Genomic DNA, 57671 nt, shown 5'->3' with positions numbered 1-57671 from the left:
ACGAGCGGATTTTCACTTTCTAAAAGGACTCTGTAGTCAAATGGCAATCGGATGGAATTAAGTCCCGAGTTTTTAATAAATTCAATATCCTTGCGCGTAATGTAATTATCCTGGTATTTCGTCCAGAATTTTTTTGCATCCTCCGGGCCCAGAAGCTGCGAGATCACTTCCTGTATCATCATCGGGGAGGTGGCGCTTTTGAACTTGAACATATAGCCTTCAGGAACAAGCCAGTTCCCAAGATTGATCCCTTTAAGGAAAAGAGGCTTGCCCTCAGGATCCAGATAATTCTTGCCTTTAATTGAAACAAACTTCCCGCTTTGGGCGTTTAATAAGCAGGTAAGTAAAGCTGATAAAATGAACGTTTTGAGAAGGAATTTCATTTTGACTTCCCCGTGAAATATTGTTTATGAAAATGATTGATCTCATTATGGACGTGGCCTAAAATAAGAATTCAGCCTTAGAGATTCCACAAGGCCGGTTAAAATTGTCAGGCGCATTTTTAAGCTTATTTATTCATGAGGGTTACATCTAAATTTGAGTATATAGGCTTTAATTACTATATTTTAGTGAATAAAATTCTGGAGAATACATTTGCGAATTCTTGTTAGTAATGATGACGGTATAGATTCCATCGGAATTCAGGTTCTGGCAAAATACCTCAGTGAAATTGCAGAGGTGACGGTTGTTGCGCCTCACAAAGAACAGAGCGCCGCAGGGCATTCAATTACAATGCAGGTCCCATTAAGAATATCACAATATTTCAAGAACGGTGATTTTTTCGGCTACGCTGTTGACGGTACGCCGGCAGACTGCGTTAAGATCGGCATCAGAAACATAATGAAAACCCCGCCCGACCTTGTTTTCTCGGGCATTAACCACGGTTCTAATACTGCCATAAATATTATTTACTCGGGCACCGTTTCAGCTGCCCGTGAAGCGGCCATAATGGACGTGCCTTCGGTAGCCATGTCGCTTACGAGCACTAAAGTTCAAAATTTTGACTTCGCTGGCAAAATTGCCCAGATCATGGCAAAGCTTGTCTTAAGCCGTGAGAACGACCTTCCCAAAGGCACACTCTTAAATGTAAACGTGCCCGACGTGCCACAGGAGGAGATCCAGGGGATACTACTTACAAAGCAGGGGAAAAGCAAGTGGGACGACCTTTATGAGGAAAGAAAAGACCCGTACGGAAGAAATTACTACTGGCTCAAAGGGGACCTGATTGAAGTGGACCAGGACCTGGATACCGATCAGGCGGCAGTTAGAAATAAATACGTTTCAGTTACACCGATTCATTTCGATCTGACTGACTATACAACTTTCGAGAAAATGAAAAATTGGGAGATTGAAAAACTTTTCTATGAAACGAACCTATAACATATTCCAGATTGATGCATTTACTGAAACCCCGTTTAAGGGTAACCCCGCAGCCGTAACCTTCGGCCCCGGGTTATCCGGCGAGGAAATGCAGCTTATTGCACGGGAGATGAACCTCTCAGAAACAGCTTTCATTACTTCTTCGGAAGCGGCCGATTACAAACTTCAGTGGTTTACGCCTAAGGTGGAAATTGAGCTTTGCGGGCACGCTACTATTGCCTCGCTTCACTACCTCTATGAACTGGGCAAAATTAACAACCGCCCCGGAATCACCTTTGAAACCATGTCGGGCATATTAAACTGCCCTGTGAAGGATGAAGCTTATTATATGCAGATCCCGATAATGGAGATGGAGGAGTTCGACGACTGCCGCGAAGAGGTTATTGAAGCCCTTGGAATTGACAGGAAATCTGTTCCCTCAAAGTACCCTTTCCAGCTCCTGCAGAACGGTTATCTTTACGTTTATTCCGAGAGCCTGAAGGCATTAAAGGAAATGACGCCGAACTTTGACTTTATTGCCGACTTGCAGAAAAAGTGCAGCTTTAAGGACATATGCCTTTATACGCTGGAGACCTACGATAAGGAATCCTTTGCTCACTCGAGGTTTTTTGCCCCATATCATGGAATAAATGAGGACCCGGTTACGGGCTCTGCTAACGGCCCGCTCATGCTTGTATTGAAGAAAATGGGTTTTATTCCCGATGACGGGGCGGACGTTACAAAGGTTTTTGAGCAGGGGGATATTATCGGTAGGTCAGGAAGAATAATTGTTTCCCATTCCCCAATAACAAATGATCTTTTTATCGGCGGCAATGCCGTTACGGTCCTTAAGGGGGAAATGACTCTTTAATGTTTGGCATCGATAAACTGACCATAAATTACGCCTTTAGTTCTGTTTATTTTTATCTGGGGTTAATTCTAATTGCGGCTTATACCTACTACACCTACAGATATACGGTTCCTCAGGTAAACAGCGCCTTCAGGTATGTGCTGATTATAATCAGGACGCTGGCGCTCCTGCTCGTCCTTTTTACAATTTTTGAACCTATATTAAACATTGCAAGAAGGAAGGAAATTGAGCCTGTCAGCCTCATCTTTGTGGATGACTCAAAGTCTATCAGGATTGATGACGGCACAAACAGGATGGGAAGTGTTGAAGGCTTCCTTTCCAGGATATCTTCAGGCGCCCTTAAAAGCAGCGCCGAGGTCTATTCTTTCGGAACAGGTGTAAATAAGGTTTCACTGGACAGCCTTAAGAGGATTAACTTTTCTGAAAGCACTACAAACTTCTCAAGGATTTTTAACAGCATCAAAACCGAAAACAGGAATATTGCTTCAATTGTCCTGATTAGCGACGGCGTCATTACAGACGGAAGCAACCCTGTTTTCCAGGCTGAAAAACTCGGCATTCCGGTATTTACCGTGGGAGTAGGCGACACTTCAAAAAGGAATAACCTAGATGTACGCAGAGTGCTCTTTAATGAATATGTATATGCAGAGACCCCGACAACGATAAACGTTACAATTGCCTCTGCGGGCTTTAAGGGGAGATCTGTTCCTCTTACGCTTTATGAAAATAACAGGCAGATTGCACAGCAAAGTGTAGCTCTTAGCGATAACGGGATGACAAGCGCAAACTTTTCCTACACACCCAAATCCCCCGGTGAAAAGAAGATGAATGTTTCTGTCGGAAAGCTTGACGGGGAATTTACATATGCCGATAATAACAAGCCTTTTTATCTTAACGTACTTAATAATAAAATAAACACGCTCATCATTGCAGGAAGCCCGTCGCCCGACCTTTCATTTGTCAAGAATTCACTCCTGGCAGATGAAAACCTGAAGGTTGCAACAATTACACAGGCAGGGCCGAACAAATTCCTGGAAAATGTAAACCAGACGAAGCTTATAGACAGCTCAGGCATTATTTTCCTGGTCGGCTTTCCTTCTCAGCAGACGCCGGACAGGCTGCTTAGTAAAGTCCTTCAGGAGATAAGGGACAAGGGTAAACCTTACTGCATCGTGCTTTCTGAAGGCATGGATTATAACAGGCTTAAGGTCCTTCAGCCCGAACTGCCCTTTACAATCGGCAGGATTGCTCCGGGCTACACAGAGGTACAGCCGCTTATTACAGCCACTGAAATGCAGAACCCTCTTCTTCAGAACAATGCCTCAAATACTATTGATACATGGAACAATCTGCCTCCTGTTTCAAGAAGCAATACCGAGCTCATTGCAAAGCCCGAGAGCAACGTGCTTGCAAGAATAAGAGTTAACAATGTGCCGTTAAACAACCCTCTTATTATTACAAGAAAACTTGGCAATAAGAAGTCGGTTGCCATACTGGCAAAGAATATCTGGAGATGGAAGCTGGAGACTTCAGAAAAGAGACTCGACGTTTTTGACCGCCTGATCTTAAGCGGTTCAAAATGGCTTAACACGCGTGAGGAGCAGAAACTGGTTTCAATTAAACCCACAAAGAAAATTTACTCTCTTGGCGAACCCGTTGAATTTACGGCACAGGTCTATAACGAGACACTGAACCCAATTGACGACGCCGAGGTTAAGGTGAGCGTAAAAAGCGACAAGAACGAGTCCGTCCTCAGCCTGAATGCCCTTGGAGGAGGCTTGTATGAAGGGAAGCTTGAAACAAATGAACCGGGCGATTATACCTTCTCCGGCACGGCTCAGCAGTCAGGGCGCCAGCTTGGAAAAGACGGCGGACGATTCTCGATCGGAGACGTTGAAGTCGAAATGATAAATCCCGGCATGGATAAGGACATGCTTCAGCTCCTCTCCCGCCAGACGGGGGGAAAGTTCTTCTACGCCAGGAACTACGACCAGCTCTTTAATACGTTAAATGAAATCAGCAAAAGCAAGGTTAAGGAAAAAGTCTCCAATAGCGAGATCATACTCTGGTCTAGTAAGTGGATGCTTATTGGTATTATACTCTTCTTTGCCACGGAGTGGTTCCTAAGGAAACGCTCAGGCATGCTATAAAGAAACAGACACCGGCTAAATAAATGATTGTGAAGAGCAGTTTTAATTCTGTCTTTGACATTTTTCTGCCGAGGCTTTGTGCTGCATGTGAAAAGAAACTGGGGCCTTCCGACGAAGTAATTTGTCCTGAATGCCTCAGTTCCATTAAAAGTCCCGGCAATAATAAAATTGCCGCAGAATTCAGAAGGAAATTTGAGAGGGAAAATGTCATTTCTGAATTTACATCAGCATTCCTTTTTGAAGAGGAAAAAGCCTTTCAGAAACTGATCCATTCAATTAAGTACCGGGGAAGATACCGTAATGCCTTTTTTCTTGGGCGCCTTACGGGCGAAAAATTAAAGGAGAAGATCCTTTCCTGGAAGTGTGACATGATTATTCCCGTTCCGCTTCATCCCGTAAAGAAGGCCGAAAGGGGATTTAACCAGTCGTATTATATTGCCAAAGGCTTAAGCCTCATTACGGGCATCCCGCTGAACAGCAAGGCCTTAAAACGCGTAAGGTTTACTGAAACCCAGACGGCACTGAGCATGACTGAAAGACGGGATAATATAAAAGGGGCCTTCAGTCTGAAAAGGGGAGTAAGCCTTTCAGGAAAAACTGTTATTATCCTTGATGACGTCATTACCTCCGGCTCAACCGTCTCAGAGTGCGGACGCGTGCTCTTAAACGGCGGGGCTCTGAAAGTCTATGCCGCTTCGGCGGCGCTGGCCTTGTAGGCTATTGCTTTCCTCAATATGGTCTTAAACTCATATCCCCGCTTTACTGGGCTGTTGCCTCGTTCTGCACTTATATAGACTACTTCAGCATTATTAGTTTTTTTATCTCCAGAAAGCTCCCTGACCTCAGGCTCATGAAATAGATGCCGCTTGAAACATCTTCATTGTTGTCATCTTTACCTTCCCACCTGATCGTATATACGCCACGTGGCTGATTCCGGTCAATAAGACTTTTTACTCTTCTTCCCAGTGCATCAAAAACATCAATCTTTATGTGCGATTCAAAGGGCACATAATACTTTGCCGCGGTAATCCCGTTAAATGGATTGGGATAATTCTGTTCTAGTTTATAGCTTTGGATACCTTGTGCCCCGGGGCTTACAGACGTAGCCCCATTTTTGTACATCTCAAAGCCAAACCATGGCGACTTTCCGGTGTTTTGATCCAGTACAATATCAAAAATGCCGGGGGTTTTGGGATAGTAAACCCCGGAGAGAGATTTTACAGGGTTGCCGTATACATCCAGTGCGGTGACCCTTAGCGAATCAGCATTGATATTAAGCCTGAGGCTTAAGCTGAGAGGACAGATCATTGTTGGTGCATGCCCCCAGTCATTATGCACTGTTGTCGTCCCGTCCCAGATCATTCCCATATTCTGTGCTTTTGAGGATAGGGTTATAAGTGACTTTTTTGCCCCTGCCAGTGAGTCTCCCGTAAGAGAAACCCAGGTTATTGTGCCGAAGCCGTCAGCAGAAGTTATTTCCATCAGCCCTGCTTTTACTCCTGCATTGGAATTTAGGAAGCCTGTGGCGCCGATGAATTTGGGCGCACTAACTGTAAGTATCCCTTTTTGCGGATCGAATAATATCTCATCCGTATCGGTCCTGTACGGGCTCTGAGGAGCAGCCGGAAGTGTTGAGAAATCTGTTGCTGCCTGGCTGCTGAAAGATTCGTTCCTTATGCTGTGTATAAACGACAGCTCCGTCGGATAAAAACTGATTCCCCAGGGAGCTGCCTTGCTGCCTGCAGGAATGGAGTATACAAAATCGGGACTGTAGTTTATCTTTATTGTTTCACGGGCCTTTGATATATAGCTGTTCCTGAATGCAAGAGCGCACGAGGGATAAAGCGACATAAGCGCCGGGTTCCTGGAATTGTCAAAATGCTTGGCAATAAAATCGCTGTCAAAGTCGAGTGAGGCGTTATAATCAAAAAACTCTATGGCGTCTGCATTATGAAAAGAAAGGTATGCGCTTGTAAAAAGCATCATCTCCGTCTGATAAATGTTAGGGAAGGGATGTGAATATTCGCTGACGGTATACGGCTTGCCGAGCATTTCAATGCCCCCGAAAAGCTGCGTCATTGTCCCGCCGTCTAAAGCCTTTACCATCGGAGTATTGTCAACGTACCAGTCTGTCTGCGACCAGGCTACTCCTGGAAAAACAGGATGCTGCCAGTAGGCATGGTTATCCATGTAATCATACTTCGCCTGGCTTATCAGGTCTCCCGGCCCCGAATTGGAGTTCGTTCCAATTATAGGGACTCTTACCTTCAGCTGATCCTTCAGGTAACTTCTCATTCCGGAATAAAAATCGTCCTGCAGCTTTATATAAAACTCAGACATGTCTTTAACTCGCTTGGCGGAATATCCATAGGCATCGTTGTAGTCAATCCTTCTTACCGTCTTATTCTCAAGCGTTTCACCGGCGAGAAGACCCTTGGGCTTTGTCGGGATTACCTTAATGTTATCGAAGTAGAAGAATCCTTTATTGTTCTTAAAATTTATTGAAAGACGGCTTTGTGCGGCGTTATCCTCGGTAGCCCTGATAGAAAATGAATACTGCTGCCACTTGGTGGAAAGCCTGAAATCTTTTGAGCCGTAGCCGTTATAGGGACTGTTGTTCCTCATTACAGTTGCACCTATCAGCCTCATGCTGTCGGCCCTGGCCATAAATTCCACGACGTAGACAGAATCTTTCTTCAGGCTGAACCCGGTCTGTTCAAACTGTATGTGCCAGTCAGTTCCCGTTACTGTGCTTACTGTAATTTTAGCCGACATTTTGCCCTCGTAAGGATCTATGGTTTCCCGGCCGATTGTGGCAAGAGCGCCGCTATGAAGCTCCATATACCAGTTTGCATTTGATGAGTTCTCAAAGTCCCCGTTAATTATCAGATTACCCGTGTCAGCCTGAGATGTGCCGTTACTCCAGGCGGCCTGAAGGTTTTCAGTTGACCCGTACTTCTTAAGCAGGAAACTGCAATACATGGTATCAAGCATTTTGTTATAACTCACAGGCAGGATGCCCCCCTGGGCAAAGGGTTTAAGCTCATTTTGACGCCACATGGTATAAAGTGAATTCTCGTTTATCAGCTCCACCATCGCCATTACAGGATCTTCTGCAAGTGAAAGCCCCGTATAAGGATTTATGTGCGTGAGGAGCTCCATGGCATATTCCTTTTCGAGCGCAACAATCTCTGGGGCGAAGATGGTAAAGCCTTTGGCAAAATGCTGCAGTGAATCGGCATCCACAATGCCGTCGGTATTCATGAATTTCCTTACTACATTTAAGTTCATGTTTACGTATATGCCGTTTTTCTTCAGCTCCGAGATGAGCTTATCCATATAGTCAATATTCCGCAGATTGAGCTGCCTGCTCGAAGGCATTCCGTAAAAAATGCTCCTGAGATTAGTTGGGGCGTCTATCTGATGGATGCGGACCAGGTTAATTCCCAGCTTTCTCATTCTGCCTGCGATATAATACGCCTTATCCTTATCAGGAAACGGGGCATTGCCTGCCAGGTTGGTGCCCCAGAAACGGATAGGTGTTCCATTTACAGAGAAATTGCCCTCAGAGTTTATGCTTACAAAGTCCTGCCCTGAAATTGGCTTTGCCGGAAACGAGGGCAGGAAAGCTCCGGAGGAGGTATCGTTTGAGGGCATATTGAAATTAAATCCGGCCGGAAAATTCTGTGCCTGAAGATTAAAAGAAAAGACTGAATAGAATAATAAAAGTAGTAAAAATTTATTTGCCCGTTGCATCACTTAACCCGCATAATTTCAACAAAGACTCTATTAAATGTGGCAAATATACTTATATGGCCGTAAACTACCAATAAAAAGAAAAAGGCTGCCTCAGCATAGTGAGAGCAGCCCTTAAAATTGAAAAAATGTTTTAACTACATCTTATCCGGGGCGGAGACGCCTAGGACTTTAAGTCCGTTTCTAATGACGGTCTGTGCAGCAACGCAAAGAGCAATTCTTGCCTCCGCCAGCTTCTTCTCCGAGCCTATTATCCTGCACTGAGTGTAAAACCTGTGAAAGAGGGCAGCCAGTTCTTCAAGGTAAGCTGCAATCCTGTGCGACTCAAAATTCTCTGCGCTGTAGAGCATCTCTTCGCTGAACTGGTGCAGTTTCTTAAGCAGGTTCTGCTCTTCTTCAGTTGTAAGGAGGTTCAGGTTTTCCACCGATGAGTGGAGGTCTTCCCCCTTTGTCATCCTGAAAATTGAGGATATCCTGGCATGAGCGTACTGGAGATAGAAAACCGGGTTCTCATCCGACTGTGTCTTTGCCAGTTCCAGGTCAAAGTTCAAGTGGCTTGAAATGCCCCTCATATTGAAGAAGTATCTTACGACGTCGGCACCCACTTCATCAATAAGCTCATCGAGCGTTATAAAGTTGGCCTTTCGAGTAGACATCTTTACTACTTCACCTTTCTGCATAATGGTCACAAACTGATGAATGAGCACTTTAACTTTATTGGTATCATAACCCAGGGCTCTCAGGCTCGCCATAACGTCAGGATATGTGGCGTTGTGGTCGCTTCCGAATATGTCTATCATCAGGTCGTAGCCGCGGTCAAACTTGGTCGTATGATATGCAATGTCGGGCAGGCGGTATGTGGGCTCGCCCGTGGACTTTACAATTACCTTATCCATTTCGTTTCCAAGCTCTGTAAGCTTCAGCCAGGTAGCTCCTTCTTTTTCATAGGAAAGGTTTCTTTCATTAAATATTTTTAAGAGCTCTTTGATCTTTCCGCTTTCATAAAGGCTGTTTTCGTTGAAGTAGTTCTGGAATTTTATGTTCAGCCTCGAAAGCGTGTTTTCAATATCCTTAAATATCTCGCGCTCGGCGGTCTGGCGGAACAATCCGTCACCCGGTTCATTTTTAAGCTTGTCCCCGTGCTCTTCAAAGAGCCCTTTTGCAATATCTTTTATGTATTCGCCCTGGTAATGGTCCTCAGGGAATTCCACTTTTTCTCCTGTCAGCTCCATGTAGCGGTACTTTACGGATTCACCCAGCACCCTCATCTGGCGCCCGGCATTGTTAAAGTAATATTCACGGTCCACATTATAGCCCACCCATTCAAGCATATTTGCAACCGTGTCGCCGTAGACTGCATTTCTGCCGTGGCCTACTGTAAGAGGCCCCGTAGGGTTGGCGGAAACAAATTCCACCATGGCTTTTTTCCCCTTGTACTTCTCTGAGCGCCCGAAGTCATCTTTTTTTTCAACAACTTCCTTCACGATCTTTGTGACGTATTCAGCCGAAAAATAAAAGTTAATAAACCCGGGTCCCGCAATCTCAATTTTTTCAATGACTTTATTGTCGTAGACAAGGCTGTTTATAATTTCTCCTGCAATTTCCCTGGGGTTTTTCTTCAGCTTCTTTGTCAGAAGCATTGCAATGTTGGTTGAGAAATCCCCGTGCTTGGCTAAAGCCGGAACGGTTAAAATAAGGTCTGTATCTTTTAAGTAATCTAGTTTTTCAGAGGTGAGCCTGAAGGCTTCAATAAGGTATTTTTTCAATTAATATCTCCCATGTTAAGCAGATAAGAAAGATGTGTAAAAAACAGAAAACAAGGCTTAAGGTCTCCCAAATTAAGCCTTGTCTTCAACTAGAAGTGCAGGGGCATCCCCCCACAGTTTTTCAAGATTATAATATCTTCTTGATTCATTTTTGAATACGTGCACGATCACGTCAAAGTAGTCGAGCAGTACCCAGTTAAGGGCTGTAAGCCCTTCTTTATGCAGGCATTTAATTCCCTGCTTGCTTAATTCCTTGTCAATTTCATCGGCTATAGCTTTAACCTGTGAATCAGAATCTGCCGAGCAGATGACAAAATAATCAGCAATTGAGGATAGGTTCCGGAGGTCCAGAATCCTCACGTCATACCCTTTTTTGTTGAAAATCAGATCAGTTATTTTGTATGCGAAATCTTTAGCTTCCAAATAGTTTGTCCCTCACTTTAATGGTTTTAATTGGTTATAGTCTCTTCCAATGACAATGGATACATCCACAAAATACTCGTTGTTTATCTGCTGAATAACGTTTTCTTCCTTAATGCCCAAGAGTTCGGCAACTTTTTTGGCGTTAGCCATATTGCCTGTCCTGTCTATTACGAGCGTCTTATCCATATCAAAAGAGCTGTAATTGCTCACGTTTACCACGTCAACCTTGTTGTTCCTGAGGAAATCCGTGAACCTGTCGGCCACACCTCCAATACCGCAGCCGTTAAGTACCTCGGCCTGAATTATTACCGAAGGGCTTTGTGCCTTAGAAGCAGCTTCGGCCGGAGTGTCTGAATGCATCAGCTTTGCAGCAATGGCATAGGCCATATAGAGAATAATAGCGCCTAAAAGGAATATAACTACATTTAGAAATATGTTTGCGGTCGATTTTTTAACATCAGTATTCTTAACCGACGTATCGTTTTTTTTATTCAGCATGATTCACAAGTATAGTTTAATATAAAAAAATAACCGGATACATATGAAATACCCGGTTATTAAAAAAGAAGTTAACAAAATTTTTATCTTCTGTAGAACCAGTTATTGTCCATAAGACCTCTGTCGAACATTCCGCCGTTATAATATCCGTAAGGGGAATAATAGAGCATCGGATTATTGCTGTACGAGACGTTAATAAGGAAGTTCTCGCTTGGGCGGTAGTTCAGCTGTGCCCGGCTGATGTAGATCCCGTTTATCTGGTCTGTAACCTGTTTGCTAAATGAGCTGTAAGGCGTATGTACCAGGCTGGCGTCGAGCTCAACGTTCAGTTGATCGGAAAATTTATATGCCATACTGTTGGTATAAACTCCCATTGCCAGGCCGTTTCCGCCGAAAGCGTTGTAAGACAGGCTATAGGAATGGTGCATTGTGAAATTTTTAGGATTAAAGAAGCCCATAACCAGGCTGGGTGTTTCGTTCTTAATCATTCCATCATGTACACTGGGCTGCCTGTCAAGCTGATCGCGGAACTGTCCGAATGCAAAGCCTGAACAAAGTAACAGAATCATAAGTGCATTTTTCATAATAACACCTTTAATTTTCTAAGGCATTTTAACTAAAAGATGAAAAAAAATCAATCTTTTTACATTTCTATAACAATTATACATACACTATCGGAAAAAGATCCTTTTTTTTACACTGTTTTTAGGCCATTGCCCCTTTTTTACACCTGCTCTAAAGTAACCGGACTAATCTTTTTAATTTTATTCTGCTTATCCACCAGTACAATCTTAGGAGTGTGGTGTTTTGCTTCTTCTTCAGTCATTTGAGAATAGGTAATAATAATTACTTCATCCCCCACGGCTCCAAGGCGTGCTGCAGCTCCGTTAAGGCAGATTATGCCGCTGCCCGGTTCCCCTTCAAGCGTATAGGTCTCGAATCTGGCCCCATTATTAACGTTTACAACCTGCACCTTTTCATAAACTAAAATCTCCGCGGCTTCCATGAGCTCCTTATCGATGGTAATGCTTCCTTCATAGTAAAGCTCGCTCATCGTAACGGTTGCACGGTGTATTTTAGATTTAAACATTTCTCTCATTGCGTCTTTCAAATAATTATTATTGAACACGTGTAAAATAATAATTTTATAATCATTCTACCAGTACAATATTTGTACGCGGGGGCTGAAGACAGGCAAAAACCGCCAAATTATTCATTTTCAGCCGTTGAAAAATCAATAATTATAAATACTTTTTGTCACGCTTACGGGTTCGCCCGATTTGTTATAACGGATTTCCTCGCTCAGGTTGCCCTTGTCGTCATATTTATAAGTGTATTTGTAATAAAGGGTATTGCTGGCTCCGTAGTTGGCGGCTTCAATTTTCTTCCCTTCATTGTCATATTTGTACGTAAAACGCTGCTCTTTTTTGCCCTTGGAGTTGTACCAGATCTCTTCGACTATATTGCCTTTTTTGTCGTAAATGTAGACGTAGGATTTGTCAACATCCCCGTTTGTCTTGTAAGAAATTGTCTTTATCTTATGCCCCTCTTTGTCGTACTTATACTCAAAACGGCGGTCCACGTGCCCCAGGCTGTCGTACTTTATGGTTTCAATCCTGTTTCCCTTATTGTCGTAGGCGTAAGTATATCTTTCGCTTGTCTTGCCCTCTGTGTTGTAGACGATAGTTTCTGTCTGATTGCCGTTACTGTCGTAAATAACCGAGGATACTTTCTGCCCCTGTTCAGAAGGGCTTCCCGAATCATAAGTATACATCCAGTTTTCAACAGATTTCAGCGTGGCGGGTTTTACCGGGGGAGTTTTAACTTCAGGAACGCTTTCCTTTACACGGGGTCCCTCGGTTTTTACAGTTTTGCTGCCCGATGAGCAGCCGTTTATAACAAAAGTCAGAATAAAGGCGGGGACGATAAATAATTTTATGAATCTCATTTTGCTTTAACTACCTTTTTTTACTCAAAATTGGCTCATCTCTTCAGTCATTGGGCACAACTGAAGAGATCGAACCGGTGAAACTGACAAACACATTATATTAATTATTTATCAAATTGACGCTTTAAGTTAAAGTCAATAACTGAGGTGCATTTTGATATTTTTCTGTTTTTTCAGGATTTCAGTTTGGCAATAATTTCCACTTCCACGGCGGCATTTAAGGGAAGCTCATTAACGCCAACGGCGCTGCGGACGTGCTTGCCCTCTTCTCCGAAGATTTTTACAAAGAATTCCGAGGCTCCATTGGCAATTTTAGGCTGATCCGTAAAGCCCGGGGCGCTGTTAATAAAGGCTGTCACCTTGATTATGCGTTCAATATTATCCAGGCTTCCCGCCACGGACTTAATTACGCTCAGGCAGTTAAGAGCGCAGAGTTCAGCTGCCTGCTTGCCCTGTTCTTCAGTTATCTCTTTTCCGAGCTTTCCCTTGAACTTCAGCTCGCCTGAAGCTGTCGGGAGCTGCCCTGCGGTATAGACGAGGCTGCCGTCTTTTAATGCCGGAATGTATGCTGCTAAAGGCTTTGGTGCCTCGGGTACACTGTAGCCCAGTTCTTTAATCTTTTCTTCTACCATCATTACACCTGTATTGTTTAAAGATTTAAGTAATCATTAAAATTATCGTAAATACAAGATAAATACAATAGGGAGCTGCAAAGTCCAATGTCCTGTGTTCTGACAGACGGGCCTGTTTGCAAATGTGGGTGAAAATAGTTTAAATTCAAAACGTGTTTTTAATTTTCCTCCCTCTAAAGGCCTGAGATGTAAACAGCCTGTTTTGTGTTGCATTGCTTGGGCAATTTAATTAAAATGTATTAAATCGAATTTCATGAGTAACATTTCCGGGGTTTTATGAAAAAGTTACTGTTATTTCTCTTTCTGTTTCTCCTTTCTTTCTGTTCTTCTTCCCGTGCTCAGGATGAGTCCCGGTCCGGCGATTCAATTGAGGTTTTTCTGATTGATTCCTATATTACTCCGGAAACTCCTCATAAGTTCAGGCTGACATTCTATACCAGTGACAGCTGCAAATCGCGCGTTGTAATGCAGGGTAAGTACGAATTTATAATATCCAAAGACTACGCCGAGGAACATAAGGCTGATATTGACCTTACAAACCTGACATTCGATTCTACCGATATACCTTTTGTAGTTTATGTTGAAGGGAAAAACGGCAAAACCAACCAAAGCGAGGACTTCGAAGTTGCTTATCCGGTGGATAACCAGTCCCAAGAGGTCAGCCAGGGGGGCTCCAGCATAGTCATGATGTGCTGTTTCGGCGGCGTTATTTTCGGCCTCCCGGCGCCGGGCTACGTAACCTGGGGCGGGAAAAGCTACTTCAGTCTTACAAAAGAAATCCCCATACTGTCACTCGTAACCAATAACTACAAGTACCCGGTGGGTTATTTCTCGGTGGAATATTCATACATTTTTCAGCTCATACAGGAGGACAGGAATTTTCTGCGCGTGGGATATAAACATATTTTCCCGGTTCCCTTCATTGAATATATCTCGCCGGGGCTTAACGCATTCTCCAACCTGGGAGGCTTTAACGGCTTAAGCCCTGAGGTATCGGTTGGACTTTTCAAGATTTATGATATATTTACCTTTTACGCAAAGTACCGTTATAACTTTAAGCCGGGGCAGGCGGGCACCGATTTCCATGAGATAATGTTGGGCTTGTATTCGGGATTTTTCACATTCCACCTGAACATCTGACGGGACTTCTTTTTAAAGAACGGAGAAATTTAGAAGGGTTATCAGAGAATCTTGATTAAAGGCTGTTTGAAAATATTATTATGCCTGCTTTTGCCTTTATGCACCTTGGAAGTCAATGCCCAGGGGGGCAGCCTTAAAGGCAGGGTAACTGAAGGCGCTTCAGGAATTCCGGGCGTAAATATTATACTTCAAAAAACAGATCTTGGCGCACAGACTTCTTCTGAGGGAAACTACGAAGTTAAATCCATTCCTGAAGGCACCTACAGCGTAAGATTCAGCGCAATAGGCTATGAAACTATCCTAAGGGAAGTTACAGTTAAAAGGGGCACGGTGACCCTGAACGTTGAAATGAAACCTTCAGTAATTGTAACCGACGAGGTCCAGGTCCTTGGCGACCGGAGGCAAAAACAGGAGGACCCGCGCGTAAGCGTAATCGACCTGAGGCCCGAGAAGGCAAGAGTTCAGCCGGGTGCCGTGCAGGACGTCTTAAGAACTCTGCAGTCCCTTCCGGGCGTGCTTGCCCCGAACGATTTTACTTCACAGCTCGTTATCCGCGGCTCGGGGCCCGATCAGAACCTGATCATTATGGATGACGTGGAGGTATTTAACCCTTACCGCCTCTACGGCGTAATCAGCATGTTTAATCCCGAAGCTGTTGCCGATATCAACCTCATTACGGGAGGTTTTCCTGCGCGCTATGGCGACAGGCTTTCTGCTGTTCTGGACGTAACTAACCGCGAAGGGCCAAGGAATGCCGGCTTTAAGGGGAACATAAATGCCTCTATTGTGGACGCCAACCTGGTGCTGGAAGGCAAAAACCCGTTCAGTGTCCCGGGCAGCTGGATCATAAATTCAAGGCGTACTTATTACGACCTTATAATTGAGCCTTTCGTAAAGAAAGCCGGCCTTGTTGAAGAGAATACATCGTTCCCGAACTTCTATGACTTTCAGGGTAAGCTTGCCTTCGGCCCTTTCGGCGGGCACAGGTTCCTTCTTAACGGTATTATTTCAAGGGACGGTGTGAACGTTATTAGCGGAAAAAAACGTAAAACCCCCGACAGCGTAAGCGTGCAGGACTTAAGCCGCAACGACCTGGCTTCCTTTGCATGGCATTACTCACCCTCAAAAAGACTACTTAACAAATTTATTGTGTCCTGGTATAAAAATTCCGGCGACTCGCAGCTGGAGGCGGCTTTCCTGGATCCCTCCTTGAACCGCGATAAATTCAATGACGCTGTACCCGATACCATTTCTTCTTACCTGCTGGGAATTGGAGTTACTTCATCTTTCTTTTTCAGAAAATACTCCTACGACGATAAATTTACCTATCTATGGGGCAGCAACCAGCTTGAGGCTGGTGTGGGATTGGATCAGATGAGGACAACCATAGATTTTAACTTCAATCTTTCCCCCGCGCTGAAGGCTTTTATTGAATCAAATGGCGGCTTCAGGTCCATACCGACAGACATAAAAGATATCAAGGATTACTACCGCTACAGGGCGTACGTGCAGAATAATTTCAGGGTTTCTGAACGCCTCTATGTAGAGCCCGGCTTAAGAATGGATTACTACCAGATCCTTCAGAAGCCTTATCTTGCTCCCAGAATTGCCGTGTCCTACGCGCTGAACGACATTACTACCTTAAGAGCCGTGTGGGGAGTTTTCTATCAGTCGCCCGGCTATGAAAAGCTGCGCGATCAGAATATGCTCCTGGACTTCAGTCCGCAGTATACCCGCAGCCTGAGAGCCGAAAGGGCTATCCATTACGTCTTAAGTCTTGAAAGGTGGCTTAACGAGGAGTGGAGAGCCAAGGCTGAAGGCTACTATAAGAGGTTTAACAACCTGATAGTGCCTGAAAAAGTCCAGGGAAGAAATTTCTTTACCGAACCTGTACCGGGAAAAGACGCCAGATATCCTGATGCATGGACGAGGCCTGTATATGTAAGGGGAGACTCTGTTACACAGATCCCCATTAATAACTCGGACGGCGAGGCCTACGGCTTTGAATTCCTCCTGGAGAAAAGGAACATTGCAGGAAGTAATGTTCTCTCGGGCTGGATCTCCTATGCACTGGCCTTTGCAAACAGGTACGAAGACGGCATGACAATTCCTTTCCGCTACGATCAGAGGCATACCGTTAACGTTGTGCTCAGCTATGAGGTAAGCCGGAGTTTTAATATAGGACTCCGCTGGCAGTTCGGTTCAGGCTTCCCATATACAGTGCCTCTGGGAATTAAACCCAGAATTATTTTGACAGACACAAATCTGGATGGAAAGCCCGACAGCCCTGAAATTGCCACGCGGCAGAGCGGCTTAAACTCAAAGCCGCAGGTAATCTATGACGTGAACTACGGAATAAATGCCGAGCGCTACAATGCCAAAAAGCCCGACTACCACAGGCTGGACGTAAGGTTTACGTGGCTTGCGGAATTCTGGAATCTGGACTGGTCGTTTTACCTGGACGTCATAAACGTCTACAACCGTCATAACGTTGTAGGCTACAGCTACTTCATTAACGACGACCTCACGCTCGGCAGAAGGGTTAATACCATGTTCCCGATCATCCCCACCTTTGGCTTCAGCGTGAAATTCTAATTGAAAATACCTAACCTGTATTAACGTAGAGCGTAGAACGTCGAACCCGGCGAAGCCGGAACAGGGAACTATTTTCACTACTTATTTTTTATAACACTTATTATCCCGTAAACTGATATATTTGTAAGATGAATTTGAAAAAATGTTAACTTAATTTCTTTAAAGAAGGTAGTCTTTAGGCAATGACTTTATCCGTCAGCGAAATTACACGCCTTATTAAGGAGGAGCTGGAAGACAATTTCTCCTCCATCAGTATAGAAGGCGAAATCTCCAACCTGAAAAAACACGTCTCCGGCCACTGGTATTTCAATCTCAAGGATAGTAATGCCACAATATGCTGCACAATGTGGAAAGGGTTCAATAATTATGTCTTCTTCACGCCTGAAGACGGCATGAAGGTGGTTGCAAACGGCCGCATTACGGTTTATCCCCCGCGCGGGAACTACCAGCTGGAAGTGCGCAGTATGAAGCCTGCGGGAATTGGTGAACTTCAGGCGGCTTTTGAAAGGCTGAAGGCAAAGCTTCAGGAAGAGGGCCTGTTTGATGATGAATTCAAAAAACCTATACCTGCTTTCCCAAGGAAAATCGGCATCGTAACGGCAATTGACGGCGCGGCGTTAAAAGATATGATTTCCATAGCACAGCGCCGGTATCCCCTGGTGGAACTTATAGTCTATCCTGCAAGAGTCCAGGGCGAGGGCGCCGCAAAATCCATTTCCGAAGGCATTGAATGCCTGAATGAAAGAAATGACATAGATTTAATAATCATCGGGCGCGGAGGCGGATCCTTAGAGGACCTCTGGGCTTTTAATGAGGAAATTGTTGCCCGGGCTGTCTTTGCCTCATGCATCCCCCTTATCAGCGCCGTCGGCCATGAAGTGGATTTTACAATCTCAGACTTTGTGGCGGACCTCAGGGCTGCGACGCCTTCGGCTGCAATGGAAGTTGCAACACCAAGTAAGGACGACTTTTTTGCCTTTTTAGAAGAGTTTTCATTTAGAACATCCGAGAATATTTTTTATATTATAGACCGGAAAAAACGGGAAGTTGCCGGCCACCTGAAAGCCTACGGCTTCAGAGTCCCTCAGGACCTCGTACGCATAAGGACTCAGCAGACCGATAACATCCTCTACCGTATTCAGCAGAAACTTGACGGCAGGCTCTTAAGCCTGAATAACCGCCTCTCGCTCCTGGAGAAAGGGCTGGAGTCGCACGACGTCAGCAGGATATTAAAAAAGGGCTTTGTCTTGGTCAAACAGGATTCTAAATTTGTATTTCGGGCCGGCGATTTTAGGATGGACGAGCCGGCAGTGTTAAAATTCCATGATAAAGAAATTTGGGTGAATAAAAAAAACTATGAAGAAAAAAAGTGAGGGATCGTTTGAGGATATGCTCAGGCGCCTGGAGGAAATCTCCGGGATGCTCGACAGTGAATCGATAGGCCTTGACGAGGCTATAAGCCTTTATGAAGAGGGTATCGAACTTTCCAAGGTTTGCTACACAAAACTCAAGGAGGCCGAAGTAAAAGTTACCGCGCTTCGCAAAAGCCTTGAAATAGATAATGAGCCGTCAGACGGTTTTGAAGAATAATTTGTCAGGTACAATAAAATGAATGAAGATAATAAGTACAAGCTCTTATTTAATATAAATTCACCCGCAGATATTAGAAATTTTCAGATCCATGAACTTAAGATTCTGTGCCAGGAAATCAGAGACTATCTTATTGATGTGGTCTCCAGGGTAGGGGGACATTTTGGCGGCGGACTGGGAGCCGTTGAGCTTACAGTAGCACTGCATAAGGTTTTTAACACGCCAAATGACCTGATCGTCTGGGATACAGGCCACCAGGCATACCCGCACAAGGTGCTTACAGGAAGACGCGACCAGCTTGCTACAATCAGGCAGTTCCACGGAATAAGCGGATTCCTAAAAAGAGCGGAAAGCGAATATGACGCTTTCGGGGCAGGACATGCTTCCACCTCTATCTCGGCTGCACTGGGCATGGCCGCTGCACGCGACCTGAACAAGGATAATAAAAAGGTCGTTGCAATCATCGGCGACGGCGCCATGACAGGCGGTATGGCCTATGAAGCCATGAATAATGCCGGCGTTCTTAAAAGCAACCTTATCGTTGTCCTAAATGACAACAACATGTCCATTACTTCTAACGTATGGCAGTTCTCAAACTATTTTACAGAGATGATTGCACACCCTGACTACAATAAGCTGAAAGGCCAGATATGGGACTTTACAGGAAAATTTGGCCAGGGCGGTGACCGCTTAAGAAGAATGGCTGCAAGACTTGAAAACGGCCTTAAGGCCGTACTTACCCCAGGTATGCTTTTCGAAGCCCTCGGCTTCCGCTACTTCGGGCCTGTTAACGGGCACAATGTTGCACAGCTTGTAAAAATATTTGAACAGGTTAAAAATCTTAACGGACCGATACTCGTCCACGCCCTGACGCAGAAGGGCAAGGGCTACAAGCCTGCTGAAGAGGACGTGCAGAGGCTCCATGCTTCAACTCCATTTGACAAGGTTACAGGACAGGCATTCAAAAAAGCAGGCGGTGCTCCCTCATATACAAAGATCTTCGGCCAGGCGCTCGTGGAAATTGCAAAGAAAAACCCGAAAGTAGTTGGAATTACGGCTGCAATGCCTGACGGCACTGGTATAGACTTCCTGAAAAAGGAATTCCCCAAAAGATACTTCGACGTCGGTATAGCTGAAGAACACGCCGTTACTTTTGCCGCCGGTATGGCCACACAGGGCACTATTCCTGTAGTTGCAATCTATTCCACATTCCTTCAGAGGGCTTTTGATCAGATTGTACACGACGTAAGCCTGCAGCACCTGCACGTTGTTTTCGTCCTCGATAGGGCGGGCCTCGTTGGGGCAGACGGACCAACACACCACGGCGCATTTGACCTTTCATACCTGAGACTGATTCCCGATATGGTAATCATGGCTCCGAAGGATGAGGCCGAACTGAGAAATATGATCTATACTGCTACTGAATATAAAAACGGACCCGTTGCAATCCGCTATCCAAGGGGTAACGCACTCGGAGTCGAGCTGAAAGAAGGTTTTGAAGAAATCCCTGTCGGTAAGGCTGAACAGCTGACCAGGGGCGGGGACTGTTGTTTGCTTGCAGTCGGGTCAATGGTTGACTACTCCCTGAAGGCCGCTGAAATGCTTCTTCGGGAAGGGATCGCCTGTGAGGTCGTTAATATGCGCTATATAAAACCTCTTGACGCAGATATGCTTGACGAGGTTGCCTCACGCCATAACAAGATCATTACACTCGAAGAAAATACAATTGCAGGAGGCTTCGGAAGCGCTGTAGCTGAGTATTTTATCGACAAGAATTATAAGAACGATATTCTGAGGATTGGAATGCCCGACAAGTTTGTAGACCACGGCACACAGGCTGAACTGCACAAAATGCTTGAAATGGATGCTGAGGGTGTTGCGGGCAAAGTGAAACTTTTTCTTAAGGGCCATGCTGATCATGCACTCGGCAAATTAGCATGAAAGAACTATAAACTACAGTAAGCAATAGCGAGAAAGCAATAGCGAGAAAGCAATAGCGGTTTTTATTCTGATAAAAAAGAAAAACATTCTATGAAAGCGAAGATCCTGCTGGCAGACGACGAAAAGGATATTGTTGAATTCCTTGAATATAACCTTGCCCTGGAGGGCTTTGATGTTATTACCGCTTACGACGGCAAAGAGGCGCTTGAGAAACTCTCGCAAAAGCCTGACCTGATTATCCTGGACGTCATGATGCCGAAGTTTGACGGCTTTGAGGTCTGCCGCCAGATAAGGAAAAACGAACAGTTCTCAACAACACCTGTCATATTCCTTACGGCTAAGTCTTCTGAAGTAGATGAGATCAAAGGCCTCGAACTGGGTGCAGACGACTTTATAGGGAAACCTATCTCGCCCAAGAAACTGGTTGCACGCGTAAAGTCTAACCTAAGGAAATCTGAACTTCAGGCCTCCGAAGGCACCAGCCTCCCGGCAGGGGAAAACCCCGTCATTAAAATTGGCCCCCTTGAAATCAACCGCGACAAGTATGAAGTGCTCCTCGAAGGAGAGACAATCATATTCCCCCGCAAGGAATTCGAGATCCTGAGCTATCTGGCATCAAAACCGGGAAAGGTATTCGGGCGCGAGGCAATACTGCACGACATCTGGGGCACCGACGTACTGGTGGTCGACAGGACTATAGACGTCCACATAAGAAAGATCAGGGAGAAACTTACAGATTATGCAGACATGATCGAAACAATTAAAGGAGTCGGCTATCGTTTCAGAAATCCTGCCTAAAGTTAAAAGAAACCTCGTCTTCTCCGGAGCCATTCTTAAAGAAGTTACTTTTCTAAGCGGACTTCTCCTTTTAGTCCTGTTCATTTTAATTCCGGATGGCTCCAGCCGCTGGATAATTACAATTTCAATCCTGACCTTCAGCCTTCTGCTCCTCTATTTCCTCGGGGAAAAGAGATTCCGGGAGCTTAATTCAATTGAAGCTGTAATTCATGCCATTAGAAAAGACATGATAAAATCTGCCGAAGACATCTACCTGGATAAAGGGCTTTTAAGCCTGCAGAAAGAGGTTAAGAAAATGTTCCTGCGCCTGCAGAACGATATTAACTACCTGAAGCGCCTGGAGAAAGTAAGAAGCGAATTCCTGGGCAATGTTTCTCACGAATTAAGGACGCCTATATTTACCATACAGGGCTTTATTGAAACCCTGCTCGACGGCGCAATAGACGACCCCAGGGTAAACAGAAGTTTTCTTGAAAAGGCAGCCAGGCACACCGAAAACCTGAATAACCTCTTAAGCGACCTGATCGATATATCAATGATCGAATCCCATGAGATGCACCTGAGCTTCAGGTATTTTAAGCTGAACGAATTCCTTGACTCGGTTCTGCAGGAGCTTTTACCCCTTGCAGAGGATAAGAAACTTTCACTTAAGCTTGTCCCAATTAGGGAGGACCTCAAGGTTTACGGCGACAAAATGAGGCTTAAACAGGTGCTAGTAAACCTCATCGGTAACGCAATTAAATACACAGACGAGGGCACGGTTGAATTAAGCGCCGAAGAAGAGGAAAACCTGGTCAGGATCGTTGTCAGGGATACCGGTATCGGAATTTCCAAGCGCGATCTTCCGCGCATATTTGAAAGGTTTTTCAGGGTGGATAAGGACCGCTCCCGCACGGCCGGGGGAACAGGCCTGGGCCTTGCAATTGTAAAACACATAGTTGAAGCCCACGGCTCAACGGTGGACGTGATGAGCGTTCCGGGAATTGGCTCGCAGTTTTCCTTCAGGCTGAAGAAGTAAGCCGCTAAGGCTGAAAAAGTAGGCCCCATGGGCAGCACCATAGAAAAATAAAACTATGGAATTCCTTATGAGGAAATTTTATAATAAGTACAATCGATAATTTTTTTAGCAGTAAATGTGGAGAGGATAAAATGTCTGAACTGACAGAATCAAAAGAATGGAAGGATTTAGAGGAACATCAGAAGAAAATTGCAGGCATGCAGATGAGAAAGATGTTTGAAGAAGATCCGGAGCGCTTTAATAAGTTTTCTTTGGAATTTAACGATATACTTCTGGATTATTCCAAGAACAGAATAACAGAAGAAACCATGAGCCTTCTTCTTCGCCTTGCAGAGTCCAGCGGCCTGAAGAGCTGGATTGAGCGTATGTTCACGGGCGAAAAAATCAACATAACCGAAAACAGGGCTGTTCTCCATACAGCGCTCCGCAACCGCTCCGGGCGCCCGGTTATGGTAGACGGAAAAGACGTAATGCCGGAGGTTAAGCGTGTGCTTCTGCAGATGCGTAAATTCAGTGAGGAATTAAGATCGGGACGGTGGAAAGGCTACACGGGAAAAGAAATTAAGGACGTCGTAAACATCGGCATCGGGGGCAGCGACCTGGGCCCCGTCATGGTTACAGAAGCCTTAAAGCCTTACGCCAAGCCGGGGCTAAATGTCCACTTCGTATCCAACGTGGATGCTACCGATATAGCCGAAGTGCTGAAGAAAGTTGACCCTGAGACTACACTTTTTCTTATTGCATCAAAAACTTTTACCACGCAGGAAACCATTACAAATGCAAATACGGCAAGAAGCTGGTTCCTGGATAAAGCCAAAAACGAGTCTGAAATTGCAAAGCATTTTGCGGCACTTTCAACAAATGAAAAAGAGGTTAAAGCCTTCGGCATAGATCCAAAGAACATGTTCGAGTTCTGGGACTGGGTAGGTGGAAGATACTCCCTCTGGTCGGCAATAGGCCTTTCAATTGCAGTCTATATCGGCATGGATAATTTCGAGGAACTCCTCCAGGGTGCTTACGAAATGGATGAACACTTCCGTACTGCTCCTTTTGAGAAGAATATGCCTTTAATACTCGCTCTACTGGGAATATGGTACAATAATTTCTTCAATGCAGAGACCTATGCCATTTTGCCATACGACCAGTATCTGCACCGTTTCCCGGCCTATTTTCAGCAGGGGGACATGGAAAGTAACGGCAAAAGCGTTTCGCGCCAGGGCAGAAGAGTGGATTATTCCACGGGACCTATCGTCTGGGGCGAGCCCGGTACAAACGGCCAGCACGCATTCTACCAGCTCATTCACCAGGGGACAAAGCTTATTCCGGCAGATTTCATCGCCCCGGTGGAAACGCATAATGAACTTGGAGAGCATCACAAGATACTCTTATCCAACTTTTTTGCCCAGACTGAAGCCCTTATGAAAGGTAAAACCCCCGGGGAAGCCCGTCGGGAACTGGAAAAAGGCGGCCTGAAAGGGGAGGCACTAGAAAAACTCCTTCCGCACAAGGTCTTCGAAGGTAATAAACCCAGTAACTCAATTTTGCTTAAAAAAATAACACCCCGCTCGCTTGGGGCCCTTATTGCACTCTATGAGCAGAAGATATTTTCGCAGGGGATTATCTGGAACATCAACTCATTCGACCAGTGGGGAGTTGAGCTCGGAAAACAGCTCGCAAAGGCTATTTTGCCCGAACTAAAGGGTGAAGGGGAAGTGACTTCGCACGACTCTTCGACAAACGGCCTTATAAATTATTTCAAGCGCGAAGGAAATTAGGCCTAAAATAAAGGGATAAGTAGAAAATCCAGCAGGGGCAAAATAAAAAAGTTGAAAAACAGTGGAAATTATGCGTACTTTAGTAGAATGAAAAATTAGAGTCGGTGCTGATAAATAATTTCCTGCAGGGTAATTGACTTATTAGGCTCTATTTTATATATTTACATTCTTAAAATAGATCAATTGGAGGATTTTTTGATGTTTGCCGTCGTAGATATATTAGGGCAGCAGTTTAAGGTTACCGAAAAAGCCAAATATTATGTTCCAAGACTGAAGGCTGATGCTGACACAGAAATTACTTTCGACTCAGTCCTTTTGTTTGCCGATGATAACGGAACAAAAGTTGGCAGCCCCTTGCTGGATGGTGTAAAGGTTCAGGCAAAAGTGCTTGAGCACCTTAAAGATGATAAAGTGATTGTTTTTAAGAAGAAGAGAAGAAAAGGCTACAGAGTTAAAAACGGTCACAGACAATTATTAAGCAGAATTGAAATAACAAAGATAGGTTAATATCCGGAGGTAAATTATGGCTCATAAGAAGGGGCAAGGTTCTTCCAGGAACGGTAGAGATAGTAATGCCCAAAGGCTTGGGGTTAAGAGATTTGGTGGTGAGCTGGTTTCAGCCGGTTCTATACTGGTAAGGCAGAGAGGCACCAAGCTTCATCCCGGCGTCAACGTTAAAAAAGGAAGTGATGATACACTGTTTGCTGTGGTTGATGGTTATGTGAAATTTGAAACCAAGCGCGATGACAGAAAATATGTTAATGTTTTTCAGCCCGAGCAAAAGTAATTGAATAAAAAAATCCACCGCCCTTTTGGGACGGTGGATTTACTTCCTTGCATCTTTTCTTCTTACAAACCTAATCTTTCCATATCTTCAACAAGCGATTTCACTGAACTAACTGAATTATCCAAAGCCGCTTTTTCTTCTTCTATTAAAGATAACTCTATTACTCTTTCGACACCCTGTTCACCAAGAACTGCAGGAACGCCTACGTAGTATCCGTTTACACCGAACTCACCGTTTAAGTATGCGCAGACTGGAAGCAGGCGCTTTTCATCTTTAAGAATTGCTTCTGCCATCGACACTGCTGCACTGGCTGGTGAATAGAAAGCTGAACCTGTCTTAAGAAGCTTTACAACCTCTCCGCCGGCCATCTTCGTCCTCTCAACCATCTTGTTCATTACCTCTTTGGCCTTTTCCTTGTCGTTATACTTCCTTTCAAGCATTTCCATTACAGGAATACCGTTGACGTTAGCGTATCTTACAAGCGGTACCATCGTATCACCATGGCCGCCAAGAACCATTGCGTTGACATCCTTTACGGAAACGCCTAATTCCCAGGCAATAAAGGTCGAAAAACGGGAGGAATCCAGAACGCCTGCCTGTCCCAGCACGCGGTTGTGAGGAAATCCTGTAACCTTCTGGAACAATGTAACCATTGCATCAAGTGGATTTGAAATAATTATAGCAATGGCATTCGGGGCATATGTACGGACTCCTTCGGCAACAGATTTCATGATCTTGGCATTTGTAACCAGTAAATCATCGCGGCTCATACCTGGCTTGCGGGGTAAACCGGCAGTAACAACTACAATGTCTGAATCCTTTATGGCTTCGTAACTGTTGGCTCCGGAAATATTGACGTCAAAACCGTCAACGCGTGAAGCTTCAGCAATATCAAGTGTCTTGCCCTGGGGCAGATCTTCAACGATATCAAAAAGTACAACGTCGGCTAATTCCCTGAGGGCAATCAGCTGTGTAAGTACACCGCCGATTTGTCCGCCGCCTATGAGTGCAATTTTTTTTCTTGGCATTTATTTTTCTCTCCCATTTTAAATTATTTGTGAAATGCGAATCGGGATATTTTTATCCAAATTCTAAATGAATATATCAATAAAAACAGCCCTTTTCAATAATAAGAAGCATGCTTTTTGATGAAAATTAAAGAGGGGTAGAAAAATTGATGCCAGGCACAGCCTTACGGCGCCCGGCTTTCGGAATGACTGGCCTTATTAAGCCTGGAAAACTTATCTTTTACTGAATTTCATCGAGAGCACAAGCTCGGTTCCCTCAGGCGTGAAATTGTATTTGACCTCGTCCATGCAGCTTTTCATGATGTAAAGCCCCCGGCCGCTGTCGCGGAATATGTTCTCCGGCGCCGTGGGGTCCGGAACTTCCTCAGGGTTAAAGCCCCTGCCTTCATCTTTTATGTAGACCGTAAGGGATGTGTCTTCGAGCTCAACTCTGAGTCTCACCTTTTTATCCGAGGAGGCTTTGTTCCCGTGAAGCATGGCGTTTGAAATTGCTTCATTTACGGCAAGCAGGAGGTTGTTTAAGTGTGTCCTGTCCATTTTTGCCCCGGAAGAAATTTCTTCTAAAAACTCTTCTACCAGAGGCAGCTTGTTAGGATCGCTGTTGATCTCAAGATGGTATGTTTCTTTGGACAAAGTTTTCCTCTTTGGATAAAATAAGACAGCTTAAAATAACAAAAAATTTAATATTTTCAACCGGCTAAAATTCCCAGTTCAGCTGCATGTTCATATTGGGGAGCTCCCGCCTTGCCCGGTCTGCCCTGATGAACTCATACCAGCCGTAAAGCCTCAGGTTCAGCCTCTGATTTAATAGCAGCAGAACCTCCGTTACAGGACCGATGCTGCGGTAATCCGATTCCCGTTTTTTAATTTTATTCTGGAATGAAAAGGTCTTTAATGTAAGATATCTTATACCCGTTCCCAGCGAAAGGCCATTAAACCTGTAGCTTACCTTCGGCTCAAAATAGATCTCTTCCAGATTGCGCGCCGGCTTGCCCGCAAAGCGATCCCAGTTGAAATCCCCCTGCTCGGAAAACTTAAGGTATCCGAAGACGTTGAAGGCAAGCTTTTTTGCAAGCATTATTGTCGTGGAATCCTGCATTGACATCTGCCTGAATGAAAAGCTCCGGAAATTCTGGCTAACATCCTCATAGTCGTAAACCGTATAGTTGGCAGAGACCTCAAAAGTGTTTCTTGACGTAATGGCCGGTCCTCTATAGTCGCCTCCGGTTGAGAGCTTTAAGAACCTCATGAAATTATTGTTTGAGCTCCTTTCGGCAAAAACGTAAACCACGTGGTTGAGGTTTGCCTCAAGGTTTAGGAAAGTGTCGAAATAATGAGTGAGCTTTTTCAGGTACAAAACGCGGAATATCGACATCAGCTCGTCGCGGTCATCAAAGTTCTCCTCACTCGGCGTGTCGTAGCGGAGCTTGTTATGAAACAGGCTTAGTGTCAGAAGATCAGTCTCTGAGAGCCTCAGGTTTCCTGTTAAAGACAGTGTGATTTTTGTTGCTATATTGTTTTTCTGCCCTTCCAGGCGTACCCTTTCTTCGTATGATTTAATTCTTTCTTCCTGCTGGAAAACATTCGTCTCTTCTATTTTTTTTACGACGTGCTTTTCATCCCTCTCGGAATAGCTCATCCTGAATGCTCCGTCGAAAATGGATGTCCTGTAGGCCGTGTTGGATTCAAGCTCAAGCCTGAATTCATCAACCCTGACGTCAAAAAGTGAAGGGGAGGTGATGCTTAATACACGGTAGCGCGTATCCCTGTCCACATTTCTCCAGATGGCCCTTCCCGCCAGCTCGAAAGAAAATTCATCTGAAGCCTTGTTGTAAAGAAACCTGTCCTGTAGGAAGTAGTTTGTCTCAATGCGCGACTGTATGTTGTTAATAATATGAAACTGTGCTGCTGAAATGGAATCTGCGCTGAAATAAAAGTCCTTCCTGTTCTGAACGTAGTAAGCCCCGAGAATATTACCGAACGGGCCGCCAAGGTCGTTATTGACCGAAGCGTTAAACATCCTGATCGTGTTTTTCCTGGGCGAAATATCCTCGTTCTGGAACTTAAAAAGTGAAGATATGCTCATCTCGGGCAAAGACAGATTATCTGCAAGCCCTTCAATGCCGTAAATTGCTCCGTAGTCGTATTCCCCGATCTGATTGTTATTTGAGTATCCTATGGAAGGAGTAACATAAACCCGATCAAGGGGACTAAGCTTCATATAGAACGACCCGTTTAAGATTGAAGCCTGGTTAAGGTCAATTTTCCTGTTGTCGGACAATATGTCATTATTGGCCTGGACTCCAAGGCTCATATAGCCGGTCAGAGGATATTCGGTAATAAAGGACAGGTACTGCTCGTCTTTAATGTTCTTGGGGCTGCCCTGTATCAAAGTTGAATTATAGCTTTCATTTATGCCGAAGAAAAGTTTACCGAACCTCCTTCCGAAATTTAACGAGGTGCCGAGATTATATGTGCTGAGAAGCTTGTCGAACTTTGTGCTGAAAAGGTTCCTTTCCCACAAGGACGTACTAAAGCTTAGGCTGTCAGGATTGCTCTGTGCAAAAGCAGAAGCTGAAAGCAGAATTATAAGGATAAATATAATTCCTGTACGTTTCAAGGTCCTCAGGGTCTTATTGTAAAGTTATATAATGCGGATATACTGTTAGGTTCACTATTGCCATTTGAATAAGTAACAATGCGCCAGTAATAAACAGTATTTGTATTTAACTGTATGCCGTCAATTTTTACCCGTATGCTGTCGTTTGTAACACTGCTGTCAAACTCCCGGCTCCAGATTTCACCGAAGTACTCATTTGACTGCAGTACTATTTTGTAGTGTGCGGGAACGGATATCCCTTTGATAATAAAATTGTCAAAGTAGTCCACCTGTCTTCCGTTGGCAGGGAATAGTGCTTCCGGAATCCCAAGTATCATGTCTGAAACCTCGTTGCCGGCCTTGCTCTTAAGCCCACCTTTATCTGTGGTAATCAGCTTATAATAATATGTCACATAGGGCTTCAGGTTCTGACGGTCCAGAAACTGCGGGCCGCTGGCATTCCCGATAAAATTATCACTGCCCGGCGTAAAGCCCTCGGATTCGCCTCTATAGACCTCATAGCCTGAAATATCCCCTTCTTGATTAGGCTCCCATTTTAAGAAGACAGAAAGTGAATCGATCCAGTTCCTTGCATTAACCACAAGCGTAATGACTTCTCTTGGGGCGTTAATGTTTATCGGGCGTGCCCTTAAAAGTGAAGTCTGCTGGCTTTCCTTGCCGCTCATGTCCAGAGCTGAAACTTTATAATAATAGGTCGAGTCGTATGAAAGAGAATCGTCATAAAAGTAAGAGTCGGAAGTAAAAAATACCCTTTTGAGCCTTAGGGAATCATTTACCCCCTTATAAACATAATAGCCTTTCAGGTTGGGCTCCGCATTTGGCCTCCAGTCAATAAGAACGCTCCCGTCGTGGGCTGCAACCACCTGAGGCACCGCGGGTACCGCAGGTGGAAGGCCCGTATCAGGCTCACTTACAGATGTATCCCTCTGACAGCCGTAGATAAACAGTGCCATGAACACGCAGGCGAAGGCCTTAAACTTCAAAGACGTCTCCTTTTTCAGGAATAGTTATTTTGTTATAACCGATCGATCTTAACCGGGAGCAGAATTTTTCCTGCTGGTCAAAGTCGCCGTGAACAAGAAACAGATTCTGAACCCTGTCTTTATCAAACTGGTTGAAGTAGCTTAAGAGTTCATTTGAATCGGCGTGGGCGCTTAAGGAGTTCATTACAACTACTTCGGCCTTGAGCTGATATTCTTCTCCAAATATCTTAACAACCGGTTCATGTTCAACTATCTTACGGCCAAGCGTATTTTCTGCAGAGTAACCGACAATTAATATAATATTATTCTCATTCTCAATGTTATTTGCAAGGTGGTGAAGTATTCTTCCTGCTTCGGCCATGCCTGAGCTGGCCATAATCATGCACGGGCCCTCAATAGAGTTGAGTTTCTTTGAATCCTCAACGTCTTTGATGTAAGTTAGCTTGTTAAAGCCGAAGGGGTCCTTGTTCTGTATAAGGTACTGCGAAATTTCAAAATCAAAGCACTCGCTGTGCAGGCGGAAAATGTCCGTGGCATTAACAGAAAGAGGGCTGTCCACATAGATCGGGATCCTTTCAGCCATTCCCTTTTCAAAAATGTTGTTCAGCCAGTATACCATCTCCTGCGTACGCCCGACGCTGAAAGAGGGCACAATGATCTTGGCTTTTCTTTTGACTGCCTTATTTATTACTTCAGCGAGCTTCTGCTCCGTTTGCCCGGCGTTGTCGTGGAATCTTCCGCCGTAAGTTGATTCGGAAATTATAAAGTCCGCATCCGGCATTTTCTCCGGGTCCCTTAGTATTGGCATGTTCGCCCTTCCAAGGTCACCTGTGTATCCAAGGTTTACTATCCTTCCGTTTTCATTAAAGACAAGAAACGATATGGCAGAACCCAGAATATGGCCCGCCTCAAAGAAGGTAAGCTTAATTTCAGGCGTCAGAAAGAATTCCCGGTGGTAATTAAGCCCAACGAACCTCTTTATTGTTTCCTCCACGTCTTCCATTGTGTAAAGAGGCGTAAATGGGTTCTGTCCTTTTTTCCTGCGTTTCTTGTTTACGTACTCAACATCCTTCTGCTGAATAAAGGCGCTGTCGCGCAGCATAACTGAAGCCAGGTCGCGCGTGGCGAAGGTGGAATATATATTCCCCTTAAATCCATTCTTTACCAGGTTCGGAAGGTTGCCTGCGTGATCGATGTGTGCATGAGAAAGAATGACAAAATCAATTTCCGCAGGATCGAACATGTCGAAATTCTTGTTTATTTCATAGGCCAGTTTTCTTTTGCCCTGGTACATGCCGCAATCCAGGAGAAAAGAGGTTCCGTTGGCCTTTACCAAATGCATGGAGCCTGTTACTGTACGGGCAGCTCCTATAAAACTGATCTGCATAGTACTCCTATTTTAGGTTTTAATCTATCCAAAGTTAATAAGAGATTCAATGTTGTGACAAGGAAAATTTTATGAATAAAAATAGCTGAGTGCCCCGGAAGCCCGTATGAACAGGGCATTTGCATTATTCTTTATTATAAATATATTACCTGAAAGACGGGTAATAAAAGAAAGTGTCATAAGTCAAGGATATGAGAAGATGATGAAATTTAATGGTTCTAATAGTGCGGGGGCAAAATTTTCAGAAGGTAAGTTAATAAGAGGGGGCAGGTTAATTAGCTTTTTGGCGGGTGCCTTAATGGCACTTGGCGCAATTTACCTGTTCAGCAATTTTTCTGAAGTTAAAAAGTCCTACGGCTTTATTACATCACCTCAGGAATATCCGCAAAAGTATCAGATCATTTCACCCGTCGTGCCGGACAAAATTGACTTCTGCGGTGAGGCGGTCCCGCTTAACAATATGTTTGTAAGGGAGAGGTTTGAGCGCGAACTGATCGTGAATACTTATTATCACTCGGCCACTCTTTTGGGCATTAAGCGCGCAAACAGATGGTTCCCCGTTATTGAACCGATATTAAAGAAAAACGGAGTACCGGAGGATTTCAAGTACCTGGTTGTAATAGAAAGCAATTTTGAACACCTCATCTCTCCGGCCGGCGCCGTGGGCTTCTGGCAGTTTACACAGGCTGCCGCCGAACGCTACGGCCTGCAGGTTGATACGGAAGTTGACGAACGCTACAATGTGGAAAAGTCGACGCAGGCAGCCTGCGATTTCCTGAAATACAGCTATAACCAGTTCCATACCTGGACCCTAACGGCGGCATCCTACAATATGGGACTTACCGGAATCTCGAAACAGCAGGAAAGGCAGAAACAAAAAAACTATTACAACCTCCTCTTAGGTGAGGAGACCTCGCGCTATATAGCAAGGATACTGGCGGTAAAGTCTATATTTTCGCGTCCCGCAGACTACGGCTACCTCGTAAAAAAAGAGGACCTTTATCCCGCCCTCGACTTCGATGAAGTAAAGGTTACTTCCGACATCCCAAATCTTGCTGATTTTTCAATGCAGCACGGAATAAACTACAAGCTCCTTAAGATCTTTAACCCGTGGCTTAGGGAAAACAGCCTTACGGTAAAAGGCGGAAGGCAGTACATAATTAAAATTCCGAAAAAAGGAAGCGTTGAGGCGATCAGCGAGGGGTAAAATTATATTTTTTACACCCCGGGCTTTTATAAATTCCCCGCATGATTTTTTAAGAAATAATTTCTTGAAAGATGTCAGGAGCTTCTGTAATTTAAGGCCATTAAATGATATTAATCTCTTTTTAAGATCTCAGGAATAGCTATGAGTAAAGATTCAAAAAACGGGGGGATTTCAAGAAGGAAATTCCTGCAGGGCGTTGGCTCCGGCATAATTGGGACGTATGTCCTGACGCCCACAATTGCATCGGCCTCGGAAAAGCTCACGAAGAACGCTGAAAAGCTTAAGCTTACAGTGCCCGTTTCAATGACCGTAAACGGAAAAGGGGTGCATCTTCAGATAGAACCTCAGACTACGCTTGTTGAAGTTCTGCGCAATCAGCTTGGGCTTACAGGCACCAAGGTCACCTGCAACAACGGGGAGTGCGGCGGATGCACTGTCCTGATGGATAACAAAGCCGTTTATTCGTGCCACATCCTGGCCCTTGATTGTGCGGGAAAAGAGATCACTACAATAGAAGGCCTCATGACGGGAGAAAAGCTCCATCCGATCCAGGAAGCCTTTATTGAGCATGACGGCCTCCAGTGCGGATTCTGCACGCCGGGACAGATCATGGCGGCACAGGCTTTGCTCCTGAATAACCCAAAACCCTCGAGGCAGGAGGTGCTGGAAGGCATGTCGGGAAACATTTGCCGCTGCGCGGCTTACCCCAGCATCATAGAGTCCGTGCTTGCTGCAGCTGAAAAGACCTCAGGCAGCACAACCACAATGAAATAAACCTCATGACCGCTGAAAATTTCCCGGCAGACTGTCAGGTGAGATTTTTCAGGGAATAAGATTTTTCTAGAAATTTATCAAAGCAAATTTGATCTCTCTTAAATGGAGGAGCAATGGCTCATAAAATTGTAAAGTCCAGGTACTTTGGAGACGAGGGTTTAATTGAAACCATGGCCGAGGTGCCTGCTGATAAACTGAAAGCCTGGGGCCCGGGGACAGAATTAAAAATAGTAGGCAAGCCCGTTTCGCGCCTGGATGGATATGAGAAGGTTAGCGGAAGAGCGGTTTTTACATTTGACGTTATTCTGCCAAGAATGACTTATGCAAAGATGCTACGCGCTTCGGTGCCTCACGCCAGAATAAAAAATATCGACACCTCAAAGGCTGATGACCTCCCCGGAGTATTAAAAATTCTTACGCTTAAAAATTGTCCTAAAATTCCGTGGCACTGGGGTACAACGGCGTTGTTCGATGAGGAAGTAAGATACGAGGGTGACGAGGTTGCCTGCGTGGTGGCCGAAACCGGGCAGATTGCTGAAGAAGCCTTAGGCCTTATTAATGTTCAGTATGAAACGCTCCCATTTGTTACCGACCCTGCATTGGCAATGAAAACTGATGCCCCAAAGGTCCACGGCTGGGGGAACATTATTGACGAAAAACCGTCGGTCTACTCGAGGGGAGACGTTGAAAAGGGCTTCCGTGAATCCGACGTCACCTTTGAAGACACATACTCTACACAGATTGTTGTGCATAACCCGACTGAGCCTCACTGCAGCGTGGCAGCCTGGGAAAACGATAAGCTTACGGTGTGGGATTCCACACAGGCCGTCTTTGCAGTAAGAGACACTATTGCCAAAAGCCTTTCAATGCCTGAAAGCAAAGTGCGCGTGATAAAGAAGTATATGGGCGGCGGATTCGGAAGCAAACTTGAGGCCGGAAAGTACTCCGTCATTGCCGCCATTTTGTCCAAAGAAATCGGAAGGCCTGTAAGAATTGCCCTGGACAGGAAAGAGATGAACCTCTCTGCGGGCAACAGACCCGACTCCGTGCAGAAGCTGAAAGCCGGGGCAAGGAAAGACGGAACTCTAGTGGCTTTAAGCCAGTCTTCCTACGGGAACGTCGGGGCCTACCCGAACGGCGCCGACTGCAGCACACCACTCAGGACTTTATACAAGTGCCCTAACGTTCAGACTGAGGAGTACAGTGTTCTTACAAACTTAGGGCGCTCCAGAGCCTACCGGGCCCCGGGGCACGTGCAGGGAACATTTGCCTTTGAATCCTTAATGGATGACCTGGCAGAAAAGCTTGGTATGGATCCCCTGGAATTAAGAAAAAAGAATTTTACGGAAGTTGATCCCGAATCCGGAAGGCCGTATACCAGTAAACGCATTCTTGATGCCTACCTTCAGGGCGCAAAGGCTATAGGCTGGAATGAAAAAAGAAAACCCGCGGGTTCGGAAAAAGGACGCTTCAGACGCGGCATCGGAATGGCTTCCCAGATCTGGTGGGGAGGCGGCGGACCTCCGGCATACTGCACAATTAAACTCAACCAGGACGCCAGCGCGCACGTCTTAGCCGGAACACAGGACCTGGGGACGGGTACATACACTTATCTTGCACAGATAACTTCTGAAGTGCTCGAAATACCGCTAGAAAAAATTCAGGTTACTTTAGGGGATACGGAAACCTGCCCCTACTGCGGCTTAAGCGGCGGAAGCCTTACGGCTCCAAGCGTTTCACCTGCGGTGCGCGATGCAGCCGAACAGATGAAGATGAAACTCATCTCTGCTGCCTCGGCAATCCTTGAAACTGCTGAAAGTAACATTAAATATTCCGAAGGGAAGATGTCAAAGCTTGACGATCCCGCAAAGACTATTACTGTCAGCGAAGTCATTGGTGAGATGCACGAAAGAGTCCTCGTAACTACGGGCGCAAGGGAGGCAAATCCTGAGGGCTACGAAATAAACTCCTTCGGAGCCCAGTTTGCCGAGGTTGAAGTGGATACCTGGACCGGAAAGGTGCGTGTAATTAAAATTGTAGCGGCGCACGACATTGGCCGCGTCTTAAACCATAAGACGCTCTTAAATCAGTTCCACGGCGGGATCATTCAGGGGGCGGCCTATGCACTCCTGGAAGAGAGAGTTGTGGACGAGTATACGGGAAAGGTCCTGACAACAAACATACACGACTATAAACTTCCCACAGTTCAGGACACGCCGGAAATTGAGCTCATTGTTGTAAGCGAGAGCGATCCCTTGATCAGTAATACGGGCGTAAAGGGAATTGGCGAGCCGGCAATAATTCCCACAGCAGGCGCAATTGCAAACGCAGTCTATAACGCATTAGGCATCAGAATAAAAAGCCTGCCTATTACGCCCGACAAGGTGCTCATGGCTCTAAGTGAAAAAATTTAACCGGAGTTAATGATGAAAAGTTTTAATTATACACAGCCCAAAAGCCTTAAGGAAGCTTCCACACTTCTTAAAAAGAAGACTAAGGATGCTGTCTTTTTTGCCGGAGGCACCGACGTGCTCGGGCTCCTTAAAAATAATATAATTAGCCCTGATGAAGTGGTAAACCTGAAATCCATCCCGGATTTAAGCTATATCAGGTATACCAGCGGCAAAGGGCTCCAGATAGGCGCTCTGACAAGTCTTGCCGGGATCGCGGAAAATCCGTTAATAAAAGAAAAGTACACGGTTCTGCGCCAGGCTGCTCTTGAAGTCGCCTCCCCGCAGCTCAGAAACCTGGCAACACTCGGCGGCAACCTCTGCCAGCGCCCCCGGTGCTGGTATTTCAGGGAGGATTTTCAATGCCTGAGAAAAGGCGGGGATATGTGCTACGCATTTGAAGGGCAGAATAAGTACCACTGCGTAACCGGCGGCGGCCCCTGCTTTATTGTTCACCCTTCGGATATGGCTGTGGCTCTCATTGCTCTGGATGCAAAACTGACCATCTACGCTGACAAAAAAACGAGAACAGTTCCGGTTAAGGACTTTTTCCTCCTGCCTGAAGATGACTACAGGCGTGAAAATATACTGAAAGATGGCGAAATAGTGACTGAAATAACTGTCCCTGAGCTTCCTGAAGGCTCAAAGACCTCTTACCTGAAATTTAAGGAGCGCGGCGTGTGGGATTTTGCCGTTGTAAGCGTGGGCGCCGTTGTTAAAACTTCAGCGGGCAGGATTACTTCCGGAAAATTATCCTTTGGAGGCCTTGCGCCCATTCCCTGGCTGGATGAGGCTTTGAACGCTAAGCTTATGGGACTAGAAGCAAATGAGGATTCTGTTGCCCTTTTTGCCTCAGAAGTCCTGAAGAAAGCTGAAGCTTTGTCCAAAAATGAATATAAAATCCCTCTTGCAAGAAATCTCACAAAAAGGATTCTGCTGGAACTGACAGCTTAGGCTTATTTATATGCGGGACCCTCAGAGGTCCCGCTTCATTAACCTCGTCCCCGTTTTTTCATATCTGTTGTGGTTTGCCTTTTCTATAGCGATTCACTAAAATTTCATGTAAATTAGGCTATTAAATTATTTTTACACAGTACTAAGCTTACAGAATAGCTATAATTTGATCGATTTTAGATTATTAAATAAAGATTCAAAATCAAAGGCACGGGCAGGATACTTTGAAACAGGGCACGGAAGGGTTGAAACTCCTATTTTCATGCCCGTTGGTACACAGGGAACAGTAAAGGCGGTAAACCAGAATCTGCTGGAGACTGACGTTAAGGCACAGATTATACTGGGAAATACTTACCACCTTTATCTTAGGCCGGGAACTGAGATTCTTGAAAAAGCAGGCGGCCTGCACCGCTTCATGAACTGGAATAAGCCTGTCTTAACCGACAGCGGCGGCTTTCAGGTCTATAGCCTCTCGGACCTGAGGAAAATGAGAAGTAACGGCGTTGAATTCCGTAGCCATCTGGATGGCTCAAAACACTTCTTTACCCCTGAGAAGGTAATTCAGATTGAAAGAAGTATCGGTTCTGATATAATGATGCCTTTGGACGAATGTACCCCTTTCCCGTGCGATTACGAATACGCAAAGAAATCCAAGGAACTGACCAGCTGCTGGGCGGCTCTGAATAAAGAGGCTTTTGAGAAAACTGTACCTTTCTATGGCCACGAACAGTTCCTCTTCGGCATCATTCAGGGCAGTGTCTATAAAGATCTCAGGGAGTCCTCGGCTGAAGACCTCAAAAAAATCGGTTTCGACGGTTATGCAATCGGCGGCCTGGCCGTTGGCGAACCTACAGAAACCATGTACGATATGGTGGACTTTACGACGGACTTTATGCCCGAGGAAAGACCAAGGTATCTTATGGGCGTGGGGCGGCCGGAAAATATCTTGGAAGGTATTGCGCGCGGCGTGGATATGTTCGACTGCGTTATGCCTACACGCAACGCCCGGAATGCGTATCTTTTTACATGGAACGGAATCCTCTCGATGAGGAATGCGTTCTACAAGGACGATTTTCAGCCTGTGGACAGTAACTGCACCTGTTACACGTGCAGGAACTTTACCAGGGCTTACTTAAGGCACTTGTTTATTGCACGAGAAATTCTTGCTCTTGAACTTGCAAGCATACATAACCTGCATTTTTATCTGGAACTCGTTAAAATGGCAAGGATTAAAATAATGGAAGGTGATTTTACTCAGTGGAAAAATGAAATAATCGGTAAACTATCAGTAAATATCAATAACTCAACTAAGGAGGAATAAGTGAATTTATTATTAGCAATGGCTCCTCAGGGTGCCCAGGGCGGCGGCGGAAGCATGATCTCAACTCTGATCATGTTTGGTGCTATTTTTGCAATCTTCTATTTCATGATCATCAGGCCGCAGCAGAAAAGGGCTAAGGAAAGAGATCAGCTCCTGGCTAATCTTCAGAAAGGCGATAAGATTATAACCTCGGGCGGAATTCACGGAACCATTGAAGGCCTGGAGGAGAAAACCTGCCTGGTGAAAATCGGCGAAAACGTAAAAATTAAAATTGAACGTTCAGCAATTGCAACTATATTAAAATAATTGAACGCTCAGTCTGTCTGAAAAACGGTTAGTTAGAAAAGGAAATAAAATGTTCTGTTCAGTGGAAGAAGCCATTGAGGAAATCAAAAATGGCAAAGTTATAATCGTTGTGGATGATGAGGAAAGAGAGAACGAAGGGGACCTGGTCTGCGCCGCAGAATTCGTTACTCCCGAGATCGTGAACTTTATGGCAAAGCACGGACGCGGGATGATCTGCGCCCCTATGACGGGCAAAAGATTGGACGAACTCGGTCTTCAGCTCATGGTGGATTCAAATACTGCGCTTCATGGTACACAGTTTACCGTTACGGTTGACGCCGTTGAGGGTACTACTACCGGAATCTCTGCCAGCGACAGGGCTACTACGATCAGGAAACTGACCGACGAAAACGCCAGGGCTACAGACTTTGCAAGACCGGGACACATATTCCCCTTAAGGGCTTTTGACGAAGGCGTCCTAAGGCGCGCAGGCCACACCGAAGCGGTGGTTGACCTCTGCAGGCTCTCAGGCATTAAGCCCATCGGCGTGCTCTGCGAGATCTTAAACGACGACGGCACTATGGCCCGCGTTCCGGACCTTGAAAAGTATGCCCGGGAGTTTAACCTTAAGATCATGACCGTAAGCGACCTGATTAAGTACCGCATACAGAAAGACAAACTTGTTCAGAAGGAAGCTGATGTAAAGTTCCCTGTGAAAAAGGGAAACTTCCACCTGCACGTCTACAGAAGCCTTCTGGACAATAAGGAACACGTGGCCTTGGTTAAGGGGAAAATTGACCCCGAAAAACCGGTCCTCGTGCGCGTCCATTCTGAATGCCTTACAGGAGATGTATTCCAGTCACTCAGATGCGACTGCCACGACCAGCTCCACGCTGCAATTGAAAAAATTGAAGCCGAAGGCACCGGCGTACTTGTCTATATGAGGCAGGAAGGGCGGGGCATCGGCCTGGCAAACAAGATCAGGGCTTATGTCCTCCAGGATAACGGCCGCGATACAGTCGAAGCCAACGAAGAACTCGGCTTTAAGGCTGACCTGAGGGATTATGGAATAGGGGCACAGATACTTCTGGACCTGGGTGTCAGGAAAATGAAACTCCTGACTAACAATCCAAAGAAAATCATAGGCCTTAAGGGCTACGGCCTGGAGATCGTTGAGAGGGTTCCTCTGGAAATCGTCCCAAATGAAAAGAACAAGAAGTATTTACAAACCAAGCGCGATAAGCTTGGACACCTGATTCTGCTTAATGATAAGCAGTTTTGTTAAAGAAACCTGTTTTTTGAAGAGACTTAGAACTTAAGTCTCTTTTTTTTACCTGAATATCTTTATTAACAACTATTGGAGAGAGATGAAAGAGTTAGGCGTAGAAAAAAATTTTCTTGCAGTGGAAAAGAAATATTCATCATACAAAAATTCTTCAATTGCAATCCTGTCGGCTCCTTTTGAAAAAACCGTCAGCTACGGCCACGGAACCAAAAACGGACCCAGGGGAATCCTTGAAGCCTCACATTATGTGGAGTTTTATGACGAGGAGATGGACCGCGAGCTAGTGTTTGAAAAGGGGATCTGTACCTTGTCTCCTTTGGACTTCAAAGACATGAGCATCAAGAAATCCTTTGACCTCATATATAAAAACGTTAAGTCACTTCTTGAAGACGATAAATTTGTTGTGACCCTGGGAGGCGAGCATTCAATTTCTATTGCACCCGTAAAGGCTCACCTCGAGAAATATCCTGATCTGACAGTGCTTCAGTTCGACGCCCATTCCGACTTAAGGCAAAGCTATGAGGGTTCAATCCACTCTCATGCATCCGTTATGGCAAGAGTGGCAGAACTGACAAAGAACATTGTGCAGGTGGGAATTCGTGCCCAGTCAATTGAGGAATCCTGGTATATAAAGGAAAACAACATAAAAACATTTTATGCCAGGGAGATAAGGCTCGGAAAATACGGGCAGGACTGGATAAAAAGCGTAGCCGGAGAGATTGGGAAAAACGTTTATATAACATTTGACGTGGATGCCTTTGATCCCTCGTTTATGCCCTCAACAGGCACTCCCGAGCCCGGGGGCCTCTTCTGGGATGAAACAATGAATCTTTTACGCATGATTGGAAAAGAAAAAAATATCGTGGGATTTGACGTGGTTGAACTGGCTCCTGTAAAAGGAGTAGCCTCATCGGATTTTAATGCGGCAAAGCTCGTCTATAAGATGCTGAACTACTCTTTCCAGAATAAATAGTAACTATGTGAAGACGGGAAAATGCCTTTCCCGTCTTCAGTTTTTCCCGCACCCGTAACTTTTCATTTCACACTCATTTCAGAGTATTTTCTTTTTCTTAAAATTTTTCTTCTCCATCAAGCAGGTTCTCCTGAAATAGATAGCTTATTAGTAAAAGTTTACCTAATTTCCATCTAGATTAGCTTCGGGGGTTGAAATGAAAGCTTTAGTCGTAACCTTGCCTTTAATACTTGCTCTATGCTTTTTGCTTGAATCCTGCTCCTCTTCGGGCACTAATATAATGGGAGTTTCAACTGCTGAAAACAGCGGGCGCTACGCTTCAGAATTCCCAAATGTTAACTGCTCAAAAGAGCTCGAAGAAATCAGCGAAAGCATAAAGCTCATAAACTCAGTGGCATACTACAGAACAATTTATTTCAGTGAGGACAGCCATCTTGAAAAGACGGCTATAAACAGTGATGCCTTAAGAAAATATTCAACCCGCCTGGAATATATGGATAATACCGCATCCGGAACTGCCACGGTCATATTCTATAACTTTAAGAGGGTGGCGGTTATGACGTGCGCCCACGTCGTTAATTTTGAGGATACGCTTTATTCATATTTCCGGGCCCCGGGAGGCGGTGCAAGCAAATATGTGCAGAGCATTTCTGTAAAGGAAAGGCAGACAAATTATATTGCCGACTTTCCCGAAGACGGGGAGCTTGAAATCCTGAGTATCGACTCCAATCTTGACGTTGCAATCCTCGGCATGGAATTCACGCACCAGCCTGAGGAAAGAATAAGCGTGTTTTCTTACCCCATGGGTGAGGCTAAGGAGCTCGAATGGGGATCTTTTGTCTATATCTTCGGTTACCCTATGGGGTATAAAACTCTAACAAAAGCCATCGTAAGCAGCCCCAACCGCGATAAGTCCGGCAGCTTTATTATTGACGCCGTCTTTAACCGTGGATTTTCAGGCGGCATAATACTCGCCATAAGAGGCGGCATCCCGCACTTCGAACTGGTTGGAATGATCAAAGCCCTTCTGGCTGATTATGAATACGTTATAAAACCCTCGAAAGATTACTCAATAGAGCAGTACGACCCATATGTCCCTTACAATAAGGAGCTCTATGTAGAAAGGCGTCTGAACATTAAGTACGGCCTTTCGAAAGCTATTCCTGTTGAATCCATAAAAAAATATTTTATCGACCATGAGTCACTTTTTTCAAGCCGAGGCTATGATTTTAATGATTTTGTAAATAAAAACCTCTGAAAAACAGCTGGCACTGAAATTTTTTTCCCCACCGGGCAGACTTTTCTTCAGAAAGCACGTTGTTTCCAGCCAAAAGCAGCAGAAGCTTTAGGCTGGAAAGCCTCTGAAAAGTGCGTTTTTAGGCTCATTTCCCGCTTTTTTTCTTCCGGGACTGTTCCCCATTTTGACTTCTCAGACTTCCTGCAGGCAAAGATCACGAACAAAAAAAATCTAAAAAAAACTTGACTTTGCCCGTAAATTTCAGTTATTTTTGCCTTCAGTGGGTAAAGGTGTGGAAAAATCCCAAACAGTGGGGAAAAATGTTTATAGGAAGCTTTACATATTCAATCGATTCAAAAAGTAGGGTTAGCATTCCTGCCAAGCTGCGTAAGTACGTAAAGCCGGAAGCTAATGATACTTTTGTTATGACAAGGGGTGTGGAGCAGTGCATTGTGGTTTACCCCCTTGACCAGTGGAAAGAACTGGTGGATCAGAAGCTGTCCAATTTGAATGAATTCGACAGAAAAGAAGCTATGTTCTTAAGGGCATTCCTTCAAAGAGCTTCTGAGGATACGCTTGACTCTCAGTCAAGGCTTCTTATTCCCCAGAACTTAATTGAATATGCAGGCATTGAAAAGGAAGTGTTCATTCTCGGTGCGATAAAGAAAATTGAGATCTGGAACCCGGCCATTTATGAAAAATATCTTGCCTCACAGCCGGAGACCTTCGAAGAGATTGCACAGGAGGTAATGAAACCATAAAGGTGATGGAAGAAAAACATATTCCGGTATTATTAAAAGAAAGCCTTGAACATCTGATTTCAGATAAACAGGGAGCATATTTCGATGGAACCATAGGCTTTGGCGGCCATACATCGAAGTTTCTTGAAGTTCTGGGCCCGGAAGCAAAACTTGTTGCAACTGAGGTAGACAAAGATGCATACAACTATTCCAAAACCAAATTTCAGTCTGACAAAAGAGTAAGATTATATAATACAAATTTTTCTGAGATCGATACTGTTTCAAAAATCGAGTTTATTGAACAGTATAGCGGAATCTTTGCTGATCTGGGCGTCTCATCATTTCAGCTGGATAACCCTCAGTCGGGCTTCACATACAGAAGTGAAAGTGCACTCGACCTCAGGTTGGACAAAACAAAAGAGATCTCAGCCTCTGACGTTATTAATGGATTTACAGAGGAGGAGATTGCAGATATATTATATCAATTCGGCGAGGAAAAGAATTCCAGAAGAATCGCCCGCAGCATAGCTGAGAAAAGGGCCTTCGGGAATATAGAAACCACAACTGAGTTGAGTAGGATCATTGAAGAGCTGACACCGGCTCAGCATCTGAACAAAACTCTTTCGCGTGTTTTTCAGGCTTTACGAATATACGTTAATGATGAGTTGGGAGTTTTAAGAGAGTTCCTGATAAAATCAGTGGAGCTGTTAAAGACAGGAGGAAACATAGTGATTTTGACCTATCACTCCCTGGAAGACAGGGTCGTAAAAGACTTTTTCAAGAATGAAAGTCTTTCCTGTATCTGTCCGCCTGATTTTCCCATATGTGTATGCGATAAGGTAAAAAGACTCGAAGTCATAACCAGAAAGCCTGTCGTCCCGTCAACTGAAGAAGTGGAAATTAACAGAAGATCACGCAGCGCAAAATTAAGAGCAGCAAGAAAAGTATGAGTAAAACAAAATCCGGACGCAAGAGACCTGTAATTATACTTACTCTCGTATCAGCTTTTTTTGTAGCATCAGTTGTTTTACTCTATGTCGTCCTGAAACTTGAGATTGAAAGGCTTACAAAGGAAAAGATCAATCTCGAGGAAGTATTGGAAGCACGAAATAATGAAACCGTAACGCTTCAGGTTCAGGTGCAGAAACTGGAAACGGAAGCTAATATAATTCCACAGGCAGAATCCAGGCTGGGTATGGAAAAATTTTCAGAGCCGAATATAGTAATTGAGGTCGAAAAAGACCAGCTGGATGAGGTTGTAAAAGAAGTTAACAGCAAATATGAATAATAACAGAGCTTTACTGGTAATATTTGTACTGATCATTTTCTTTGCAGCTTTGCTGATCCGGCTCTTCGATATCCAGATCAGGAAACACGACGATTTTGATTACTATGCCAAGAACCAGCAGATTGAAAAAAAACTGATAAGGGCTGAAAGAGGATTTATTTACGACCGCAACGGCGAACTTTTGGCCTACGACCGTAACGACGTTTCGTTCTTTGTAGATACAAGAATGACAAAGGCCAGGGATATAGATTCCCTGTCTGCCATTTTTTCTAGAGTGTTCGGTAAGTCGAAAAATTACTACAGGAGCATGCTGAAGAATCCTGAGAGCAAGGTCGTATGCCTTGAAAAGAAGGCTCCTGCTGAACTGGCGGTAAAGCTTAAGGACGTGAAAATTAACGGCCTGTTCTCAAAGGAAGACCCTACCAGGGTCTATTCCTACGACAACCTTGCCTCTCACATCCTGGGCTACGTTGGCGGCTCCTACGAAGGTATTGAGGGAGTGGAAAAGTATTACAATAAGGAGCTTACCGGTACCGATGGCAGCATGATTATTGAAAGGGATGTTAAAGGAAGAATGGTTACTGTCTCAGAAGATGCAACCATTCAGCCCGTGCCCGGAAGCAACCTTGTTCTTACAATTGATAAGTCTTACCAGAAGATACTGGAAGAAGAACTGAGAAAAGGCTTGGATCAGTATCAGAGTACTGCCGGCGTTGGTATTATAATGGATCCCAATACGGGCGAGATTCTGGCTCTGGCAAATATGCCGGACTTTAACCCGAATAAGTACGGGCAGTATCCGGATCAGGTTAGACGCGACAGGGCTCTTACGGATACATATGAACCGGGATCAACCTTTAAGTCGCTTACAATTTCTGCACTGTTTGACAAGAAACTGATCAAGGGCACAGAAAGTGTTTATGCGGAGAACGGAAAATATAAATATAGAAATGTGAACATTACTGACTCACACCGGATGCAGTGGCTTACTGTAAGAGAGGTCATTGAGCAGTCAAGTAATATAGGTATGGCAAAACTGATAGGCAAAATAGATGAAGATGAGTTTTACAAATACCTGCGGAACTACGGATTCGGTAATTATTCTTTTATAGATCTTCCCGGTGAAAGCAGGGGAATACTTAAGAAGCCTGGAAATTTTAACGAACTGACCCAGGCTTTTATGTCATTTGGATATGAAGTCTCTGTAACACCTATTCAGATGATAACAGCCTATGCGGCTTTGGTTAACGGAGGAACTCTTCTCCAGCCGCACCTGCTTAAAAAAATCACTGCAAGGGACGGACAGGTAAAAGAGGAATTTGCACCAAAGCAGCTTAGAAATGTGATCTCAAAAGAAACTTCTGCTAAAATCAGAAATCTTCTGGTCGGCGTAATTGAGAATGGATCGGCAAAGTCAGCAAAGCTTGATAAGGTGACAGCCGGGGGCAAGACGGGAACTTCACAGCAGCTTATTAACAATAAGTATTCGAAGTCCAGCTATAATTCGTCTTTCATAGGTTTTTTCCCGGCTGATAAACCGAAAGTCCTCTGCTATATTTTTGTGAACGCACCAAAGGTGGGCGGGTACGGCGGCCTCGTTGCGGCTCCGATCTTTAAGAATGTTGCCGAAAGACTTATTTCAACGGATATAAGCCTACTTTCAGGAAATGAAGTTAAAACAGATGAAAAGACAAAATTTGATCGGGTGATAACGGCTTCAGAAAAGCTTGATGGAAATAAACGATATGCAGACGTTCCGCAGACAAAGACATATGCGGTTAGCAGGCCCAGAGTACTGAATAAAAGTGTTATGCCGGATCTGAGCAATTATAATTTAAGAGACGCAGTGGCGGTACTCCTGGAAATGGGTGTGAAGTATAAGATTGAAGGAAGCGGCAGGGTGGTCTCCCAAAGCCTCGTGCCCGGAAGCCCGGTCAGGCCGGGACTTTTATGCCAGCTTAAATGTGAAGAAAAGAAATTAACCGGAGCAAGGATTAACTGATGGAATTAACAAAGCTTGTAAATAGTATCAGGGTCATCCAGCTTGCAGGCGAGGTTGAGCGCAAGGACATTGAAGCCATTTCATATGACTCGAGAACAGTAAAGAAAAATACGCTCTTTGTCGCAATTACAGGATTTAATACAGACGGCCATAAATTCATTCTTGATGCTATAAATAAAGGTGCTACTGCGGTGGTGCTGGAGAATGACAGCCTCATTCCAAACGACGTCTTTATTCACCGCAACGTTACAAAGATACTTGTAAAAAACAGCAGGGCTGCCCTGGCTGAGATTTCTAACGCTTTCTTTAAGGAACCCACAAAGAAACTTCAGCTCATCGGCATTACCGGAACCAAAGGCAAGACAACAACTTCATTTTTCCTCAAGAATATTTTTGAGACCGCCGGCCATAAGACCGGACTTATCGGTACTATCGCCAATTATGTTGCAGACAGGAGAATCTATACAAAAATGACGACTCCTGAGTCATCCGACTTAAACCAGCTCTTTGCCGAAATGGCCGGCGAGGGATGCACTCATGCAGTCATGGAAGTATCATCTCACTCTTTGGTCCTAAACAGGGTAAAAAACCTGAGCTTCAAAGGTGCGGTTTTTACAAATATTACTTCCGATCATCTGGATTTTCACAATACATTTGAAGAATACCTGAAGGCTAAGAAGGTACTCTTCGATGAGCTTACAGAGGATGCCTTTGTTGTTTATAACACTGACGACCCAAGTTCAGAAAGTATTATCTCGGAAACAAATGCAAAAGCTTATTCATACGGCACTAAAGAAGGCGCGGCCTTCCAGGTTAAAGACGTAAGCTACGACCTTAACGGCACTTCCTTTAAGATCCGTTACAACAATAAGGATTTTGACATCAGAACCCGCCTTGTAGGCGAGTTTAACGCATTTAATGCTGCGGCTGCCTTTGCAGTCTCAACCCTTATGGGAATCAGTACTGATATCAGCATAAAAGGAATCGACACCACGCCGCAGGTGGCCGGAAGATTTGAAACTGTAAGCTATAAGGATAAAAAAGTAATTGTTGACTACAGCCACACGGCTGACAGTCTGGAAAAAGCGCTCCTTGCAATCCATAACATTACTAAGGGAATGGTCCCTGTTTATACCGTTTTCGGATGCGGCGGTAACCGCGACCGTACAAAACGCCCAGTCATGGGAAGGATTGCCAGTGAGCTGAGTAATATGGCTATCGTTACCTCCGATAACCCGAGACATGAAGACCCGATGGATATTATCTCTGAAATAACCAAAGGGATCGAAAAAAATAATTATAAGATAATTGAAAACAGGGAAGAGGCCATTAAAACGGCAATAAAAGAATCCGAAGAAAATGCGGTTATACTTGTTGCCGGCAAGGGGCACGAAACCTATCAGGAAATTAAAGGCGTAAGAAGCCATTTTTCAGATATAGAAATTGCTGAGAAGTATTTAAGAAATGAGTAAGCCAAAGATTACATTAGAGGATCTGTTTAATTTGACGGGATCGGTTATTTATAACCCCGATTCATTTTCATCTTCTGCACTTGTCTCAACAGATACAAGAACCATTAAGAAAGGTTCCATATTTGTTGCCATAAAGGGCGGGAAAATGGACGGGCATAAATTTGTTGAAGATGCTGTAAAAAAAGGAGCCTCGGCAGTCGTTATCAATAAAAACAAGCTGAAAAATTTTGATAACATAGATGTCACTTTAGTAACCGTTAAGGATACAACAATAGCTTATGGCGAGCTGGGAAAGATCTGGCGCGATAAGCTGAAAGCTAAGGTGGTTGGAATTACGGGCAGCAACGGCAAAACCACAACCAAGGAGATTCTCTCGCAGCTGCTGGAAGAAAAATCCACCGTTGCCAAAACGCTTTCAAATAACAACAACCATCTGGGCGTTCCACTTACAATCCTTTCTGCAAAAGGGGATAAGGACGTCCTGGTGCTTGAACTGGGGACCAATCACTTCGGTGAAATAGCCTATACGGCACAGATTGCAAGGCCTGACTACGCACTGATTACTAATATCGGGGAGTCACATCTTGAATTTCTGCACGACTTAGAAGGCGTGGCAGAGGAAAAGCTTTCTTTGTTTAAGGCCTTAAGCGGTACCGATGCAAAATTGTTCCTTAATACTGACGACAAAATATTAAAGAAGAAGCTTAAAGAGTATAAAAACGCCGTTACATTCGGCTTTGAAGGAAATCCCCAGGTCAAGGGTACCGTAAAAGGGATCAATAAAGAAGGCAAGACTACTCTCGGCATCAACTTTAAGGGCAAGGAATTTGAAGTCGGGCTTCCGGTTCATGGCCTGAGCAATGCAAAGAATTTCCTTGCGGCCGCAGCCGTAGCACTTGAGATGGGGCTGAAGCCTGCACAGATAAAAAGCGGTGCCAAAAAGCTTAAGGCCGTAGACAAGCGCCTTAATGTAAAAACTCATGACGGACTTATCATCGTAGACGACACTTATAACGCAAATCCGCTTTCAATGAAATCGGCATTTGAATTTATTAACGGTTTTGAGGACAGAAAAAAAGTTGTTGTCCTGGGAGATATGTTTGAACTTGGCAGCGGGGCACTTCAGGCTCATAAGGATTTAGCCAAAGCCGTCAGGAAAAACAAAATCAACGAAGTTTACACGATCGGTGAATTCATGATGAGCCTTTCGGCTGAACTCAAAAACGGAAAAATCGTAAAAGAGCACTTTAAGGACAGAAGTTCACTCGGAAAATTCCTTGAAAATAATGATTTCGGGAAAGCGGTAATTCTTGTTAAAGGTTCACGCGGAATGAAGATGGAAGAGTTTGTAAAAATTTTGGAAGGAAGAAAGTAAAAGAAATGTTTTATTATCTGCTGGAATATATTAATAAAGTATTTAATCCCCCGGGATTTGACCTTTTCAGGTATTTAACCTTCAGGGCTGCACTTTCAGCCATCTCATCGCTGTTTCTGTCGCTATATCTGGGACCGAAGCTCATTAACTATCTGAGAAAAAAACAGATCGGAGAGGCTAAAAAAATTGACGGCCCGAAGAGCCACTGGTCAAAGGCCGGAACGCCGACAATGGGCGGAATTATTATTATATTTTCCATAATTGTCCCCGTGCTGCTTTGGAGCGATATAAAAAGCATGTATATTATCCTGGTCATGGCCGGAACCATATGGCTTAGCGGCGTAGGATTCCTGGATGACTACCTGAAGGTTATGAAAAAATTCCCGAACGGTCTTATTGCAAGATATAAGCTTCTGGGACAGGTGCTTATCGGACTCGTTGTTGGTGTGGCAGTGTATTTCCTGCCCGAATTCAGGGATGTTAACTCTATAACAACCCTGCCCTTTTTTAAGGACACAAACTTTGATTTTTCGTATTTCTATATACCTGTTGTAGTTTTTATCATCGCTGCTACTTCCAATGCCGTCAACCTCACCGATGGTCTTGACGGCCTTGCTATAGGCAACATAATGATCGTAATGATTGCTCTTGCAATTTTAAGCTACGTTTCAGGAAATATAATTTACGCAGACTACCTGAACATACTTTATCTGCCGGGCTCCGGTGAACTGATTGTCTTTGTAGCTGCAGTGCTCGGCGCCTCACTCGGGTTTCTGTGGTTTAACTTTTATCCGGCTCAGATCTTTATGGGCGATACCGGCTCACTTGCCTTAGGAGGCGCCTTCGGCATCATAATGATACTGATAAAAAAAGAGCTCCTGATTCCTATTCTTGGCGGAGTGTTCTTTCTTGAAACGGTTTCAGTTATTATTCAGAGAGTCTACTTCAAGTATACAAAGAAGCGCTACGGCGAGGGAAGAAGAATTTTCAAGATGGCTCCCGTCCATCACCATTTTGAGATGGAAGGATGGCCGGAACCCAAAATTGTGGTAAGATTCTATATTCTGACAATTATTTTAACAATTTTCAGTTTAACAACTTTCAAGATAAGATGATTAACGTAACGGGAAAGAAAATAAGCATTATAGGCGCTGTAAGAAGCGGACTTGGTGCTGCCAGGCTCATTAAGACTCTTGGCGGCCTTGCATTTGTAAGCGACTCTGCTCCAAAGGAGAAAATCCAGAAGAATCTCGAGATCCTTGACAGCGAAAATATTCCTTATGAATTCGGCGGGCATACCGAAAGGGTATTTGACTGCGAATTTATGATTACTTCTCCCGGTGTGCCTTCAAATTCCGAGATCCTCCAGGCGGCAAGGCAAAAGGGGATTAAAGTAATCAGCGAAGTTGAATTTGCCTCCAATTTCTGCAAGGGAAAGATAATTTCAATTACAGGAACAAACGGCAAAACCACTACAACAAGCCTTTGCGCACACGTCCTGAATGAATGCGGACTTAAGACACATTTGGCAGGTAATATTGGTATTGCATTTTCTGAGGTGGTCCTGAACGTTAAGGAAGATGAATGCGTGGCTCTCGAAACCTCAAGCTTTCAGCTGGATCACGTAGACACTTTTAAGCCTTATGTTTCAACTATACTGAATATTACGCCGGACCATCTGGACCGTTATGACCATAACCTCCAGAACTATATAAATTCGAAATTGAACGTATTTAAGAATCAGGACGATGGTGACTTCCTTATATTGAATGCAGATGATGAAAGGACGCCTGAAGACATCAGCAACACTAAGGTCAACAGGTTCTATTTCTCCCTGAAGAAAGAAATATCCAACGGTGCCACGCTTGAGGACAGCAAAATGGTCTTCAGGCGCAATGGAAACGTTGAGTTCAGCTGCAAGGTTGAGGAATTCAGCCTGGTCGGAGAACATAATTACGCCAATGCGATGGCTGTGATTATTATTGCAAAGATATTTAACCTCGATAACGATAAAATAAAGTCCGCACTCGGAAATTTCCCGGGCGTTGAACACCGCCTGGAATTTGTCCGCGAGCTGGACGGCGTGAAATATATAAACGATTCCAAGGCTACCAACGTGGACTCGGTCTGGTATGCTTTAAGAAGCTTTGAAGAGCCGATTTTCCTTATCCTGGGCGGAAAGGATAAGGGAAATGACTATAACCAGATAAAAGACCTCGTGGTAAAAAAAGTTAAAAAGATCTACGCCATCGGCTCATCGGCCGATAAGGTGTTTAATTTCTTCCACAGCCTTGTGAAAGTGGAAGTCAAGAAGTCTTTAGAAGAGTGCGTCTCAACGGCAAGCAGTGAGGCCAGGGAAAACGACGTGGTGCTCCTTTCGCCTGCCTGCGCAAGCTTTGATATGTTTAATGATTATGAACACAGAGGCCGGGTATTTAAAGAAGCAGTAAATAAACTATGAATCTGAAATATTTAAGCAGAATATTCTATATCTCGATACTGGCCTTAATCATTGTAGGTTCAGCCCTGGTCTTGAGTGCCAGCAGCGCTTACAGTGCATTAAGGTTCCATGACAACCTTTACAGGCTGTTTTCTGCTCATATTATCAGGGTGGTTATTGCAATTTTCGCTCTTGTTGCCTTCTCGGTTATTCCTTATGAGCTTTATAAGGAGTACAGCAAGAAAATTATTATTGGGGCTGCGGGTCTGCTTCTGCTGACACTTTTTATCGCCCCGAACGTCAAGGGAGCAGGCAGATGGATTAACCTGGGGCTGTTTTCCTTTCAGCCTTCTGAAATAGCCAAGTTTATGCTCATTGTCCACCTGGCTTACCTGATCGAGGCTAAGGGTGATGAACTAAAGGATTACAAGAACGGCTTTAAGTATCCTCTCGTTTGGATCATAATAATAGCAGGACTCATATTCGTCCAGCCTAACGTCAGTACGAGCCTTGTTGTGGCAACAATTGCCTTTACGCTTCTTTTTGTAGGCGGGGCAAAGATTTCACACATTATATCGACTGTTGGCCTTGCCGGAATTGCTGCCGGATGCTTTATGATGATGTTTCATCACTCCAGGCAGAGAATACTGACCTTTGTAAGCAGTATGGGAAGCGGAAGTGAAATTAACATTCAGGTGGCACAGGGTAAAATTGCCCTCGGCAGCGGCGGCCTTTTGGGCCTGGGCTTGGGGCAAAGCCGCCAAAGCGACCTGTTTTTGCCCGAGGCATACGGAGATTTTATTTTCTCGATCCTTGGCGAGGAGTTAGGCTTTATAGGAGTTGTATTTATACTTCTGGTTTACCTGGTTATTTTCTTTGCCGGCATCATAATAGCCAAGAATGCAAAGGACAAGTTCGGTCAGCTCCTGGCTTTTGGAATAAGTTTTACAATTATAATTAGTGCTTTTATTAATGCTGCAGTGGTAACAGGAATTTTCCCCACAACGGGAATTCCGCTTCCTTTTATAAGCTATGGCGGAACTTCAATCATATTCATGTGCGGGGCTGCAGGCGTTATAGTTAACATAGCAGTAAGGTCACACAAAGCAAAAACAGCTAAAGCAGCAGTAAGTAAATGAAAAAAACAGAAACAAAATACAGGTTTTTATTTGCCGGTGGAGGTACGGGCGGACATCTTTTCCCGGCTATTGCTGTTGCTGAAAAGATTAAAATGCTTAAGCCCGAGGCAGAGTTCCTTTTTGTTGGAACTAAGGCCAAAATTGAAGCTGTGGTTGTGCCAAAACTGGGCTACAACTTTAAGACGATCTGGATCAAGGGCTTTGCCCGCAGGTTTGACCTCCAGAATGTCCTTTTCCCGCTGAAGTTTGTGGTCTCAATGCTGCAGTCGCTCTGGATAAATGTAGGTTTTAAGCCCCGGGTTGCCATTGGCTCCGGTGGTTACGTTTCTGGCCCCGCAGTCTGGGGAGCCAGTGTAATGGGTGCAAAGGTAATTCTGCTCGAACAGAACAGCTACCCTGGCATAACTACAAGGCTCCTGGAGAAGAAGGCCACTGAAATACACTTAAGCTTTGAGGATTCCAAAAAATACTTAAAGGATCCATCAAAACTTTATGTCACGGGTAACCCTGTTCGCTCAAGCCTGAGGCTTGAAGAAAAGTCCCTGGCCCTCGGGAAGTTCAACCTCCTTGAAGGGAAGAAAACGCTGCTCGTTCTTGGCGGCAGCCTGGGGGCAAGGTCGGTTAATGAGGCGGTTGCAAAGGCAATTCCTCAGCTCGCGGAGAAGGGTATACAGGTAATCTGGCAGACTGGTAAGAATTATTATGAAACCTATAAGCATCTTCAGCCCCCAACGGTCTGGATCAACCCTTTTATTGAGGATATGGGTGCCGCGTTTTCAGCCTGCGACCTTCTGATTTCAAGAGCCGGCGCAACGACAATTGCAGAGATTACGATGCTTGGTATACCGACAATATTTGTCCCGTCGCCGAACGTGGCGGCAAACCATCAGTACCTGAATGCAAAGAGCCTTTCGGACAGGGATGCTGCAATCCTGCAGGCCGACAATAAGGCCTCTGAAGAGCTTGCTGGAAAAGTGCTGGACGTGATTTTTGATGATTTGAGGCTCGGACAACTTTCAGCTAATATAAAAATGTTTGCTAAACCTGATGCTGCTCTAATAGTGGCTCAAAATGCAATTAAGCTGGCGGAGTCTTTATGACAACTGCAACAACTGCTGGGAAAAGAAAGATCTTTAAATACAATCTTTCATTTTACTATCAGTCAACAATTATTTATTTTATTGCTTTCCTGCTTTATGTATTCATAAAGGGGATGTTCCTTGAGGACTCATTTAAGATGATCCTCAAAGACCCGGTAATATACTTTTTCATACTGATTGTACTCATTGCGCTCATAAGCCTGCTTTATAACCTGTACCTGAACAAGCACATTGAATTCAGGGCCGATGAACTCGTCATAAAGAAGGGAAGCAGGACAAGAGTAGTAAAGTATTCCGACATAGTGAGCATCAGGCAGAGAAAGGAAAGAAGGCGTTCCAGGGTCAGGTCTTTCAGAATCATTAGAATTAAAGTAAGAAACAGAAGGCTCCCAATAATTATTATCCCATATGATTATGAGAACAGAATGGAATTGATAGAAGCCATAAAAGAGTTAAGAAACAAATTCGGAAGTAAAAGTAATGTTTAAGAATATAAAGAAAGTGCATTTTGTAGGCATCGGCGGAATCGGCATGAGCGGAATTGCTGAAATCCTCTTAAACCGTGGTTTTCAGATCTCGGGAAGTGACAGGGCTCTGACCGATATTACTGAAAGATTAAGAAGCCTGGGCGTTGAAATTTATGAAGGGCACTCGGCAGATAACCTCAAAGATGTTGACGTTCTTGTTTACTCATCTGCTGTCAGCATTGATAACCCTGAGGTTGCTTCAGCCATTGAAAGAAAAATCCCCATCATCAAGCGCTCTGAAATGCTTGCTGAATGCATGAGAATGCAGTACGGCATCGGAATAGCCGGCACCCACGGTAAAACCACCACGACCTCAATGGTTGGACTGGTTTTAACCGAAGGAGGAATTGATCCTACTATTATCGTAGGCGGCAAATTAAGCAGCCTTGGCGGAACAAACGCCAGGCTCGGTAAAGGTGAATACATCGTTGTTGAGGCTGATGAGTTCGACAGGACATTCCTTAAGCTGACTCCGACCATTGCAGCCCTTACAACGCTCGAAAAAGAACACCTGGATACGTATAAGGACCTCGACGACATTAAGAGTGCATTTGTTGAGTTCGCAAACAAGGTCCCGTTCTACGGATTTGTTGTCCTTTGCATGGACGAACCCGCACTGCAGGACATTCTGCCTATGATAAACAAGAAGGTCTTTACGTACGGCCTTACTTCGCAGGCAGACATACGTGCAATCGATATTAAGCACAATGAATACTCCAGCACATATAATGTAAAGTATAAGGGTAAAATGCTGGGCGAAATCAGGCTCAATATCCCCGGCGTTCACAACATCAAGAACTCGCTGGTTGCAGTTACAATTGCTACTGAACTCGGAATTGATTTTAAGACTATACAGAAGTCACTCGAATCCTTTAGCGGCGTCTACAGAAGATTTGAAACAAAATATAACGAGGACCTCCTTGTTATCGACGACTATGCACACCACCCGACAGAAGTAAATGCTACTTTGTCTGGCGTGCGCTCTGGCTGGGACAGAAGGCTTGTTGCAGTATTTCAGCCGCACCTTTTTACCAGAACAAGGGACTTTGCCTCTGAATTCGGAAGATCGTTCTTAAACTCGGATATTTTCATATGCACGGACGTATATCCTGCAAGAGAAAAACCGATTGAAGGCATTACGGGTGAAATAATTGCACAGGCGGCAAAGAAGTTCGGGCACAAGAACGTTCTCTACGTCCAGGATAAGGAGAAGATACCAGAAGTCCTCATGAACCTTAAGAAAGACGGCGACATAATTGTCACAATGGGCGCCGGCGACATCTGGAAATATGGCGAGAAGTTCATTCAATTGCTGAACGGTAACAAAAGCCCTGAGAGTAATGAAAGCAAAAAGTAAGCTTACAGGTATGCTCGTTTTTGCTGCATTAATCCTTGGGACGGTCTATTTATCGGTTACTTCTGAAAAAGAAATAAAAAATAATGTAGAAAAGATAGAAATTATTGGAAATCGCTTTTTATCTAAGCAAGAATATTTTAATTTTGCAAGGTTAAATAAAATTTCTGATTACAAATTCTTATCTTTACCAATTATAAAATCAAGATTACAGAAGCATCCCTATGTTTCTAATGCGGAAGTGAAATTTAAGGATGCTAATACAGTAGTTGTCAGTCTGACGGAAAGAAAATTTGAGGCTATTTTACTGAGCGACACCGGACAGTTTCTTTTGACAAACGATTTTATTTTGATACCAGTTTTCCCTTATACAAAGAATATAGATCTTCCGGTTATCGAAAATGCTCTCCCGGATGGAAAGCTGAGGCCACTTACAGAACTGAAAAATAACGATACCAGGGCAGCCTTCAGAATTATTGAGGCTGCAAGACTGCTTCAGGGCGACCTTTATCAGAATATCTCTGAGGTAGACTTAAGAAAGGGCAAAGAGATTGTCCTCAGGATGAGGGGACGCGATTTTCAGGTGATTCTAGGACGCGGAAACGAAGCTTCCAAGATGGTTTACTTTAGCAAAATATGGAACAAACTCAATAGAGTTGATCAACCGGTTGATAGCTTTATCAACTATGTGGATTTAAGGTTTGATAAATTAATTTATTTAGGTACGACAAACTTAGATACCGAAGTAAAAGGTGACAAAGGATGAGGAAAAATATTATAGCCGGTCTTGATTTGGGGACAACAAAAGTTGGCGCCATAATCGCCGAGAAGTCGGAAAACACCATCGATATTCTGGGCTTCGGCGTTGCTCCTTCTGAGGGCCTGAACAGGGGGCTGGTTGCCAATATAGCCAAGACTGCCGACGCAATTAAAGCAGCCATGGAAGTTGCCAGCAACAGGGCGGGTATTGACCTTAGAATCCTCAACGTTGGTGTTGCCGGCGAACATATTACGAGCCTCCGCCATAGAAATTATGTGACTATTAACAGCCCTGAAAGGGAAATAACACAGGAGGACCTCAACAGGCTTGATGCTGACGTCAGGACAATCAGAATTCCTTCGGACAGGCAGATTCTCCACATAATTCCGGAAGAATTCTCAATCGACCACCAGGGCGGCATTGAAAACCCTATAGGAATGTGCGGATCGCGCCTTGAGGCAGTCAACCATATAGTCCTGGCTTCAATTCCTGCAATCCAGAACATTAAGCGCTCTGTTGAACGTGCTGGCTATACGGTTCAGGACTATATATTGCAGCCGATTGCATCCAGCTCATCTGTGCTTGAGGAAAATGAAAAGGACCTGGGTGTCGTGCTTATCGATATCGGCGGCGGAACAACGGACATTGCAGTTTTCCACAAGAAAACCATAAAACACACAAAAGTCATCGGTGTTGCTGGAAACCAGGTTACTAACGATATAAGGGAAGCCCTGGGTATTGTGACAGAAGATGCCGAAAAACTGAAAAAAGAATACGGCTACGCAACCGAAGGCTCAATAATTAAGGATGAAGATATTTATATAAGAGGCGTTGGCGCCAGGGGCAACGTCAAGATTCCTGTAAGCCTCCTTACTCAGATTATCAGTGTCAGAATGAGAGAGCTCTTTACTCTTATTGATAATGAAATCAGGCATACGGGCTTCAAGAATAAAATTAAGGCCGGTATTGTTCTAACCGGCGGCGGATCGCTCCTTAAAGGCTGTACCGAACTTGCTGAAGAGGTTTTCGGCCTGCCTACAAGAATTGGAGTTCCGCAGGACCTTGGCAAAGGGCTTTCTGCTGAAATTGAAAGTCCTGAATTTGCCACTCTGGCAGGACTCATCCGGGGCGTCCCCGGTACGGGATCCAGCGAAAGTGCTGCTGCTGCTGTCAAGATGAAGAAGAGCAAAGACAAAAATGCAGTTTTCGATATATTCAAGAAAGTACGCGAGTTTTTTGACGAGTTATAAAAACCACAACAAGGAGGAAGTTTATGTCATTTTTTGCAACATTGGATCGTGAAAATCCTATGTCGGCACAGCTGAAAGTAGTTGGCGTTGGCGGGGGCGGCTGTAATGCAGTTGAGAGCATGATCAATAGGGGACTGAGCGGCGTTGAGTACATTGTAGTTAATACTGATGCCCAGGTGCTCATTAAAAACACTGCTACTCATAAAATCCAGGTCGGCACTAGCGTTACACGCGGCCTTGGAGCAGGAGCCGATCCTAATGTAGGCAAGAAAGCTGTTGAAGAAGACCGTGAAAAGCTGACCAAGATCCTGGAAGGAAGCGATATGGTCTTTATTACTGCCGGTATGGGCGGCGGTACCGGTACCGGGGGAGCTCCTATAGTTGCCTCTATTGCAAAGAGCCTGGGCGCTCTTGTAGTCGGTATTGTAACAAAACCCTTCAGATGGGAAGGCAAGAAAAGAATGATGAATGCCGAACAGGGCATTCAGGAATTAAGGCAGTATGTTGACAGCCTTATTGTAATTCCGAATGAAAGACTGTTGAATATACTTGACCCTTCAATCAGCGCTAACCAGGCCTTCGATAAGCCGAATGAAGTGCTCTACGAGGCTACGCGCGGAATTGCCGACATTATTACCATAGGCGGCATTATAAACGTGGACTTTGCCGACGT

52 protein-coding genes (2 of these 52 only partly in view) are annotated in these 57671 nt (G+C 44.6%); 38 read left to right on the top strand and 14 right to left on the bottom strand.

What is annotated here, in order from left to right:
• A protein-coding gene (locus HF312_04120) for a glycoside hydrolase family 5 protein (GenBank protein ID MCU7519377.1) crosses the window boundary here: on the bottom strand, window positions 1–383 show its 5' portion. Its footprint begins 841 nt before the window's first position; the window shows 383 of its 1224 coding nt (coding positions 1–383); it begins with the start codon at window positions 381–383; its stop codon lies beyond the left edge, outside the window.
• Window positions 384–594: 211 nt separating this feature from the next.
• Between HF312_04120 and surE the strand changes: the two genes are divergently transcribed.
• Genes surE through HF312_04100 form a run of 4 tightly spaced genes read left to right on the top strand, consistent with a single transcriptional unit; the run spans window position 595 to window position 5096 of the window.
• Window positions 595–1380 carry a 5'/3'-nucleotidase SurE gene (gene surE / locus HF312_04115; GenBank protein ID MCU7519376.1) on the top strand — a complete coding sequence of 262 codons (786 nt, stop codon included), beginning with the start codon at window positions 595–597 and terminating at the stop codon, window positions 1378–1380.
• Window positions 1364–2230, top strand: coding sequence for a PhzF family phenazine biosynthesis protein (locus HF312_04110; GenBank protein ID MCU7519375.1), 867 nt, complete (start codon window positions 1364–1366; stop codon window positions 2228–2230). Before surE ends, HF312_04110 begins: the two co-directional genes overlap by 17 nt.
• On the top strand, window positions 2230–4380 hold the full coding sequence (locus HF312_04105) for a VWA domain-containing protein (protein ID MCU7519374.1): 2151 nt from the start codon (window positions 2230–2232) through the stop codon (window positions 4378–4380). Before HF312_04110 ends, HF312_04105 begins: the two co-directional genes overlap by 1 nt.
• A 23-nt stretch (window positions 4381–4403) precedes the next feature.
• Window positions 4404–5096, top strand: coding sequence for a ComF family protein (locus HF312_04100; GenBank protein MCU7519373.1), 693 nt, complete (start codon window positions 4404–4406; stop codon window positions 5094–5096).
• Between the two features lie 79 nt (window positions 5097–5175).
• Here HF312_04100 and HF312_04095 read toward each other — a convergent pair whose 3' ends face one another.
• The 8 genes from HF312_04095 to HF312_04060 form a co-directional block, all read right to left on the bottom strand.
• A complete protein-coding gene (locus HF312_04095; protein ID MCU7519372.1) occupies window positions 5176–8037 on the bottom strand; it encodes a T9SS type A sorting domain-containing protein in 2862 nt (953 codons plus the stop codon).
• 236 nt (window positions 8038–8273) lie between these two features.
• The gene (locus HF312_04090; protein ID MCU7519371.1) at window positions 8274–9902 is read right to left on the bottom strand and encodes an arginine--tRNA ligase; all 1629 of its coding nucleotides are present in this window, start codon (window positions 9900–9902) and stop codon (window positions 8274–8276) included.
• Window positions 9903–9974: 72 nt separating this feature from the next.
• Complete coding sequence (gene rsfS / locus HF312_04085; GenBank protein MCU7519370.1) at window positions 9975–10325, bottom strand: ribosome silencing factor; 351 nt, start codon at window positions 10323–10325, stop codon at window positions 9975–9977.
• A gap of 12 nt (window positions 10326–10337) precedes the next feature.
• Window positions 10338–10823, bottom strand: coding sequence for a LytR C-terminal domain-containing protein (locus HF312_04080; protein MCU7519369.1), 486 nt, complete (start codon window positions 10821–10823; stop codon window positions 10338–10340).
• A gap of 83 nt (window positions 10824–10906) precedes the next feature.
• Window positions 10907–11407, bottom strand: a complete 501-nt coding sequence (locus HF312_04075) for a hypothetical protein (GenBank protein MCU7519368.1) — start codon at window positions 11405–11407, stop codon at window positions 10907–10909.
• 140 nt (window positions 11408–11547) lie between these two features.
• Window positions 11548–11922: an aspartate 1-decarboxylase gene (locus tag HF312_04070; protein ID MCU7519367.1), complete on the bottom strand. Its 375-nt coding sequence runs from the start codon at window positions 11920–11922 to the stop codon at window positions 11548–11550.
• Window positions 11923–12057: 135 nt separating this feature from the next.
• Window positions 12058–12771 (bottom strand): hypothetical protein, encoded by a 714-nt coding sequence (locus tag HF312_04065; GenBank protein ID MCU7519366.1) that lies wholly within the window; start codon window positions 12769–12771, stop codon window positions 12058–12060.
• A 173-nt stretch (window positions 12772–12944) separates the two neighbouring features.
• Window positions 12945–13406, bottom strand: coding sequence for a RidA family protein (locus tag HF312_04060; protein ID MCU7519365.1), 462 nt, complete (start codon window positions 13404–13406; stop codon window positions 12945–12947).
• A 273-nt stretch (window positions 13407–13679) separates the two neighbouring features.
• On the opposite strand from HF312_04060, the gene HF312_04055 reads away from it, so the two are divergent.
• The 10 genes from HF312_04055 to rpmA all read left to right on the top strand — a co-directional run bounded on the left by HF312_04055 (window position 13680) and on the right by rpmA (window position 25047).
• The gene (locus HF312_04055) at window positions 13680–14543 is read left to right on the top strand and encodes a hypothetical protein (protein ID MCU7519364.1); all 864 of its coding nucleotides are present in this window, start codon (window positions 13680–13682) and stop codon (window positions 14541–14543) included.
• 66 nt (window positions 14544–14609) lie between these two features.
• The gene (locus HF312_04050; GenBank protein ID MCU7519363.1) at window positions 14610–17138 is read left to right on the top strand and encodes a TonB-dependent receptor; all 2529 of its coding nucleotides are present in this window, start codon (window positions 14610–14612) and stop codon (window positions 17136–17138) included.
• 182 nt (window positions 17139–17320) lie between these two features.
• Complete coding sequence (locus tag HF312_04045) at window positions 17321–18511, top strand: exodeoxyribonuclease VII large subunit (GenBank protein ID MCU7519362.1); 1191 nt, start codon at window positions 17321–17323, stop codon at window positions 18509–18511.
• On the top strand, window positions 18495–18728 hold the full coding sequence (gene xseB, locus HF312_04040) for an exodeoxyribonuclease VII small subunit (GenBank protein ID MCU7519361.1): 234 nt from the start codon (window positions 18495–18497) through the stop codon (window positions 18726–18728). The genes HF312_04045 and xseB overlap by 17 nt, the downstream gene beginning before the upstream one ends.
• An 18-nt stretch (window positions 18729–18746) precedes the next feature.
• Window positions 18747–20669, top strand: coding sequence for a 1-deoxy-D-xylulose-5-phosphate synthase (locus tag HF312_04035; GenBank protein MCU7519360.1), 1923 nt, complete (start codon window positions 18747–18749; stop codon window positions 20667–20669).
• 90 nt (window positions 20670–20759) lie between these two features.
• Window positions 20760–21467, top strand: coding sequence for a response regulator transcription factor (locus tag HF312_04030; protein MCU7519359.1), 708 nt, complete (start codon window positions 20760–20762; stop codon window positions 21465–21467).
• Window positions 21457–22485 (top strand): two-component sensor histidine kinase, encoded by a 1029-nt coding sequence (locus HF312_04025; GenBank protein ID MCU7519358.1) that lies wholly within the window; start codon window positions 21457–21459, stop codon window positions 22483–22485. The genes HF312_04030 and HF312_04025 overlap by 11 nt, the downstream gene beginning before the upstream one ends.
• A gap of 131 nt (window positions 22486–22616) precedes the next feature.
• The gene (gene pgi, locus HF312_04020; GenBank protein MCU7519357.1) at window positions 22617–24260 is read left to right on the top strand and encodes a glucose-6-phosphate isomerase; all 1644 of its coding nucleotides are present in this window, start codon (window positions 22617–22619) and stop codon (window positions 24258–24260) included.
• A 198-nt stretch (window positions 24261–24458) separates the two neighbouring features.
• Window positions 24459–24767 (top strand): 50S ribosomal protein L21, encoded by a 309-nt coding sequence (gene rplU, locus HF312_04015; GenBank protein MCU7519356.1) that lies wholly within the window; start codon window positions 24459–24461, stop codon window positions 24765–24767.
• A gap of 16 nt (window positions 24768–24783) precedes the next feature.
• The gene (gene rpmA / locus HF312_04010) at window positions 24784–25047 is read left to right on the top strand and encodes a 50S ribosomal protein L27 (protein MCU7519355.1); all 264 of its coding nucleotides are present in this window, start codon (window positions 24784–24786) and stop codon (window positions 25045–25047) included.
• Window positions 25048–25109: 62 nt separating this feature from the next.
• Here rpmA and mdh read toward each other — a convergent pair whose 3' ends face one another.
• The 5 genes from mdh to HF312_03985 all read right to left on the bottom strand — a co-directional run bounded on the left by mdh (window position 25110) and on the right by HF312_03985 (window position 31065).
• Window positions 25110–26075 (bottom strand): malate dehydrogenase, encoded by a 966-nt coding sequence (mdh, locus tag HF312_04005; GenBank protein ID MCU7519354.1) that lies wholly within the window; start codon window positions 26073–26075, stop codon window positions 25110–25112.
• 213 nt (window positions 26076–26288) lie between these two features.
• Window positions 26289–26708 (bottom strand): ATP-binding protein, encoded by a 420-nt coding sequence (locus tag HF312_04000; GenBank protein ID MCU7519353.1) that lies wholly within the window; start codon window positions 26706–26708, stop codon window positions 26289–26291.
• A 64-nt stretch (window positions 26709–26772) separates the two neighbouring features.
• Window positions 26773–28695 (bottom strand): hypothetical protein, encoded by a 1923-nt coding sequence (locus HF312_03995; protein ID MCU7519352.1) that lies wholly within the window; start codon window positions 28693–28695, stop codon window positions 26773–26775.
• Window positions 28696–28700: 5 nt separating this feature from the next.
• The gene (locus tag HF312_03990; GenBank protein MCU7519351.1) at window positions 28701–29678 is read right to left on the bottom strand and encodes a hypothetical protein; all 978 of its coding nucleotides are present in this window, start codon (window positions 29676–29678) and stop codon (window positions 28701–28703) included.
• Entirely contained in the window at window positions 29668–31065 is a 1398-nt protein-coding gene (locus HF312_03985; protein MCU7519350.1) for an MBL fold metallo-hydrolase, read from the bottom strand. Before HF312_03985 ends, HF312_03990 begins: the two co-directional genes overlap by 11 nt.
• Before the next feature lie 298 nt (window positions 31066–31363).
• On the opposite strand from HF312_03985, the gene HF312_03980 reads away from it, so the two are divergent.
• From HF312_03980 to ftsZ, 24 genes are all read left to right on the top strand, one after another.
• Window positions 31364–32272 carry a lytic transglycosylase domain-containing protein gene (locus tag HF312_03980; protein ID MCU7519349.1) on the top strand — a complete coding sequence of 303 codons (909 nt, stop codon included), beginning with the start codon at window positions 31364–31366 and terminating at the stop codon, window positions 32270–32272.
• A gap of 141 nt (window positions 32273–32413) precedes the next feature.
• Window positions 32414–33046 (top strand): (2Fe-2S)-binding protein, encoded by a 633-nt coding sequence (locus HF312_03975; GenBank protein MCU7519348.1) that lies wholly within the window; start codon window positions 32414–32416, stop codon window positions 33044–33046.
• A 113-nt stretch (window positions 33047–33159) separates the two neighbouring features.
• Window positions 33160–35460, top strand: coding sequence for a xanthine dehydrogenase family protein molybdopterin-binding subunit (locus HF312_03970; protein MCU7519347.1), 2301 nt, complete (start codon window positions 33160–33162; stop codon window positions 35458–35460).
• A 12-nt stretch (window positions 35461–35472) separates the two neighbouring features.
• Window positions 35473–36450: a xanthine dehydrogenase family protein subunit M gene (locus HF312_03965; GenBank protein ID MCU7519346.1), complete on the top strand. Its 978-nt coding sequence runs from the start codon at window positions 35473–35475 to the stop codon at window positions 36448–36450.
• Window positions 36451–36619: 169 nt separating this feature from the next.
• Window positions 36620–37771, top strand: coding sequence for a tRNA guanosine(34) transglycosylase Tgt (gene tgt / locus HF312_03960; protein MCU7519345.1), 1152 nt, complete (start codon window positions 36620–36622; stop codon window positions 37769–37771).
• Window positions 37772–37789: 18 nt separating this feature from the next.
• A complete protein-coding gene (gene yajC, locus HF312_03955; protein ID MCU7519344.1) occupies window positions 37790–38077 on the top strand; it encodes a preprotein translocase subunit YajC in 288 nt (95 codons plus the stop codon).
• A gap of 49 nt (window positions 38078–38126) precedes the next feature.
• The gene (locus HF312_03950; protein ID MCU7519343.1) at window positions 38127–39341 is read left to right on the top strand and encodes a bifunctional 3,4-dihydroxy-2-butanone-4-phosphate synthase/GTP cyclohydrolase II; all 1215 of its coding nucleotides are present in this window, start codon (window positions 38127–38129) and stop codon (window positions 39339–39341) included.
• An 82-nt stretch (window positions 39342–39423) separates the two neighbouring features.
• Complete coding sequence (gene speB, locus HF312_03945) at window positions 39424–40314, top strand: agmatinase (GenBank protein MCU7519342.1); 891 nt, start codon at window positions 39424–39426, stop codon at window positions 40312–40314.
• A 196-nt stretch (window positions 40315–40510) separates the two neighbouring features.
• Window positions 40511–41572 carry a trypsin-like peptidase domain-containing protein gene (locus HF312_03940; GenBank protein MCU7519341.1) on the top strand — a complete coding sequence of 354 codons (1062 nt, stop codon included), beginning with the start codon at window positions 40511–40513 and terminating at the stop codon, window positions 41570–41572.
• Window positions 41573–41871: 299 nt separating this feature from the next.
• Window positions 41872–42312: a division/cell wall cluster transcriptional repressor MraZ gene (gene mraZ / locus HF312_03935; protein ID MCU7519340.1), complete on the top strand. Its 441-nt coding sequence runs from the start codon at window positions 41872–41874 to the stop codon at window positions 42310–42312.
• A 5-nt stretch (window positions 42313–42317) separates the two neighbouring features.
• A complete protein-coding gene (rsmH, locus tag HF312_03930) occupies window positions 42318–43241 on the top strand; it encodes a 16S rRNA (cytosine(1402)-N(4))-methyltransferase RsmH (GenBank protein MCU7519339.1) in 924 nt (307 codons plus the stop codon).
• Entirely contained in the window at window positions 43238–43579 is a 342-nt protein-coding gene (locus HF312_03925) for a hypothetical protein (GenBank protein MCU7519338.1), read from the top strand. The genes rsmH and HF312_03925 overlap by 4 nt, the downstream gene beginning before the upstream one ends.
• Window positions 43572–45581: a PASTA domain-containing protein gene (locus HF312_03920; protein ID MCU7519337.1), complete on the top strand. Its 2010-nt coding sequence runs from the start codon at window positions 43572–43574 to the stop codon at window positions 45579–45581. Before HF312_03925 ends, HF312_03920 begins: the two co-directional genes overlap by 8 nt.
• On the top strand, window positions 45581–47053 hold the full coding sequence (locus HF312_03915) for a UDP-N-acetylmuramoyl-L-alanyl-D-glutamate--2,6-diaminopimelate ligase (protein ID MCU7519336.1): 1473 nt from the start codon (window positions 45581–45583) through the stop codon (window positions 47051–47053). The genes HF312_03920 and HF312_03915 overlap by 1 nt, the downstream gene beginning before the upstream one ends.
• Window positions 47046–48428, top strand: coding sequence for a UDP-N-acetylmuramoyl-tripeptide--D-alanyl-D-alanine ligase (gene murF, locus HF312_03910; protein ID MCU7519335.1), 1383 nt, complete (start codon window positions 47046–47048; stop codon window positions 48426–48428). Before HF312_03915 ends, murF begins: the two co-directional genes overlap by 8 nt.
• 5 nt (window positions 48429–48433) lie before the next feature.
• A complete protein-coding gene (locus tag HF312_03905; GenBank protein MCU7519334.1) occupies window positions 48434–49543 on the top strand; it encodes a phospho-N-acetylmuramoyl-pentapeptide-transferase in 1110 nt (369 codons plus the stop codon).
• Window positions 49543–50889 carry a UDP-N-acetylmuramoyl-L-alanine--D-glutamate ligase gene (gene murD, locus HF312_03900; protein ID MCU7519333.1) on the top strand — a complete coding sequence of 449 codons (1347 nt, stop codon included), beginning with the start codon at window positions 49543–49545 and terminating at the stop codon, window positions 50887–50889. Before HF312_03905 ends, murD begins: the two co-directional genes overlap by 1 nt.
• Entirely contained in the window at window positions 50886–52007 is a 1122-nt protein-coding gene (locus HF312_03895) for an FtsW/RodA/SpoVE family cell cycle protein (protein ID MCU7519332.1), read from the top strand. The genes murD and HF312_03895 overlap by 4 nt, the downstream gene beginning before the upstream one ends.
• Window positions 52004–53107, top strand: a complete 1104-nt coding sequence (gene murG / locus HF312_03890) for an undecaprenyldiphospho-muramoylpentapeptide beta-N-acetylglucosaminyltransferase (protein ID MCU7519331.1) — start codon at window positions 52004–52006, stop codon at window positions 53105–53107. The genes HF312_03895 and murG overlap by 4 nt, the downstream gene beginning before the upstream one ends.
• Entirely contained in the window at window positions 53104–53595 is a 492-nt protein-coding gene (locus tag HF312_03885; GenBank protein ID MCU7519330.1) for a hypothetical protein, read from the top strand. Before murG ends, HF312_03885 begins: the two co-directional genes overlap by 4 nt.
• A complete protein-coding gene (locus tag HF312_03880; GenBank protein ID MCU7519329.1) occupies window positions 53588–54991 on the top strand; it encodes a UDP-N-acetylmuramate--L-alanine ligase in 1404 nt (467 codons plus the stop codon). The genes HF312_03885 and HF312_03880 overlap by 8 nt, the downstream gene beginning before the upstream one ends.
• Complete coding sequence (locus HF312_03875; GenBank protein MCU7519328.1) at window positions 54975–55754, top strand: FtsQ-type POTRA domain-containing protein; 780 nt, start codon at window positions 54975–54977, stop codon at window positions 55752–55754. Before HF312_03880 ends, HF312_03875 begins: the two co-directional genes overlap by 17 nt.
• Window positions 55751–56998 carry a cell division protein FtsA gene (gene ftsA / locus HF312_03870; protein MCU7519327.1) on the top strand — a complete coding sequence of 416 codons (1248 nt, stop codon included), beginning with the start codon at window positions 55751–55753 and terminating at the stop codon, window positions 56996–56998. Before HF312_03875 ends, ftsA begins: the two co-directional genes overlap by 4 nt.
• Window positions 56999–57021: 23 nt before the next feature.
• Window positions 57022–57671: the 5' portion of a cell division protein FtsZ gene (gene ftsZ, locus HF312_03865; GenBank protein MCU7519326.1), read on the top strand. The gene runs 631 nt beyond the window's last position; only the first 650 of its 1281 coding nucleotides appear in the window; the start codon lies at window positions 57022–57024; its stop codon lies off the right edge, out of view.

The organism is Ignavibacteria bacterium, assembly GCA_025612375.1.
GTDB lineage: Bacteria > Bacteroidota > Ignavibacteria > Ignavibacteriales > SURF-24 > JAAXKN01.
The sequence above is the reverse complement of the archived record's forward strand: the minus strand, read 5'-3'. Positions and strand labels throughout refer to the sequence as shown.

What these genes read in the sequence shown, in the direction of transcription:
- HF312_03895 (MCU7519332.1), top strand. Translation starts at nt 50,886, where the DNA reads ATGAATCTGAAATATTTAAGCAGAATATTCTATATCTCGATACTGGCC.
- murF (MCU7519335.1), top strand. Translation starts at nt 47,046, where the DNA reads ATGAGTAAGCCAAAGATTACATTAGAGGATCTGTTTAATTTGACGGGA.
- HF312_03940 (MCU7519341.1), top strand. Translation starts at nt 40,511, where the DNA reads ATGAAAGCTTTAGTCGTAACCTTGCCTTTAATACTTGCTCTATGCTTT.
- HF312_04080 (MCU7519369.1), bottom strand. Translation starts at nt 10,823, where the DNA reads ATGCTGAATAAAAAAAACGATACGTCGGTTAAGAATACTGATGTTAAA.
- HF312_03875 (MCU7519328.1), top strand. Translation starts at nt 54,975, where the DNA reads ATGAAAGCAAAAAGTAAGCTTACAGGTATGCTCGTTTTTGCTGCATTA.
- ftsA (MCU7519327.1), top strand. Translation starts at nt 55,751, where the DNA reads ATGAGGAAAAATATTATAGCCGGTCTTGATTTGGGGACAACAAAAGTT.
- HF312_03915 (MCU7519336.1), top strand. Translation starts at nt 45,581, where the DNA reads ATGGAATTAACAAAGCTTGTAAATAGTATCAGGGTCATCCAGCTTGCA.
- HF312_03980 (MCU7519349.1), top strand. Translation starts at nt 31,364, where the DNA reads ATGGCACTTGGCGCAATTTACCTGTTCAGCAATTTTTCTGAAGTTAAA.
- xseB (MCU7519361.1), top strand. Translation starts at nt 18,495, where the DNA reads ATGAAGAAAAAAAGTGAGGGATCGTTTGAGGATATGCTCAGGCGCCTG.
- HF312_03985 (MCU7519350.1), bottom strand. Translation starts at nt 31,065, where the DNA reads ATGCAGATCAGTTTTATAGGAGCTGCCCGTACAGTAACAGGCTCCATG.
- HF312_03880 (MCU7519329.1), top strand. Translation starts at nt 53,588, where the DNA reads ATGTTTAAGAATATAAAGAAAGTGCATTTTGTAGGCATCGGCGGAATC.
- HF312_03885 (MCU7519330.1), top strand. Translation starts at nt 53,104, where the DNA reads ATGACAACTGCAACAACTGCTGGGAAAAGAAAGATCTTTAAATACAAT.
- pgi (MCU7519357.1), top strand. Translation starts at nt 22,617, where the DNA reads ATGTCTGAACTGACAGAATCAAAAGAATGGAAGGATTTAGAGGAACAT.
- HF312_03975 (MCU7519348.1), top strand. Translation starts at nt 32,414, where the DNA reads ATGAGTAAAGATTCAAAAAACGGGGGGATTTCAAGAAGGAAATTCCTG.
- HF312_04030 (MCU7519359.1), top strand. Translation starts at nt 20,760, where the DNA reads ATGAAAGCGAAGATCCTGCTGGCAGACGACGAAAAGGATATTGTTGAA.
- HF312_04100 (MCU7519373.1), top strand. Translation starts at nt 4,404, where the DNA reads ATGATTGTGAAGAGCAGTTTTAATTCTGTCTTTGACATTTTTCTGCCG.
- speB (MCU7519342.1), top strand. Translation starts at nt 39,424, where the DNA reads ATGAAAGAGTTAGGCGTAGAAAAAAATTTTCTTGCAGTGGAAAAGAAA.
- HF312_03950 (MCU7519343.1), top strand. Translation starts at nt 38,127, where the DNA reads ATGTTCTGTTCAGTGGAAGAAGCCATTGAGGAAATCAAAAATGGCAAA.
- rpmA (MCU7519355.1), top strand. Translation starts at nt 24,784, where the DNA reads ATGGCTCATAAGAAGGGGCAAGGTTCTTCCAGGAACGGTAGAGATAGT.
- HF312_03905 (MCU7519334.1), top strand. Translation starts at nt 48,434, where the DNA reads ATGTTTTATTATCTGCTGGAATATATTAATAAAGTATTTAATCCCCCG.
- HF312_03925 (MCU7519338.1), top strand. Translation starts at nt 43,238, where the DNA reads ATGAGTAAAACAAAATCCGGACGCAAGAGACCTGTAATTATACTTACT.
- HF312_04110 (MCU7519375.1), top strand. Translation starts at nt 1,364, where the DNA reads ATGAAACGAACCTATAACATATTCCAGATTGATGCATTTACTGAAACC.
- HF312_04055 (MCU7519364.1), top strand. Translation starts at nt 13,680, where the DNA reads ATGAAAAAGTTACTGTTATTTCTCTTTCTGTTTCTCCTTTCTTTCTGT.
- HF312_04095 (MCU7519372.1), bottom strand. Translation starts at nt 8,037, where the DNA reads ATGCCCTCAAACGATACCTCCTCCGGAGCTTTCCTGCCCTCGTTTCCG.
- yajC (MCU7519344.1), top strand. Translation starts at nt 37,790, where the DNA reads ATGGCTCCTCAGGGTGCCCAGGGCGGCGGCGGAAGCATGATCTCAACT.
- HF312_04075 (MCU7519368.1), bottom strand. Translation starts at nt 11,407, where the DNA reads ATGAAAAATGCACTTATGATTCTGTTACTTTGTTCAGGCTTTGCATTC.
- HF312_04060 (MCU7519365.1), bottom strand. Translation starts at nt 13,406, where the DNA reads ATGATGGTAGAAGAAAAGATTAAAGAACTGGGCTACAGTGTACCCGAG.
- rsmH (MCU7519339.1), top strand. Translation starts at nt 42,318, where the DNA reads ATGGAAGAAAAACATATTCCGGTATTATTAAAAGAAAGCCTTGAACAT.
- HF312_04045 (MCU7519362.1), top strand. Translation starts at nt 17,321, where the DNA reads ATGACTTTATCCGTCAGCGAAATTACACGCCTTATTAAGGAGGAGCTG.
- HF312_03920 (MCU7519337.1), top strand. Translation starts at nt 43,572, where the DNA reads ATGAATAATAACAGAGCTTTACTGGTAATATTTGTACTGATCATTTTC.
- mraZ (MCU7519340.1), top strand. Translation starts at nt 41,872, where the DNA reads ATGTTTATAGGAAGCTTTACATATTCAATCGATTCAAAAAGTAGGGTT.
- mdh (MCU7519354.1), bottom strand. Translation starts at nt 26,075, where the DNA reads ATGCCAAGAAAAAAAATTGCACTCATAGGCGGCGGACAAATCGGCGGT.
- HF312_04065 (MCU7519366.1), bottom strand. Translation starts at nt 12,771, where the DNA reads ATGAGATTCATAAAATTATTTATCGTCCCCGCCTTTATTCTGACTTTT.
- HF312_04035 (MCU7519360.1), top strand. Translation starts at nt 18,747, where the DNA reads ATGAATGAAGATAATAAGTACAAGCTCTTATTTAATATAAATTCACCC.
- HF312_03965 (MCU7519346.1), top strand. Translation starts at nt 35,473, where the DNA reads ATGAAAAGTTTTAATTATACACAGCCCAAAAGCCTTAAGGAAGCTTCC.
- HF312_04105 (MCU7519374.1), top strand. Translation starts at nt 2,230, where the DNA reads ATGTTTGGCATCGATAAACTGACCATAAATTACGCCTTTAGTTCTGTT.
- HF312_03970 (MCU7519347.1), top strand. Translation starts at nt 33,160, where the DNA reads ATGGCTCATAAAATTGTAAAGTCCAGGTACTTTGGAGACGAGGGTTTA.
- HF312_04070 (MCU7519367.1), bottom strand. Translation starts at nt 11,922, where the DNA reads ATGAGAGAAATGTTTAAATCTAAAATACACCGTGCAACCGTTACGATG.
- murG (MCU7519331.1), top strand. Translation starts at nt 52,004, where the DNA reads ATGAAAAAAACAGAAACAAAATACAGGTTTTTATTTGCCGGTGGAGGT.
- rplU (MCU7519356.1), top strand. Translation starts at nt 24,459, where the DNA reads ATGTTTGCCGTCGTAGATATATTAGGGCAGCAGTTTAAGGTTACCGAA.